The organism is Bradyrhizobium sp. IC3123, from assembly GCF_020193625.1.
In the GTDB taxonomy this organism is placed as follows: domain Bacteria; phylum Pseudomonadota; class Alphaproteobacteria; order Rhizobiales; family Xanthobacteraceae; genus Bradyrhizobium; species Bradyrhizobium yuanmingense.
Genome location: NZ_JADYVF010000002.1, coordinates 894,992 through 951,601 on the forward strand (window position 1 = coordinate 894,992; position 56,610 = coordinate 951,601).

The 56,610-nt window shown below is 65.0% G+C and carries 56 protein-coding genes (2 of these 56 only partly in view); 35 read left to right on the forward strand and 21 right to left on the reverse strand.

The features are described 5' to 3' along the window. From I6F20_RS09670 to I6F20_RS09690, 5 genes are all read right to left on the reverse strand, one after another. Positions 1 to 612 carry the 5' portion of an ABC transporter ATP-binding protein gene (locus tag I6F20_RS09670; protein ID WP_225125910.1) on the reverse strand. 60 nt of this gene lie to the left of the window's left edge, so only the first 612 of its 672 coding nucleotides appear in the window; its start codon is at positions 610 to 612; the stop codon falls past the left edge of the window. Then, on the reverse strand, positions 609 to 1,352 hold the full coding sequence (locus tag I6F20_RS09675) for an ABC transporter ATP-binding protein (RefSeq protein WP_036013413.1): 744 nt from the start codon (positions 1,350 to 1,352) through the stop codon (positions 609 to 611). Before I6F20_RS09675 ends, I6F20_RS09670 begins: the two co-directional genes overlap by 4 nt. Next, on the reverse strand, positions 1,352 to 2,308 hold the full coding sequence (locus I6F20_RS09680; protein ID WP_225125911.1) for a branched-chain amino acid ABC transporter permease: 957 nt from the start codon (positions 2,306 to 2,308) through the stop codon (positions 1,352 to 1,354). The genes I6F20_RS09675 and I6F20_RS09680 overlap by 1 nt, the downstream gene beginning before the upstream one ends. Then, positions 2,308 to 3,207 carry a branched-chain amino acid ABC transporter permease gene (locus tag I6F20_RS09685; protein ID WP_036013410.1) on the reverse strand — a complete coding sequence of 300 codons (900 nt, stop codon included), beginning with the start codon at positions 3,205 to 3,207 and terminating at the stop codon, positions 2,308 to 2,310. The genes I6F20_RS09680 and I6F20_RS09685 overlap by 1 nt, the downstream gene beginning before the upstream one ends. Positions 3,208 to 3,278: 71 nt before the next feature. Beyond that, positions 3,279 to 4,583, reverse strand: a complete 1,305-nt coding sequence (locus I6F20_RS09690; protein WP_225112760.1) for an ABC transporter substrate-binding protein — start codon at positions 4,581 to 4,583, stop codon at positions 3,279 to 3,281. A 681-nt stretch (positions 4,584 to 5,264) separates the two neighbouring features. On the opposite strand from I6F20_RS09690, the gene I6F20_RS09695 reads away from it, so the two are divergent. Both I6F20_RS09695 and I6F20_RS09700 read left to right on the forward strand, forming a co-directional pair. Next, entirely contained in the window at positions 5,265 to 5,465 is a 201-nt protein-coding gene (locus tag I6F20_RS09695; protein WP_036013408.1) for a hypothetical protein, read from the forward strand. A 26-nt stretch (positions 5,466 to 5,491) separates the two neighbouring features. Continuing rightward, complete coding sequence (locus tag I6F20_RS09700; protein WP_036013407.1) at positions 5,492 to 5,734, forward strand: ClpX C4-type zinc finger protein; 243 nt, start codon at positions 5,492 to 5,494, stop codon at positions 5,732 to 5,734. Positions 5,735 to 6,271: 537 nt separating this feature from the next. Here the strand turns inward: I6F20_RS09700 and I6F20_RS09705 are convergent. The 6 genes from I6F20_RS09705 to I6F20_RS09730 all read right to left on the reverse strand — a co-directional run bounded on the left by I6F20_RS09705 (position 6,272) and on the right by I6F20_RS09730 (position 10,969). After that, positions 6,272 to 6,484, reverse strand: coding sequence for a hypothetical protein (locus tag I6F20_RS09705; RefSeq protein WP_225125912.1), 213 nt, complete (start codon positions 6,482 to 6,484; stop codon positions 6,272 to 6,274). A gap of 207 nt (positions 6,485 to 6,691) precedes the next feature. Next, positions 6,692 to 7,399 carry a hypothetical protein gene (locus I6F20_RS09710; protein WP_225125913.1) on the reverse strand — a complete coding sequence of 236 codons (708 nt, stop codon included), beginning with the start codon at positions 7,397 to 7,399 and terminating at the stop codon, positions 6,692 to 6,694. Further along, positions 7,396 to 7,833 carry an acyl-CoA thioesterase gene (locus I6F20_RS09715; protein WP_225125914.1) on the reverse strand — a complete coding sequence of 146 codons (438 nt, stop codon included), beginning with the start codon at positions 7,831 to 7,833 and terminating at the stop codon, positions 7,396 to 7,398. Before I6F20_RS09715 ends, I6F20_RS09710 begins: the two co-directional genes overlap by 4 nt. Next, positions 7,833 to 8,741, reverse strand: coding sequence for a fumarylacetoacetate hydrolase family protein (locus tag I6F20_RS09720; protein WP_225125915.1), 909 nt, complete (start codon positions 8,739 to 8,741; stop codon positions 7,833 to 7,835). Before I6F20_RS09720 ends, I6F20_RS09715 begins: the two co-directional genes overlap by 1 nt. Before the next feature lie 45 nt (positions 8,742 to 8,786). Continuing rightward, a complete protein-coding gene (locus tag I6F20_RS09725; protein ID WP_225125916.1) occupies positions 8,787 to 9,893 on the reverse strand; it encodes a cupin domain-containing protein in 1,107 nt (368 codons plus the stop codon). Between the two features lie 53 nt (positions 9,894 to 9,946). Further along, positions 9,947 to 10,969, reverse strand: coding sequence for a carbon-nitrogen hydrolase family protein (locus tag I6F20_RS09730; RefSeq protein WP_225125917.1), 1,023 nt, complete (start codon positions 10,967 to 10,969; stop codon positions 9,947 to 9,949). 127 nt (positions 10,970 to 11,096) lie between these two features. On the opposite strand from I6F20_RS09730, the gene I6F20_RS09735 reads away from it, so the two are divergent. The 4 genes from I6F20_RS09735 to I6F20_RS09750 all read left to right on the forward strand — a co-directional run bounded on the left by I6F20_RS09735 (position 11,097) and on the right by I6F20_RS09750 (position 15,951). Beyond that, entirely contained in the window at positions 11,097 to 13,256 is a 2,160-nt protein-coding gene (locus I6F20_RS09735; protein ID WP_225125919.1) for a thiamine pyrophosphate-dependent enzyme, read from the forward strand. Further along, complete coding sequence (locus I6F20_RS09740) at positions 13,253 to 14,818, forward strand: indolepyruvate oxidoreductase subunit beta family protein (RefSeq protein WP_225125921.1); 1,566 nt, start codon at positions 13,253 to 13,255, stop codon at positions 14,816 to 14,818. The genes I6F20_RS09735 and I6F20_RS09740 overlap by 4 nt, the downstream gene beginning before the upstream one ends. A gap of 156 nt (positions 14,819 to 14,974) precedes the next feature. Then, positions 14,975 to 15,469 (forward strand): MarR family winged helix-turn-helix transcriptional regulator, encoded by a 495-nt coding sequence (locus I6F20_RS09745; protein ID WP_225125923.1) that lies wholly within the window; start codon positions 14,975 to 14,977, stop codon positions 15,467 to 15,469. Next, positions 15,469 to 15,951 carry a MarR family winged helix-turn-helix transcriptional regulator gene (locus I6F20_RS09750; RefSeq protein WP_057029875.1) on the forward strand — a complete coding sequence of 161 codons (483 nt, stop codon included), beginning with the start codon at positions 15,469 to 15,471 and terminating at the stop codon, positions 15,949 to 15,951. The genes I6F20_RS09745 and I6F20_RS09750 overlap by 1 nt, the downstream gene beginning before the upstream one ends. A gap of 10 nt (positions 15,952 to 15,961) precedes the next feature. On the opposite strand, the gene I6F20_RS09755 is transcribed toward I6F20_RS09750, so the two are convergent. From I6F20_RS09755 to I6F20_RS09780, 6 genes are all read right to left on the reverse strand, one after another. Further along, positions 15,962 to 16,690, reverse strand: coding sequence for an SDR family NAD(P)-dependent oxidoreductase (locus I6F20_RS09755; protein WP_225125925.1), 729 nt, complete (start codon positions 16,688 to 16,690; stop codon positions 15,962 to 15,964). 31 nt (positions 16,691 to 16,721) lie between these two features. Further along, positions 16,722 to 18,338: an ATP-dependent acyl-CoA ligase gene (locus tag I6F20_RS09760; RefSeq protein WP_225125927.1), complete on the reverse strand. Its 1,617-nt coding sequence runs from the start codon at positions 18,336 to 18,338 to the stop codon at positions 16,722 to 16,724. 7 nt (positions 18,339 to 18,345) lie between these two features. Beyond that, a complete protein-coding gene (locus I6F20_RS09765; RefSeq protein ID WP_128262357.1) occupies positions 18,346 to 18,822 on the reverse strand; it encodes an aromatic-ring-hydroxylating dioxygenase subunit beta in 477 nt (158 codons plus the stop codon). Continuing rightward, positions 18,819 to 20,159 (reverse strand): aromatic ring-hydroxylating dioxygenase subunit alpha, encoded by a 1,341-nt coding sequence (locus I6F20_RS09770; RefSeq protein WP_225125929.1) that lies wholly within the window; start codon positions 20,157 to 20,159, stop codon positions 18,819 to 18,821. Before I6F20_RS09770 ends, I6F20_RS09765 begins: the two co-directional genes overlap by 4 nt. A 17-nt stretch (positions 20,160 to 20,176) precedes the next feature. Continuing rightward, on the reverse strand, positions 20,177 to 21,127 hold the full coding sequence (locus I6F20_RS09775) for a PDR/VanB family oxidoreductase (protein WP_225125931.1): 951 nt from the start codon (positions 21,125 to 21,127) through the stop codon (positions 20,177 to 20,179). Positions 21,128 to 21,554: 427 nt separating this feature from the next. After that, positions 21,555 to 22,499, reverse strand: coding sequence for a LysR family transcriptional regulator (locus I6F20_RS09780; protein WP_225125933.1), 945 nt, complete (start codon positions 22,497 to 22,499; stop codon positions 21,555 to 21,557). 229 nt (positions 22,500 to 22,728) lie between these two features. On the opposite strand from I6F20_RS09780, the gene I6F20_RS09785 reads away from it, so the two are divergent. From I6F20_RS09785 to I6F20_RS09890, 22 genes are all read left to right on the forward strand, one after another. Beyond that, a complete protein-coding gene (locus I6F20_RS09785; RefSeq protein ID WP_225126025.1) occupies positions 22,729 to 23,664 on the forward strand; it encodes an MBL fold metallo-hydrolase in 936 nt (311 codons plus the stop codon). A gap of 13 nt (positions 23,665 to 23,677) precedes the next feature. Continuing rightward, entirely contained in the window at positions 23,678 to 24,673 is a 996-nt protein-coding gene (locus I6F20_RS09790) for an alpha/beta hydrolase (RefSeq protein WP_225125935.1), read from the forward strand. A 196-nt stretch (positions 24,674 to 24,869) separates the two neighbouring features. Continuing rightward, on the forward strand, positions 24,870 to 26,120 hold the full coding sequence (locus tag I6F20_RS09795) for an ABC transporter substrate-binding protein (RefSeq protein ID WP_036013367.1): 1,251 nt from the start codon (positions 24,870 to 24,872) through the stop codon (positions 26,118 to 26,120). Positions 26,121 to 26,244: 124 nt separating this feature from the next. Continuing rightward, a complete protein-coding gene (locus tag I6F20_RS09800; RefSeq protein WP_036013364.1) occupies positions 26,245 to 27,072 on the forward strand; it encodes a helix-turn-helix domain-containing protein in 828 nt (275 codons plus the stop codon). Between the two features lie 286 nt (positions 27,073 to 27,358). Continuing rightward, positions 27,359 to 28,369: a branched-chain amino acid ABC transporter permease gene (locus I6F20_RS09805; RefSeq protein ID WP_225125937.1), complete on the forward strand. Its 1,011-nt coding sequence runs from the start codon at positions 27,359 to 27,361 to the stop codon at positions 28,367 to 28,369. A 1-nt stretch (position 28,370) separates the two neighbouring features. Beyond that, on the forward strand, positions 28,371 to 29,453 hold the full coding sequence (locus I6F20_RS09810) for a branched-chain amino acid ABC transporter permease (RefSeq protein WP_225125939.1): 1,083 nt from the start codon (positions 28,371 to 28,373) through the stop codon (positions 29,451 to 29,453). Beyond that, complete coding sequence (locus I6F20_RS09815) at positions 29,446 to 30,228, forward strand: ABC transporter ATP-binding protein (protein WP_036013359.1); 783 nt, start codon at positions 29,446 to 29,448, stop codon at positions 30,226 to 30,228. Before I6F20_RS09810 ends, I6F20_RS09815 begins: the two co-directional genes overlap by 8 nt. After that, complete coding sequence (locus tag I6F20_RS09820) at positions 30,221 to 32,431, forward strand: ABC transporter permease (protein ID WP_036013356.1); 2,211 nt, start codon at positions 30,221 to 30,223, stop codon at positions 32,429 to 32,431. Before I6F20_RS09815 ends, I6F20_RS09820 begins: the two co-directional genes overlap by 8 nt. A 3-nt stretch (positions 32,432 to 32,434) precedes the next feature. Beyond that, positions 32,435 to 33,268 (forward strand): phosphoenolpyruvate hydrolase family protein, encoded by an 834-nt coding sequence (locus tag I6F20_RS09825; protein ID WP_074448191.1) that lies wholly within the window; start codon positions 32,435 to 32,437, stop codon positions 33,266 to 33,268. Between the two features lie 27 nt (positions 33,269 to 33,295). After that, a complete protein-coding gene (locus I6F20_RS09830) occupies positions 33,296 to 36,214 on the forward strand; it encodes a flotillin family protein (protein WP_225125941.1) in 2,919 nt (972 codons plus the stop codon). Between the two features lie 11 nt (positions 36,215 to 36,225). Then, positions 36,226 to 36,663: an SRPBCC family protein gene (locus I6F20_RS09835; RefSeq protein WP_225125943.1), complete on the forward strand. Its 438-nt coding sequence runs from the start codon at positions 36,226 to 36,228 to the stop codon at positions 36,661 to 36,663. A gap of 2 nt (positions 36,664 to 36,665) precedes the next feature. After that, positions 36,666 to 37,109 (forward strand): SRPBCC family protein, encoded by a 444-nt coding sequence (locus I6F20_RS09840; RefSeq protein ID WP_225125945.1) that lies wholly within the window; start codon positions 36,666 to 36,668, stop codon positions 37,107 to 37,109. Positions 37,110 to 37,112: 3 nt separating this feature from the next. After that, positions 37,113 to 37,931 carry an FAD binding domain-containing protein gene (locus I6F20_RS09845; RefSeq protein ID WP_225125947.1) on the forward strand — a complete coding sequence of 273 codons (819 nt, stop codon included), beginning with the start codon at positions 37,113 to 37,115 and terminating at the stop codon, positions 37,929 to 37,931. 6 nt (positions 37,932 to 37,937) lie between these two features. Continuing rightward, positions 37,938 to 38,414: a (2Fe-2S)-binding protein gene (locus I6F20_RS09850; RefSeq protein WP_109144206.1), complete on the forward strand. Its 477-nt coding sequence runs from the start codon at positions 37,938 to 37,940 to the stop codon at positions 38,412 to 38,414. Between the two features lie 9 nt (positions 38,415 to 38,423). Then, on the forward strand, positions 38,424 to 40,016 hold the full coding sequence (locus I6F20_RS09855; RefSeq protein ID WP_225125949.1) for a xanthine dehydrogenase family protein molybdopterin-binding subunit: 1,593 nt from the start codon (positions 38,424 to 38,426) through the stop codon (positions 40,014 to 40,016). A 1-nt stretch (position 40,017) separates the two neighbouring features. After that, complete coding sequence (locus I6F20_RS09860; RefSeq protein ID WP_036034633.1) at positions 40,018 to 41,040, forward strand: xanthine dehydrogenase family protein molybdopterin-binding subunit; 1,023 nt, start codon at positions 40,018 to 40,020, stop codon at positions 41,038 to 41,040. A gap of 10 nt (positions 41,041 to 41,050) precedes the next feature. Then, positions 41,051 to 41,932, forward strand: a complete 882-nt coding sequence (locus tag I6F20_RS09865; RefSeq protein WP_109144209.1) for an AAA family ATPase — start codon at positions 41,051 to 41,053, stop codon at positions 41,930 to 41,932. Further along, complete coding sequence (locus I6F20_RS09870; protein WP_225125951.1) at positions 41,929 to 43,047, forward strand: vWA domain-containing protein; 1,119 nt, start codon at positions 41,929 to 41,931, stop codon at positions 43,045 to 43,047. Before I6F20_RS09865 ends, I6F20_RS09870 begins: the two co-directional genes overlap by 4 nt. Further along, on the forward strand, positions 43,044 to 43,928 hold the full coding sequence (locus I6F20_RS09875; RefSeq protein WP_225114772.1) for an amidohydrolase family protein: 885 nt from the start codon (positions 43,044 to 43,046) through the stop codon (positions 43,926 to 43,928). The genes I6F20_RS09870 and I6F20_RS09875 overlap by 4 nt, the downstream gene beginning before the upstream one ends. A 30-nt stretch (positions 43,929 to 43,958) precedes the next feature. After that, positions 43,959 to 44,807, forward strand: coding sequence for an MBL fold metallo-hydrolase (locus I6F20_RS09880; RefSeq protein WP_036023756.1), 849 nt, complete (start codon positions 43,959 to 43,961; stop codon positions 44,805 to 44,807). Between the two features lie 19 nt (positions 44,808 to 44,826). Beyond that, positions 44,827 to 46,401, forward strand: a complete 1,575-nt coding sequence (locus I6F20_RS09885) for an isochorismatase family protein (RefSeq protein WP_225125953.1) — start codon at positions 44,827 to 44,829, stop codon at positions 46,399 to 46,401. 3 nt (positions 46,402 to 46,404) lie between these two features. Further along, complete coding sequence (locus I6F20_RS09890) at positions 46,405 to 47,031, forward strand: FMN-dependent NADH-azoreductase (RefSeq protein WP_225125955.1); 627 nt, start codon at positions 46,405 to 46,407, stop codon at positions 47,029 to 47,031. Between the two features lie 27 nt (positions 47,032 to 47,058). Here I6F20_RS09890 and hydA read toward each other — a convergent pair whose 3' ends face one another. Beyond that, positions 47,059 to 48,519: a dihydropyrimidinase gene (hydA, locus tag I6F20_RS09895; protein WP_225125957.1), complete on the reverse strand. Its 1,461-nt coding sequence runs from the start codon at positions 48,517 to 48,519 to the stop codon at positions 47,059 to 47,061. Then, entirely contained in the window at positions 48,480 to 49,220 is a 741-nt protein-coding gene (locus I6F20_RS09900) for a maleate cis-trans isomerase family protein (RefSeq protein ID WP_225125959.1), read from the reverse strand. Before I6F20_RS09900 ends, hydA begins: the two co-directional genes overlap by 40 nt. Before the next feature lie 206 nt (positions 49,221 to 49,426). Between I6F20_RS09900 and I6F20_RS09905 the strand changes: the two genes are divergently transcribed. After that, on the forward strand, positions 49,427 to 50,137 hold the full coding sequence (locus I6F20_RS09905) for a GntR family transcriptional regulator (RefSeq protein ID WP_074448193.1): 711 nt from the start codon (positions 49,427 to 49,429) through the stop codon (positions 50,135 to 50,137). Between the two features lie 2 nt (positions 50,138 to 50,139). Beyond that, positions 50,140 to 50,889: an aspartate/glutamate racemase family protein gene (locus I6F20_RS09910; protein WP_225125961.1), complete on the forward strand. Its 750-nt coding sequence runs from the start codon at positions 50,140 to 50,142 to the stop codon at positions 50,887 to 50,889. Here I6F20_RS09910 and I6F20_RS09915 read toward each other — a convergent pair whose 3' ends face one another. Then, entirely contained in the window at positions 50,890 to 52,278 is a 1,389-nt protein-coding gene (locus I6F20_RS09915) for an amidase (protein ID WP_225125963.1), read from the reverse strand. It lies immediately after the preceding gene. An 88-nt stretch (positions 52,279 to 52,366) separates the two neighbouring features. On the opposite strand from I6F20_RS09915, the gene I6F20_RS09920 reads away from it, so the two are divergent. From I6F20_RS09920 to I6F20_RS09935, 4 genes are read left to right on the forward strand one after another with little or no spacing between them, the layout of a single operon-like run. Beyond that, complete coding sequence (locus tag I6F20_RS09920) at positions 52,367 to 53,461, forward strand: ABC transporter ATP-binding protein (RefSeq protein ID WP_225125964.1); 1,095 nt, start codon at positions 52,367 to 52,369, stop codon at positions 53,459 to 53,461. 30 nt (positions 53,462 to 53,491) lie between these two features. Next, positions 53,492 to 54,538 (forward strand): ABC transporter substrate-binding protein, encoded by a 1,047-nt coding sequence (locus I6F20_RS09925; RefSeq protein WP_225125966.1) that lies wholly within the window; start codon positions 53,492 to 53,494, stop codon positions 54,536 to 54,538. Between the two features lie 18 nt (positions 54,539 to 54,556). Beyond that, complete coding sequence (locus tag I6F20_RS09930; RefSeq protein ID WP_036023719.1) at positions 54,557 to 55,420, forward strand: ABC transporter permease; 864 nt, start codon at positions 54,557 to 54,559, stop codon at positions 55,418 to 55,420. After that, positions 55,420 to 56,235 carry an ABC transporter permease gene (locus tag I6F20_RS09935; protein ID WP_225125967.1) on the forward strand — a complete coding sequence of 272 codons (816 nt, stop codon included), beginning with the start codon at positions 55,420 to 55,422 and terminating at the stop codon, positions 56,233 to 56,235. The genes I6F20_RS09930 and I6F20_RS09935 overlap by 1 nt, the downstream gene beginning before the upstream one ends. Here the strand turns inward: I6F20_RS09935 and I6F20_RS09940 are convergent, their stop codons facing one another. Next, a complete protein-coding gene (locus tag I6F20_RS09940) occupies positions 56,236 to 56,571 on the reverse strand; it encodes a hydroxyisourate hydrolase (protein ID WP_036004970.1) in 336 nt (111 codons plus the stop codon). 26 nt (positions 56,572 to 56,597) lie between these two features. On the opposite strand from I6F20_RS09940, the gene I6F20_RS09945 reads away from it, so the two are divergent. Beyond that, positions 56,598 to 56,610 carry the beginning of an MFS transporter gene (locus tag I6F20_RS09945; protein WP_057029903.1) on the forward strand. Its footprint extends 1,184 nt past the window's final position, so 13 of the gene's 1,197 nt are visible here — the first part of the coding sequence; the start codon lies at positions 56,598 to 56,600; the stop codon falls past the right edge of the window.

Sequence of the window (56,610 nt, forward strand, 5' to 3'; positions counted from 1 at the left end):
GGTCTCGAGCAGCTTCGGGTTCGACTCTGTGATCAGCAGGGTAATGTCCCGGTCCTGCGAACGAAGCCGACGCAGCGCCTCGGCGTACCTCTGCGCCAGCACAGGGGCGAGGCCCTGGAACGGCTCGTCCAGAATGACGAGGCGGGTGCCCAGCATCAGGGCGCGCCCGAGGGCGACCATCTTGCCTTGGCCGCCCGAGACGGAGCCCGCCGGGCGACCCGCCAGTTCCTCGAGCTCCGGCAGGACGGAGTAGGCTCGCTCCAGCCGCCGGCGCGCCTCTTCCGCGCTAAGTTTCGCGACGCGAGCGGGCAAAAGAATGTTTTCTTCCACCGTAAAGGCCGAGAAGAGACGACGGTCCTCGGGGGCGTAGCCGATGCCCAGGAAGGGCCGTCGGTGCGGAGGAACATGCCCCAGGTCCTGACCGCCCAGGCGCACGGTACCGCTCGCCTTCGTGAAGCCCATGATGGTCCGTACCGTCGTGGTTTTGCCGGCGCCGTTTCGCCCGATGAGCGCGGCGGTCGCGCCCGGCGGCAGCGAGAAACTGACGCTGCGCAGCACCGGCGCATCGGCGATCGCGACGTTGACGTTCTCGAAGTCCAGCATCGCCGTCATATGCCGATCACCTGTTCGCGGACCTTGGGATCGGCCAGAACCTCCGCGGGCGTGCCGACCTTTTGGATCTTCCCGACGTTCCACACCGCGACTCGGTGGGCATAGCGCTCCACCATGTCCATGTCGTGCTCGACGAAGACCGAGGTCACCTTCTCCTTGGCGAGCGCGGACGTCAGGATGTCCATGATCTCCAGCTTCTCTGCGGAGGCGACGCCCGAGGTGGGCTCGTCCATCAGCAGCAGTCTGGGCTTCAGCGCGAGCGCCAGAGCGATGTCGACCAGCTTGCGTTGTCCCTCGGGAAGCTCCCTCGCTTTGCGAGATGCGTACAGCTTGACGCCGACGAGATCCAGGAGGCGCTCCATTTCAGACAGCTCAGGCAGGGCGGAAAGAGCCCTAAAGCCGGAAGGGCTTCCCAGCCGCGAGGCCGCGGCGATCAGCATGTTCTCCATCACGGTCTGATCGAGAAAAAGCTGCGGTATCTGAAAGGCCCGCGCGATGCCGAGTTTGGTGATCGTGCGCGGGAGCTGCGCCGTGATTTCCTGGCCTAGAAAGGTGATGCTTCCGGCCTGCGGCCGCAGATAACCCGTCGAGATGTTGAGGAAGGTGGTCTTTCCGGCGCCGTTCGGTCCGATGATCGCGAGGTTCTCGCCTTGGAGCACGTCCAGATCGATACCGTCGGCGGCGACGACGCCACCGAACCGGATTTTGATGCCCTTCGCGGAAAGGAGGACGTTGGTCATCAATGTCCTCCCTGCTTCGCCTGGCCGTAGCGCTGCCTGAGACCTATCAGTCCGTTAGGCGCATAGAGAATGATGACGATCAAGACCACGCCGAGGATCAGTTGCCAGGTGTCGGCCAGGTGGGCCGCCGCATAGAAGCGCACGCACTCGAACATCGCCGCGCCGGCGAACGCTCCGAAGGCGTGGGCGCTGCCGCCGAGGATCGCGATAAAGACGAACTCGCCCGACTTCGTCCAGAACCCGAACTCGGGCGTGGCGATCTGCTGGATGATCGCCACCAGCGTGCCGCCGATGCCGCCGAGAAAAGCCGAGATCACGTAGCCTATCAGAAGCACGCGCCGTGCGGACGTCCCGAGGTACTCGAGCCGCGTCTCGTTCGATTTGATGGCACGCAGCATGTGTCCGAGCGGGCTATCGAGATAGCGTTGCACGCCGTAGAAGGCGACGACCGCGATCAAGAGGCTCACGTAAAGAATGACGTACTGGAAGGTTTCGGGCGTAAACGACAGCCCCAACAGGGCCGGACGAGGGACCCGGATGCCGTCGGCGCCGTTGGTGTAATGAAACATCTTCTCCAGCAGCGACCACAGCACCATCGAAAACGCCAGATTCAGCATTCCAAAAAAGATCTCCCGGTAGCGCACGACGAAGAGCCCGACGATGAGGCCGAAGACGGCGGAGGTTATGCCGCCCAGCGCGATGAAGAGCACGATGTCGCCGCCACCGACGTACTTGCCCCAGAACGCTGCGGTATATGCCCCGGTAGCGAAGAACATTGCATGTCCGAACGACACCTGTCCCGCCTGCAGCAGAAGAATGATACCGAGGACGACGATGCCCTTCGCGAGGATCAACGCGAACAGGGTTGCCCAGCTCGCTACAAAAAGGGGCGCGACGGCGCTGGCCAGAAAGAAGATGGTCGCGATCGTGGTGACCGGCTTAATGCGACCGCTCATCATATTTTCCTTACCTGCACGGCGCCGAACAGGCCGAACGGACGCACCAGAAGCACCAGCACCATCAGCAGATAGGGAACGAGAACTTCGAATTCCGGCTGGAGATAGATTACGAAGGCACGGGTCAGGCCGATCATCAGCGCGGTGAGCGCGGTGCCCTCGATCTGGCCGAGACCCGCGGTCGCAGCGACGGCAAAGGAAAGCACGATCATATCGGCGCCCATTCCAGGGACCAGCGAGGTGGTCGGCGAGGCCAGCGCTCCTCCCAACGCGGCCAGACTCGCGCCGATGACGAAGGTGACGAAATATACGCGTTTTGCGTCAATCCCGATGGCCGTCGAAGCTTCGCGATCCTCCGTGACCGCAAGGATCACCGCTCCCGACAGCGTCCTGCGCAGGAAGTAGCGGAGCCCGAACAGCGTCGCCAAGGCGACTCCGGGCAGCAGAATGACCTGGTACGACGTGTAGCTGACGCCGAACACGGCGATGTTGGGAAGTAGTCTCAGTGGCTCCGCGGCGAAGATGGGCTGCACGCCCCAGATCAGACGCTGCAGGTTGTCCATGATCATGAAGGCGGCGAAAGTGATCAGAAGCTGGAGGACGTCCTCCTGTCCGGAGAGCGGTCGCAGCAGAAACCGTTCGATGAAACCGCCGCACACGACGCCGATCACGATGGAAGCGGCCAGCAGCGCGGGATAGGTGAGCCAAGGCGAGATCGGCGCGATTGCAAGGCTGAACGTCGCAGCCAGGTAGGCGCCGAACGCGTACAGCGAACCGTGCGCGACGTTGACCACGCGCAACACGCCGAAAATCAGGCTGAGCCCGACCGAGACCAAAAACACCAGTGCGGCGTAGCTGATCCCATCGAGGATCGCCAAGATAGCGAGTGTCGAGTTCATGATGGCCTTCGGAAAAGGTCCGTCCTCCGGGACGAGGCACGGAGGACGGGGATCAAAAATCGAGCGTGCCGTTATTGAGCTTTGAAGATCGGCACGTCCATCTTGACGAAGTCCGGCTTGAGCGTCTTGAGCCACTCAACCGACCGTACGCCCGCCGGGTTGGTGATCATCTTCGGATCGAAGATCATCATGTTGTCGAGCAGCTTGAAGTCGTACCCCGGAACGGACTTGGTGACGCCGACCAGCTGAGCTTCGAGACCCTGGTTGTCCTCGGGCCGCAGCGTAATCGGACGGCCGAAGCCGGTGGCGAACTCGATGCCCGCCGTCGCGTCGACGACCTGTTCGCGCGTGGGCCAGTTGCCGCCGTTGGACTTGATCGCCTTGTCGTAGGCGGTCTGCAGGGCCTTGAACGCCTGCGCCATGTGATAGACCGGGTAGATCGGCCAGGCACCGGTCTTCGCCTTGAAGGCTTCATTGAACGCCTTGAAGGCCGCGTCGTTCTTCTTCTCGGGATGCAGGAACCAGTGGTCTCCGCGTGCGCCGACGATCAGTCCTTCAGGCAGGTCTTTGCCCAACCGCTGGATCGATGATTCGCCGATCCCGAGCACGAAGGTCGACTGCTGCAACAGGCCGCGCTGACCGGCCTGGCGGACCAGCGTGTCGAGATCTCCACCCCAGGACGTGGTCAGGACCACATCCGGCCGCAGCGCCAACAGACGGGAAACCTCAGTGGAATAGTCCGGTGCGCCGAACTTCGGGAAGAGTTCCGCGACGACTTGCACGTCCGGCTTCATCGCCTTGAGCGCGGTCGAAAAGATCTCCCAGCTCTCCCGACCCCATGCATAATCCTGATTGACCACCGCGATCGTCTTGAAGTCGGGTTTGGTCTTGAGCAGGTAAAGGAGCACGGCCAGCATTTCCGGCGTGCCGTTCGCCTGAGTCCGGAAATTGTAGCGGTACTTCTTGGTTTCGAGGATGGAGGCCGCACCGCAGTCCCACATGAAATTCATGACTTTGAGGTCTTCGGCGACCGGCACCAACTGGGTGCAGCTGCCCGACGAGATCGAAGCAAACGTGGCATCGACCTTTTCGTCCTGCACAACGCGTCGGTAGTTCGAGACGAGCGCTTCGCCTCCCGCGCCTTCGTCGATGAAGGAGAGCTTGACCGGCACGCCGCCGATGCCGCCCTTCTTGTTGAGGTCCTCCGCGATCATCTCCGCCGCGGCCTTCGCCGGCACACCGAAGACTGACGCAGGGCCCGACAGGAACGTCGTGATGCCGATTTTGAGCTCCGACGGCTTGTTCTGCGCAAGCGAGGGGCCCGTAAAGCTCGCAACTATAAGCCCGGCCGCAACCGCAGCCTTGAGAAACTGCATCGAAAGTCCTCCCTGTTTTATTGTTGCGCCCGGTTTCAGCCGCCGTGCGCTTCTTCTTGCAACAACGCTACTATAATTGTCGCGTGTTGCCAGCCCTCTTCTGCCATTCACGAGCCGACGAATTCAGTTCGACGCCGCCCCCCATTTTGTCGGAAGCGCATCGATCGAAACGGACAAGGCCCCCAAAATGGTCGATGCCTTTAATTCCATGATGCGATAAAAGCTCCGGCCAGAGCCCGCTGCGGGCCATTCGTGCCTGCCGTTGCTCTGCGACATAGGCGCTCCCGTTCCAGCAACAAACACCGAACGCGCTTTGCGCTTTTGGCCCGTTGCTGACTTCCCCTTTTGACCGCGCACGGTCGGCTTCCAAGGGCTGAGCGGAACGCTGCCGTGGAGCTGCCGAGGGCAGCCTTGACCCAAAACGGAAGTCGCCCCTCTTGGCCTATTCAACGGCATAAGGGTTGAGCTTCGGAAGGCCCTGCTTCCACTTCACCCATTCTTCGGCGTCACGGAGGGACACGAAGTCCGCAACAGGAATGTCCTCGCGATCGGGGCGACGCTCACTGATCCGCTAGCCGCCCTCGACCAGACGCTCGATGATAAAGCTCTCGACAGGCAGATCAAGGTTGGTCATTTCTAACTGTATCAATCTGTCGGCTCTAGCGGAAGCGTAGAGTGTTCATGAACGAAAATCTTGACATGGCCGAGCGGTGTGCTGAAATTTCCCAGACCACGAGCGACACGACACTTCGCTCGATATTTGGCAGGATGTCAGAACTGTATCGTCAGTTGCACGCGGAAGAGGAAAAACTTGCTGACTGGAAGAGCAAGCAAGACCCTTCGTCAACATTAGATTTCATTTTCAAGAAGCCGCGAGATTAAGATCACGGCAAGCCGCGAACCTTTGGATGATCGAACTCGACTGGAAGGATCAGAGGATGACGGCCTCGGACTTAATTTGCTCCTTTTGTGGAAAGGAGCCGAGAGAAGTTGTTTCCGTGGTCAACGCCGTATCCGTGAGCGTACAAGGTCAGCAGACCGCCGGTGCTATTTGCAATGAATGCGTTGAGCTTTGTGTACAGGTCATCGGTTTGCAAAAGCCGGAGTGGCTTGAGCGACATCGCCAGTTCGTCGCTACGCTAGGAAAGTGATAGGCGACTCACCTGTTGGCCCTTAGCGGGCTGCCGCAGCATGGGGCGCCACGGCAACTTTTGACCCGTTGCAGACATTCGGTGTCGCCGGTTACATCAGCTTCGTGTTTAGCGTGTGAGCGTCGCTATGAACCAAAAGGTCGCGGAAGGTACCTGGTATTACGACGGCAATGTTCGGCGGCGCATTGCCGTTTATAGAAAAGAAGCACGTCTCGCGTCGTCGAGATTTAAGCGCGACACTGACGAAGAGCCGTCGATAGATGAGACCCGACCGATACCGGAAACGAAGGACGGGTTCTTGTACTATTGTCTGCTCACTAACTCGGGGGAACACCTCTCCCTGGCTGAGGCTAAAGCCTGGGCGGACGCCCAGCCGTGGGGTCCCGTCAAATGGGAGTAACTGCAGTTTACCACGTCCGTTGTTGGCCCATCGCTTTCGTTAGGCGTAGCGAGGAGTTGTCCGGAAACGGGGGTAGACTGGAAGCGCCCGACCACTGGGCAAATCGGCGGCTTTTGACCCGAGGCAGACGTTAGCGGTCAGTCTTTCATGCCATCCACACCTGGATGATCTTTGTTAATTTCGTCGTGAAGCATGGTGTCCATCCGAGCGATGATATCGCCGACCGATCTCCTCAATTTCAGAAACTCATCTGCTGGAGAGGCTTCTTTGGCGAGCATGAGCGCCAGCGATAATTCCTCAATTGCCCGCTCTACGTGCTGTTTCAATTGTGCAGCCGATTTCGCGTCCATAGAACCATCTCGCAGGAAGGGGCCTGCCTTGCAAACGGCAGCATACCCGCTTTTAGACCAAAACTCCTTTCAAATCGCTGGAGCGCTACTCTTCCGTTAATGGCCCATCGCGACATACTGCGCCGCCGCACGAACTCGGTCGCTATAGGAGCAAAGCAGACATGGCTTTTGGCCGCATCACGCCGCCGGATTTTATCGGTACACCGCCTAGGGCCTCGCCCCCACCACTCTGGTCAGCATCGGAAAATGCCTGTTGCCGCCTGCGAATGGCGGGAATTTCGCGAAGTCGGCACGCATGTGCTTGATCACGTCGGAGCCGAGTGCGTGCGCGAGGGCTTGCGGGCTGTCGAACACCAGCTTGTTGCGCTGCATATGCTCGACGCGCTGCGACGGCAGCCGGTCGACCCAGTCGATGCGGGTGTAGATCTCGATCTGGCGGACGTTCGGGAAGGTCCGCATGATCGACGGGTGGTGCTCCAGATAATGCAGGTTCCAGGCGTTCATATCCTCGGCCGGGCCGGGATAGTGCACGAGGTAACTGCAGGGGGTCGTCGTTCCCGCCGGATGCTCTGCGACATCGACCGGAAACGGGCGCGTCAGCATCACCTGGTGTGTGATAGCGAGTCCGGTGAGGCCGGAGAGACCGGCCCCTGTTGCGAGGCCGGCAAGGACGCCGCCGCGGTCCATCGCCGCCTCGCAGGCGAACAGGTCGGGAAACCGGAGTTGCAGCGCAAAGGCGGGGCCGGCGCCGTCGGCCTTGTAGGGATGGTCGACCGACTGTTCGAGCGGCGTGAACAGCAGGGCCTCGGTCATGCCGGGGATCGATCCGACGAGCTCCGCCACAGTGGCAACCTCATCAGGACGAACTCGCCGTTCGCCTGTGGAATCGGAGAATGCCATGAACAGCGAGATCATGCGGGCATAGCCTCGGTCCCCTCGCCCGCGCTCACATGCGTTATCAGTGCGAAGCGAATGTCATCGGGCCATGGGATCGCATGGTGATCGATCAGCGAGGTCGCAGCAAGGATCTGCCGCGCGCGCCAGCGCGGGCCATTCGCGCCGGAGATGATATGCTCGAGATGGAGAGATGACCCACCGACCCTGATGATGCGCAGGTTGAACGTCAGGAGATCGCCGAACATCGAGGGCCGGGAAAAATCGCAATCAAGGTGTACCGTGGGCGTTCCGATCTTCCGGACCGCGATCAGCTCCGGCCATGGAAAACCGATTCCAGCCCAGAAATCTTCGACGACGCCGTTGAGAATGTGCAAATAGGACGGGAAGTACGCGATCCCCGAGGGATCGCAGTCTCCGAACCTGAGCACGCGATCGAACGAAAAATTCGTCATCAGATCGCAACAACGGGGTGGCGGATGACGCCGACGCCGTCGATGCCCGCCTCGACCACGTCACCCGGCCAAAGCCATTCCTGCGGGCTCATGCCGGCGCCGACGCCTTCAGGCGTACCGGTGGCGATGATGTCGCCCGGCTCGAGCGTCATGCCCGACGAAATGTCCGCTATCAGCACCGGAATGTCGAAGATCATGTATTTGGTGTTGGAGTCCTGCTTCATGACCCCGTTCTTGGTCAGCCACAGCCGCAGATCGTGTGGATCAGGAATCTCGTCCGCGGTCACGATGCACGGGCCGAAGGGCGCATAAGTGTCCATGCCCTTGGAGAAAATCCACTGTCCGGCGCGGCGATTGTCGCGCGCGGAAATGTCGATCATCACCGAATAGCCGAAGACGTGGTCCATCGCCTTGTCGGGCGCGATGCGCGTTGCGGTCTTGCCGATGATGACGGCGAGCTCGACCTCCCAGTCGAGCTGCTGCGTCATCTTCGCATTGTGCTGGATCGCCGCGCCCGGGCCGATCACGGAGGTCGGCGGCTTGGAGAAGACGACCGGCTGCTTCGGCAGGTCCTTGTCCGTATCCAGGCTCTTGGCGGATTCCGCCACATGCGCCCGATAGTTCAGCCCGATGCCGAATATGTTTTTCCGCGGCCGCGGGATCGGCGCCTGCAGCTTTACATCCTCGACCGCGACCGCCGAGCCGGCCGGGAAGCGGCCATGGGCGTCCGCCAGTGCACGCTTAAGCGCAGGCAGCAGGGTCACGCTGTTGTCGATGAACGACAGCATGTCACCCGGCCATGTCACGCCGCTGGACGCACCAAGGTGCTCGACATCGACGACCAGTCCATTGACGAGGGCTCCAAGACGGGCACCGCTGGAGCCCAAGGTGTAGGTGACGAGACGCATGAAGGCTTCTATCCGGCTGTTCTGGTTGAATTCTGCAAGGGCCTATCAGGCGGCAACCGACTGGTAACCGCTATTATCGCCATAGGCCTCTTCCCGATAGAGCCCGAGGCTTTCGATGACGGGCAGGTCGTTGAAGCAGAACAGGCAGGCATCCTCGCTCGCTGAGGCATTGCCGTGCTCGTGCCAGGCCCAGGACGGAACGCAGAAGATGTCGCGCTCTTCCCATTCGAGCCGCTTGCCGCCGATGATCGAATAGCCGCGTCCCTTGGCCACCTGGTAAATGAAGCTGCCGGTGTGCCGATGCGACTTGGTCTTCTCGCCGGGGCGCAGCAGCTGCATGCTCGCACCGATCGTCTGCATCACGTGCCCGCCGGTGACCGGGTTGACGTAGTTCATGAGGATGCCGTCATAGGGTGAGCCATCGGTCGCGGCCGCATATTTCTGCAAGGACTCGTAGGTCGGCTCCCACTCATATTTGAACATCGGCGAATAACCCTTCGACCAGCGCGAGTCCGCCGGCCGAAGACCGGGATTGCCCCAGGTCCGGGTCATGTCGTCCACGGGATAGCCGGACGGCTCCTGCTGGATGTTCGGATGCACGACGAAGAAATTGGCTTCCAGCGCGTTGACGAGCGGGATGTCCAAGCCATCTTGCCAGATGCAGACCGAGCCGTCGCCTTCGACACCATGCTCGTGCCAGGTGCCGTTCGGCGTCAGCACGAAATCCCGCGCGCCCAGCGTCATCTTGTGACCGTCGACGATGGTGTAGGCGCCCGCGCCCTCCATGATGAAGCGCAGCGCCGAGGCCGAGTGGGCATGGGCCGTGGCGACCTCGCCGGGATGCATCACCTGCAATCCGGAATAGAGCCAGCCGACCGCGGCCGACACGTCGCGCCGCCCGGGATTGTTGAGATAGATCACGCGCCGCCCGGCTTTCTCGGGCGAGACCAGCTCGACCGAGCGCAGCACGTGCTCGCGCAGATCCTTGTAGCGCCAGAGCACGGGAACCGAGGCCGATTGCGGCGCCCACGGCTCGATCTTGTTGGCGACGGTCCAGAGCGCTCCGGCTTCGTACCTTTCGAGATCCTTGTAATAGGCCTCGAGCTCGGGGGTGTCCTCGACATTGGCCCGGCCGATCACGTTCTCGCGCATCCTATCCTCCAAGTCCTGTCTTATGATCCCGCACCCTCAAGCGAACCGGCCCGTCATTCCGCTCGACCTGGAATCGACGAGAAGCCCGCCTGCTCTTGGCCGGCGACGGCTTCCGCCTCTGTCAGACCGAGCGGCGTCTGCGGACGACGGTTGACCCGCAGATCGAAAATGTCGAACCGGTTATAGTGCCCGACGATGTCGTGCATCTGCTTCGGCTGGATGCAGCGATCGAGGTCGATGTCGGCATAGACGATGCCTTCGTCGTCGATCAAGGGATCGCCGACCACGCGCCCGTCCGGACCGATGATACCGGAGAATGCGCTCGACTTCCGTTGCAGACGTGCGCGTGCGTCGGGAACGACGGTCTCCATCGCCGCGATGATCTCCTCCGACACGGTCGAGCAGGAGACGATCGTGAAGATCTTGCCTTCGAAGGAGTGGGCAATCGCGCGCAATTTGATCGCCTCCGCCATGTCATAGTCGGGGGGCGCGACCGGAAGCGAGATATAGCTGGCGACGTGCACGAGCTCGCCCTGCCCGAGCAGCGCAAAGCGCGCCAGCGTGTTGGTGTTCTCGCCGCAGGCCAGGCCTCCGAGACGCCCGATCTCGGTATCATAGACGCGCAGGCTCGACCCGTCACCGCCGGTCCAGGTCAGCTTCTCTGCCCAGGTCGGCACCAGCTTGCGATGCTTGCCGAGCAAGGCGCCGTCAGGACCGATGAAAACCAGCGTATTGTAGATCGCGCCGAGCGAGACCGGGCTGCGCTCGTTCACGCCGAGCACGACGTGGCATCCCGTATCGCGCGCGGCCTTGCAGACGATTTCGACCTCCGGCCCCGGCACCAGCACCGACGCCTTGGCGAGCTTCTCGAACCATGCACTGCCGGTGACGGGATCGGTGATCCAGTTCCAATAAGGATAGCCGGGAACGAACACTTCGGGGAACGCGACGAGCTTCGCCCCGTTGGCTGCGGCCTCACGGACCAGTGAAGCCGCCTTCTCCGCGGTCGCGCTTGCGTTGAGATAGACTGGTGAAGCCTGGACGGCGGCAGCTTTAAAGCGAGGCAGCTTCAGCATCGGCCCTACCCTGTCGCTGGCTCATGACCGCCTTGTCGGAGAGAGCATCCGCAAGCGTGATAGCATGGCGCGGCGTTGACTTACTTCACATGTAAACGTATGCTATCGCATATTTCTGGAGGGTGCAATGGCTGAACGGTCTTTTGCTCGCGAGGTCGAGGATCTCAGGCTCGGCGATGGCGACACGTTCCGCGGCGAAGGCATCCTCGCCATCACCAAGGCGCTGCTGCAATCGGGGGTCGCCTATGTCGGCGGCTATCAGGGCTCGCCGATCTCGCACCTGATGGACGTGCTGGCCGACGCCAAGGACGTGCTCGACGATCTCGGCGTCGTATTCCAGAGCTCGGCCAACGAAGCAGCCGCCGCGGCGATGCTGTCGGCATCGGTGATGTATCCCCTGCGCGGCGCGGTGGCGTGGAAGTCGACCGTCGGGACCAACGTCGCCTCCGACGCCCTTGCCAACCTCGCCTCGGGCGGTGTCACCGGCGGCACCATGGTCATTGTCGGCGAGGACTATGGCGAAGGCTCCTCCATCATGCAGGAGCGTACCCACGCCTTCGCGATGAAGTCGCAGATGTGGCTGCTCGATCCCCGCCCCGAGCATGAATGCATCGTCAATCTGATCGAGAAAGGCTTCGAGCTCTCCGAAGTCTCCAACACGCCGGTCATGCTGGAGGTGCGCGTGCGCGCCTGCCACATGCACGGCAGCTTCGCCTGCAAGGACAATGTCAGGCCGGCGCACACCATCAAGGACGCGCTCAACAATCCCAAGCGTGACGTCAACCGCATCGTGCTGCCGCCGGCGGCCTATGAGCACGAGCAGGAGAAGATCAAGACGCGGATGCCCGCGGCTGTCGGATTCATTCGGGACAACAAGCTGAATGAGTGGATGGGGCCGAAGCAGGGCAAGGTCGGCATCATCATGCAGGGCGGCATGTACAACAACGTCATCCGCGCGCTGCAATATCTCGGGCTGTCGGATGCCTATGGCAACACGCAGATCCCGCTCTACATCATGAACGTCACCTACCCCGTGATCGATACCGAGGTTGCGGAATTCTGCCTCGACAAGGACGCCGTGCTCATCGTCGAGGAAGGCCAGCCGGAATATCTGGAGCAGGCGATCAATACGGTCTTGCGCCGCAAGGACATCCAGGCGCGCGTCCACGGCAAGGACGTGCTGCCGATGGGCGGCGACTACACCGCGCAGGTGCTGCTCGGCGGCGTCAGGGAATTCCTGGAGAAGACCGAGCCGCGGCTGCTCGGCAACCGTCCGCCGGCGCCGGACGCAGCGCCCGTGCTCAATCACCCCGCGGTCGAGAAGCTCAAGCAGGTGGTGCCGGCGCGCCCGCCCGGGCTTTGCACCGGCTGCCCGGAACGGCCGATCTTCGCCGCCATGAAGCTGGTCGAGGAAGAGCTCGGCCAGCACCACGTCTCCGCGGACATCGGCTGCCATCTGTTCTCGATCCTGCCGCCGTTCAACATCGGCGCGACCACGATGGGCTTCGGCCTCGGCCCGGCCTCGACCTCGGCCTTCAACGTCAAGGCGGACAAGCGGTCGATCGCGGTGATGGGCGACGGCGGCTTCTGGCACAATGGACTGACCAGCGGCATTGGCAATGCCGTGTTCAACAAGCATGACGGCGTGTTCGTCATCGTCGACAATTACTACACTTCTGCCACGGGCGGTCAGGACATCCTGTCCTCGCGCGCGGTCAACAAGCGCCGCAAGACCAACAACTCGATCGTGCAGGCGGTGAAGGGCATCGGCGGCCAGTGGGTGCGCCAGCTCGACCGCACCTACGACGTCGGCAAGATGCGCGACACGCTGAAGGAAGCGCTGACAACGAAAGAGGAAGGCCCGAAGGTCATCGTCGCGTCCTCCGAATGCATGCTGAACAAGCAGCGGCGCGTGAAGCCGCAGATCAACAAGGCCATCAAGGACGGGACGCGCATTGTCAAGGAGCGCTTTGGCGTCGACGAAGACGTCTGCACCGGCGACCATGCCTGCATCCGCCTCTCCGGCTGCCCGTCACTGTCGGTGAAGCAGCTCGACGACCCCTTGCGCGACGATCCGGTCGCGGCGATCGACAATTCCTGCGTCGGCTGCGGCAATTGCGGCGAGGTCTCCGAGGCCGCCGTGCTCTGCCCTTCGTTCTATCGAGCCGACGTCATCCACAATCCGACTCGCTGGGACATGTTCAAATCCAGGGTCGCGATGAGCGTGATCGGCTGGCTGCAGCGTCGGCGCGACCGCCGGCGTCCGGCGCTCGAGGCACTGGCATGAGGGACGAGACGGTCCGGCTGGCCCTCCCCGCCGCAGGCGAAGCGACGGAGCGGCCGATCTCGATCGCGATTGTCGCGATGGGGGGCCAGGGCGGCGGCGTCCTGACCGACTGGATCGTTCAGCTCGCCGAGAACCATGGCTGGGTCGCGCAGTCCACCTCGGTGCCCGGCGTCGCCCAGCGCACCGGCGCCACCATCTACTATATCGAGGCGATGCCGCCGCTCGACGGCCGCAAGCCGATCCTGTCGCTGATGCCCACCCCGGGCGACGTCGACGTGGTGATGGCGGCGGAATTCATGGAGGCCGGGCGATCGATCCTGCGCGGCCTCGTGACGCCGGATCGCACCACGCTGATCGCGTCCAACCACCGCTCGTTTGCGATCGGCGAGAAGATCGCGCCGGGCAACGGCATCGCCGACGGCGGCGCCGTGACCGGCGCCATCGGCATTGCGGCGAAGACCGAGATCATCTTCGATCTGAACGCGCTGGCGATCGCGCATGGCAGCGTCATCTCGGCCGCGATGTTCGGCGCGCTCGCAGGCGCGGGCGTGCTGCCGTTCAGCCGCGACAGCTATCTCGACGTCATCCGCACCGGCGGCAAAGGCGCCAAGGCCAGCGTCGAGACGTTCGAGGCCGCCTTCGAGCGGGTCAAGACCGGCCCGACCGAAGTTGCGGCCCCCGCGCCAACCAAACCGACCGACGATACCCCCTCTTCCGCGACGCCCGATCCGCAGCTTGGCGAGCTCGTCGCAAGATTGAATGGGGAGCTGCCCCAGCCTGCACTCGGCATGGCTCGTGCAGGCTTGCGGAAGGTCGTCGACTTCCAGGACATCGCCTATGGCGGCGAATATCTCGACATCCTCAAGAGGTTGCACGCAGCCGACCGAAACGCCGGCGGTGACGCACATGCCTATGCCTTCACGGAAGCCGCGGCGAAGTACCTCGCCAACGCCATGACCTATGACGACGTCATCCGCGTCGCCGACCTCAAGACGCGCGCCGGCCGCCGCGCGCGCATCGAGAGCGAACTCGAGATGTCGAACGGACAGGTGCTTCAGACCACCGAGTTCATGCATCCCCGCATGGAGGAAGTGATGGGCATGCTGCCGGCAGGCTTCGGCCGCTGGCTCGGCGCGCGGCCGCGCCTGCTCGGCTGGCTCGATCGCCGCGTCAACCGGGGACGCCGGGTGCGAACCTACTCGCTGCCCTGGTTCCTGGCCCTCTATGTCGTCGGCGGAATGCGCGGCCTGCGCCGCCGCTCGCTGCGTCACGCCATCGAGACGGCGCACCGGGATTCATGGCTCAAGGCCGCGACCGAGGCGGTCGGCACCAATTACCAGCTCGGCATCGAGATCCTGCAATGCCGACGCCTCGTCAAAGGCTATTCAGATACCCACAGCCGGGGGCTGTCGAAATTCGACAGGACGCTCGCGGCGATCAAGCTGGTGGAGCGCCGCGAGGATGCCGCCGACTGGGCGCGCCGCCTGCGGGAGGCCGCGCTGAAGGACAGCGCCGGAACGGCGCTCGACGGCGTGATCCAGACCATCAAGACTTTCGCATGATTCCACGGGCGCCGGAGGCAGGATTGGATTGCCGTTCGCTCCGCAGGAGGTCAGGATCAGACCGCTTGACTACGATTCTCAGGTTGTTAATCGGAGCGAACGACCCGCGGTAATTCCCTTCACTTGACGAGACATTCTGTACTCGATGGTCATGCGATGCCGGCAGCACTCAAGGAGAACATTGTTCCCGTCCCTGGGCAGATCGAAACCCGGCTCTGGCTCCAATTGCTGTCGCTGCATGGTGAGCTGTTCGCCTCGCTCAATTCGATGCTGAGTTCGGAGTTCGGCCTGTCGCTGGCAAAATTCGACGTGCTGGCCCAGCTCGATCGTTACCAGGAGGGCCTCGCGCTCGGGCAATTGTCGCAAAATCTGAAGGTGACCGGCGGCAATGTCTCGGGGCTGGTGCAACGTCTTCTCGCCGACGACCTCATCAGCAGGGAGATGTCGAGCGAGGACCGGCGGTCCTTCATCGTGCGCCTGACGCCGAAAGGCGAAGCTCTGTTCCGGCAGGCCGCCGAAATCCACAAGAAGCATCTCGCCAGACGGCTCGAGAACGTCCCGGCCCGGGAGCTGGACAGCGCGCTGTCCGTGCTGAAATCGCTTTCCTCGAAACTTCATACCGAGAGCAAGAAGCAAAGTCGCAAGAGATAATGGCCAGAGAATCCAAGAGCAGATGGAAGTCGGGTCCGCCGAGGACGAGGGACCAGCTGCAAACCTATATTCCGTATCTGTTCAACCGGCTCGCCAATCGCTGGAACCTGGATCAGAACCGTGATTTGAGCGAGCACGGCATCAACAATGTCGTGTTCCGGACGCTGTCGGTGCTGTTCATCTACAGGACGCTCACGGTCAACGAGGTCGCCGTTCTCGCGGTGACCGAGCAGTCGACGGCAAGCCGCATGGTGGAGTCCATGGTGTCGTCGGGCCTCGTCAAGCGCGAGATCGCCGAGGAGGACCAGCGCCGCCGCGTCGTCGCCCTGACGCCGGAGGGCGAAGCGCTGCTGCGCAAGATCTGGCCGATCATGGCGAACAATTACGACAGGCTGGTCGCGGGCATCGAGCCCGACGACATCGAGGTCTGCGCGCGCGTGCTGGCCAAGATGGTCGAGAATATCCGCCAGAACCAGATCTAGGACGCGCGCGTCAAGGCCCGAGGCCGACGAGGCTGGTACCGCCGCAGACATAGAGCACCTGGCCGGTGACGAAATCGGAGTGCTCGTCGAGGAAGAACGAGATTGCGTGCGCGACGTCCTCGCGCGAGCCGAGCCGCCCGACCGGAACGTTGCGCGCCATCCGCTCCTGCTGCTCGGAGCCCTTCGGGATGATGCCCCAGAAATTATCGGTCAGGATCGGCCCCGGGGCGACGACATTCACGGTGATGCCGCTCGCGGCAAGCTCCAGCGCCCAGGTCCTTGCCATGCCGTGCACGCCGGCCTTGGTGGCCGAATAGGCCGAGCGCGTCACTGCCCCCATCGCGGCGCGCGAAGAGACGAACACGATGCGCCCGAAGCGGCGCGCACGCATACCTTCCAGCGCCGCCTGGGTCAGGAGCATCGGCGCGCCCAGATGCAACTGCGCCAGCATCAATATGTCTTCCGGCTTGGCGTCGGGCAGCAGGTTCGGCAGGATGATTCCGGCATTGTGGACCAGGCTGTCGACGGCGTGATCCCGGCAGATCTCCTGCGCGATCGCACGCGTCTGTTCGATATTGGTGAGGTCGGCGCGATAGGCCGCGAGCAGATCATGGGTCCAGCCGGGCTGCTCCAGCCCGACCGAGACCACGCGCTGCCCGCGCTCGACGAGCTTCTTCGCCAGGGCCTCGCCGATCCCCGAATTGCCGCCGGTGATGAGAGTGGTGCGGATCTCGCTCATGATCAGACCTTCTTTGATCAGACCTTCTTGATCAGACTTGCCGCTTCTTGAGGTCACGCAGATCGAAGAACGCGCCCTCGCCCATCAGCTTCCCGACGAAATCCTTCAACCCGCCGCGCTGGATCTTCTCGGTCGCGGTCAGCGGCAGGCTGTCGGCGAAGCAGATCCAGCCCGGCGCCTTGTAATAGGCCATCTGCTCGAGGCTCCAGCGCACGATCTCTTCGGCGAGCGCGCGGTCCGCGCCGGCCTTCTCAGTGATGATGACCGCCGCAACCTCGTCGCCGCGCACCTGGTCCGGCGTCGCCGCAACCGCGGCCTGCCGGATCGCGGGATGGCGGTTGAGAACGGATTCGACCTCGACCGCGGCGATGTTCTCGCCGGAGCGACGGATCACGTTCTTCTTGCGATCGATGAAGTGCAGGTCGCCGTCCGCATCGCGCGACACGATATCGCCGGTGTGCAGCCAGCCGCCGGCCCACGCCTCGGTGGTGGCAGCCGCGTTCTTGAGATATTCGCGGAAGAAACCGTAGCGCGGATCGGCGCCGGCGCGCCGCACCAGCAGCTCGCCGGGCACATCCACCGGCGCATCATTGCCGCCGTCATCGACGATCCGAACCTCGATCTCGGGGGCCGGGCGGCCAAAACAGCTGGTGCCGACCTTGCGCGGCTCGACATTGGCGGCGATGACGCCGCCGCTGCCGGTCTCGGTCATCGCCCAGGCCTCCAGCAGCGGAAAGCCGAAGCGCTGCTCGAACGTGGCATGCAGCAGCTTGTCGACGCCGGCGCCGAAGCCGAAGCGCACGCTGTGCGCGCGGTCCAGCTCCGATGGCGGCGCGCTCATCAGCATCGAGGGCATCACGCCGAGATAATGCAGGCAGGTGGCACGGCTGTCGCGCACCGAGGCCCACCAGCTGCGCGGGTGGAAGCGATCGAGCATGGTTAGGCAGCCGCCGACCGACAGCATCGCCATCAGAGACACCGCCATCGCGTTCATGTGGAACAGCGGCAGCGGCGTGATCATCCGCTCGCCGTTTGGCTTGAGGTCGATCAGCCCGCCGACGTCGCGATACCAGTTTCCGCAATGCAGGAAATAGGTGTTGGTGAGCACGCAGCCCTTGGGCTGGCCCGTCGTCCCCGATGTATAGAGCAGCGCGCATTCGCTCCCCTCGCTAGCTGAGGTCAAGGGCCGCGCACCGCCGAAGGGCGCGGGAACGTCGTCCTGATCGTCCACGACAGGGATCGGCCGGCCGGCCTGATGCGCGGCCAGCGCCACCTCCTCGCGCCGCTCGGCGAGGACGAACGCAGCATTCATCTCGGAATGCGAGATGATGTATTCGAGCTCGCTGAGACGGAGGTCCGGATTGATCGGCACCACGGAGACGCCGAGCGCATTGAGCGCGAACCACAGCTCGATGAAGACAGGCCTGTTCTGGAGCAGCAGCCCGACCCGGTGGCCTTCGCCGTAGCCGCGGCTCGCAAGCGCCGCGCGACGGCGCTCGACCCGGTCGAGCATCGCGCGGTAGGAAATCTCGCCCGTCGCAATGCCGTAGATGCCTGCGGTCTCCGGCAGCACGTTCAGGAAACCCGCCTCGCCGCGGCGGAGCGCGGTCTCTTGAAAACGGGCATGGACAGTGGTCGCAGCGGTCAAGGCAGTCTCACATGAAAAGCTGGATGTTGCCGAACGGCGCATCGAAATTGACGAGATCGACGCGCTTGAGCTTGATCTTCAGGGCATCACCGACCTGCACGAGCTCGTGCGAGGCCCATCCCGAATAGCGCTCCAGCATATCGCCGCGCGTCTCGGTGTAGATGTAGGAGGTCCGTGCCTTGAACATTCCGGCAGCAGGATCGCACGCGACGATCCGCGGTGCCTGGAGCAGATGATGGCAACGGCTCTTCGGCTTCTGGCTGAAGGTGCGCTCGCCGGCGAGCCGCTCGACGCGCACCTTCAGCAGCAGCAGATCCTCGTACATCAGTGACGGCTGCAGCACCGGATCCTGCTGCTGCCATTCCAGCGGCATCCAGTAACGCCCTTCGGGGTGAAACAGATCGAGCCAGGCCTGCCACTCCATCGTGTCGAGCAGCTCCGCCTCGCGATAGATGAAGTCCGTGATGGTCTTCTCGCCGATCATTCCGCAGCCTCGATGCGCTTGTCCATGTCCATGGTGATGAATTTCGCCCAGGCGTGAAACTGGTTGCGCATCTGCCGCTCGGACGTGCCGTTGATCACCGCCGTGACGTCCTGCTCTTCATGGCCGTCGTAGAGCCGCCGCAGATTGACCCATTGATTGCCGTTGGACTTCAGTCCTTCCTGCGCCCGCTCATACATTTCGAGGTCGTCGTGGCCGACAATCGAGGTCGGCGCGTTGATGAAGCGGTTGTACATCAATGCGCGCTCGTAAAGCTTGTCGGGGGCGCCGACCAGGCGATAGACCCAGCTCTCGACCAGCGTCTTGTCGACCGCGATCGGGATGAAATTGCGCAGGATCTGGACAGCGCCTTTCACCATGATGTTCGGGAAGTAGACGGTGTTGTGCCTGACTTCGCCAAGGATCTCATGCGCGCGCTGCTCGCCATAGGCTGCGACCATCTGGTCCAGATAGCCCGGGATATCAGAGTAGTTCGAATGGATGGAGTTGGCGACGCCGGTGTGGCCGTGGCCGTTCGGCCAGATCCGGATGCCGCTCTGCTCGTAGAACTCGTACGGGCTCATGAAGGGACCGTAGAGCTGTACCGCCATCGGTGTTTCCGTGGAATCGCCCTGCTCGCGCTTCCAGACCTTGACCGCGGTGCCGGCCGAGCTCTCATGCGCCACCATCGGATGGCAGGTGTCGGTCTGGTTCTCGACCAGCATCTTCCAATTGCACGTGTGCATGTAGCGGATCGGCGTCGCCTGGACTGCGAGCTTGCCCTCCGGCGAGCGGTCGACCATGTTGTCGATGGTCGAAAGACTTTCGCCGAAATAATCCTCGAAGGAGACGCCTGAAACGCTCAGGCGAGCGAAGATGAAATCGCGGTAGATGACGACGTTCCTGACCTTCGACAACCCCTCATTCGCCTGAGTGTCGCCGAAGCCGGTGCCCTCGTAGCCCTTCTTCAGCGGGATCGCGAGCAGGGAGCCGTCGGTCTTGAAAGACCATGCGTGATAGGGGCAGCGGAAGAACTTTCCGGTGTTGCCGCAGGGTTCGGACGCGATCTTCACGCCTTTGTGCGGACAGCGATTGTAGAACACATGGATGGAGCCGTCGGTATGGCGGCTGGCCATGACCGGCTGCCGGCCGATATTGGCGGTGATGAAATCGCCGGGTTTTGCAAGTTGACTGGCATGGCCGACATAGACCCAGCTGTTGGGAAACAGATGCTCCATCTCGAGCTCGAAGATCTCGGGATCGACATAGACGTCGCGATGCACCTCGGCCTCGCGCACCAGCGCCGCAATCGCGTGGGCATTCCCGCCGTATCTTTTCATGACGTCGCTCGCCTCCCCTAGAGATCCAGCACCAGACGTTCCGACTTCGCGCGTGACACGCAGATCTGCATGACCTTGTTGGACGCCCTCTCCTCGTCGCTGAGGATGACGTCGCGATGATCGGGGACTCCCGCGATCACGCCGCACTGGCAAATGCCGCAATCGCCGCGCCGGCAGTCGTAGAGCACGTCGAAACCGGCCGCCTCCAGCGCCTCGATGATGGTCTGCCCCGCAGCAACGCCGACAACCTGCCCGGTCGACTTGATCTCGACCTCGAACGGCCGGTCAGGCGATGACGGCTGCTCGGACTTGAAGAGCTCGTAATGAACGCGATCGGCTGACACCCCGGCGGCGGCCGCAGCGGCCTTCACCGCGTCAATCATGCCCGAAGGGCCACAGACATAGACGTGGGCGTTTGCTGCGGCATCGTCGAGCGCCGCGGCAATGTCGAGGCGGGATTCATCGCTGTCGTAGTGGACGGACAGCCCTCCGGCGCAGATCTCCTGCAATTGCGGCAGGAACGCCAGCAATCCTTGCGTGCGCCCGGCATAGTGCAGGCGATATGAGCTTCCCCGCGCCGCCAGTTCCGCCGCCATCGACAGAACGGGCGTGATGCCGATGCCGCCGGCGAACAGCAGCGCCGGCGCTGCTCCCTCGTGCAGTCGGAAATTGTTGACCGGCGCGCTCGCCTTCACGACGTCGCCGACCTTGAGCGCGTGCATGAACTGCGAGCCGCCGCTCGAAGCCTCCTCGCGCAGGACACCAAGCGCCAGCGCATCTTCAGGAAGTCCCGGCAACGCCATCAGCGAGTACGGCCGGTCTCCGCCATTCGGGAGCACGACGCGGAGATGCGCGCCTGCCTGCCATTGCGGCACGACGCCGTCCTCCACACCAAACACAAGGCTCCGTATGAACGGCGTCTCCGCGACATACGACCTGACCTTGAGCTTGAGCGGATGCACGTCCATTCAGGCATCTCACGGATTATATGAATTTGCATATTTTTAGACATGTAATAATTCGCTTGTCAATCGTCAGCGTGGGGCAGGTCCGGATGATGCAATCAATGGATCGCCAGCTGGCGTCTCGGGCGATCGCCCGCCGGCAACGTCAGTGGCCAGCCGGGGGGCTCGCTACCGGCTTGCCGCCGGTCGTCAGGCCCGGCGCATCATGCGCTCTCCTGCGCTCGGCATCGAGCAAGGATACAAGGGGCGAAAGCCGGCGGTAATGGCGATCCGGTGATACTTCGAGGCACCTGCCCATCTCGGCACGCAGCTCAGGAAGGCGGCAGGCGGCATACCGGACGCAACGAATGCAAGCTGGCCGACTTCATTCCAGAAATCAGAACTTACAACCTGACAGCGCCGCTCGTCCCCACGTGAGGGCACGTCGCGATCAAGCAGCAGCCGCCTGGTATAGGCATTCGCGAAGCCAGGCGTGGCCTTTGTCCTCCTGATTGCGCGGATGCCACAGCGCGACGATGCGAGCGGGCGGCAGATCGAGCGGCGGTGGCGTGAGATCGAGCTCGTGGGCGAAGCGGATCAGGAAGCGCCGCGGAAGGGTGCAGATGCAGTCGCTGTGCGCAAGGATGACCGGCGCCAGCGCATAGGTCTGGATCGAGACGGCAACGCGCCGAGAGCGGCCGAGCACCGCCAGCGCGTCGTCGACCAGGCCCGAGAAACCGCCGCCATCGGCGGAAATCAACAGATGGTCGAGCGCGCAAAAGCTGTCGAGATCGAGCGGACCGATGCCGCGGGGATGACCCTTGCGCTGTGCGGACAGGAAGCCGTCTTCGAACAGCGGCCGCTGCATCAGCTCGCCATGTGCGCGGTCGGCGCCCGTCACCAGGATGTCGATCTCTCCCCTTTCGAGCTGATCCACGACATCGCGCGCGGGGTGAACAAGGGCGAGCCGCGCCCGCTCGGCCATCGCGGTCAAGCGCGCGACCAGGCCGGGCGCCAGCGTCACGGCCGGATTCTCGTGGATGGCAACCACGAAGGTACGCTGGCTCTTGGCGGGGTCGAACACAGCCGGCCCCTCCACCATGCGACGGAGCTTGCCGAGCACGTCCGCAAGCGCCGTCTGCAGCTCCACCGCCCTCGTCGTCGGCACGACGCCGCGCCCGCTCGCCGCGGGCACGAACAGCGGATCGGCAAAGATCTGCCGCAACCGGTTCAGCCGCGCCGAGAGCGCAGGCTGCCCGATATTGAGCCGGGAGGCCGCGCGCGTCACGTTCCGCTCGCGCAGGAGAGCCTCCAGAGCCAGCAACAGACCGAGGTCGATCTCGGCGAGATCGTTATCATCGGCCGGCCGACCCCGGCCGTGTTCCGCATCCTGCATCGGTGGCACCTCCGTCTGGGGCATGTCGCGACCGCGACGAGCCGCGATACGAGGGTTAGGGCCAAAACGCCGGCGTGAAAAGCTGAGCCAGCGTCCTTTCCGATATCGACCATGTCGATGGGACCTATCGAGCCCGCGACTCTCCCCAAGGCTTGGCGCGCTTCGTACCTCACCGTCACCGCGGCCCGGGCAACCAGCCCTACGCCGCGGTCCAGTGGAGGACATCTTGATGATTCACGCGGCCAAGACCTATCACGTCGGCGAAGCATCCATCACGCGGATCGACGAGTTGCGGCTTGCCGCATTCAAGTTCGACGCGCTCTATCCGGGAGGCGAGCCGCGGGCGCTGGAGCGCCATCGCGACAGCCTGGAGGCGGGCTCGTTCGATGCTGCGACCGGTACCTTCATCCAAAGCATTCACAGCTGGGTGGTCAGGACACCGCACCACACGATCCTGATCGACACGGCCACCGGCAACGACAAGAACCGGCCGGAGATTCCGCCGCTTCACCGGCTCAACGAACCGTTCCTGGCGCGGCTGGCCGCAGCGGGTGTCACGCCGGAGCAGGTCGATTACGTGCTGCTCACCCACGTGCATGGCGATCACGTCGGCTGGAACACCCGCCTCGTCGACGGACGCTGGGTCCCGACCTTCCCGAATGCGACCTACGTCTTCTCCGCGATCGAGCAGGCCTATGGCGAGAGCCTCGCAACGGGCACAGAGCCGACCGGAACGGCCCGCCCGGCCCCGTCCCTCGGCCCCGCGCTGCGCAAGCCGGCCGACCGTGTCTATGACGACAGCGTCCGGCCGGTGATCGAGGCCGGACTTGCCAGGCTCATCGCGGTGGACGGGAGCGAAGCGATCGAGGGCATTTCGTTCGTCCCGACGCCCGGCCACAGCGTCGATCACGCCTCCATCCGGCTCGTCTCGCGTGGCGAGGAGGCGCTGTTCGCCGGAGACGTGATGCACCATCCGCTCCAGGTCTATGAGCCCTCGCTCAATTCGTGCTTCTGCGAATTCCCGGAAGCCGCATTGCGCTCGCGCGCTTTCGTGCTGGAGGACGCTGCCGAGCGGGGCTCAGCCATCTTCACCACCCATTTCGCACAGTCGTCGGTCGGCCGCGTCAGCCGGACCGGAGGACGCTTCACCTGGCAATTCATCTGAACGGAGAGCGATCATGAACCAGCACGCCAGCGCGCGCGCCGACAGGCCCGAGATCGTGGTCGAGGATCTCATGATCCCGAGCGACACGGCGGGAATTTCGCTTCACTTGCGCAACAAGCGCCCCGCGGCGCTCGAGACCTTCTCCGCCGAGCGAACCATCCTGATGATGCACGGCGCGACCTATTCATCGGGAAGCCTTTTCGATACGCCGCTCGGTGGCCTCTCGTTCATGGATCATCTCGCCGGCCATGGCTACGACGTCTTCGCGCTCGACGTGCGCGGCTATGGCCAATCGACCCGCCCGTCCGAGATGGACGCGCCGCCGGAGCAGTCCGAACCGCTCGTGCGCACCGAGGCCGGCGTGCGCGACCTCGCCAGCGCCGTCGCGCACATCCTGAAGCAGCGCAGGATCGCGCGCCTCAATCTGGTTGCAATGTCCTGGGGCGGCTCGGTGGCCGGTGCTTACACCGCGGGCAACAACGACAAGGTCGTCAAGCTCGCGCTGGTCGCGCCGCTTTGGGTGCTGCAGGGCCCAGCTCCTATCGATGCAGGCGGACGCCTCGGCGGCGATCGCAACGTTCCGGTGCTGGACTTCAGGACGCGCTGGCTCTCGGCTGCGCCGGAAGCGGCACGATCGAGCTTGATCCCGGCGGGCGGCTTCGAGCTCTGGGCCAACATCTCGCTCGCCACGGACCCGCAGGGCAGCGCGCAAACGCCTGCCATCATGCGAGCCGTCAACGGCCCGATCCTGGACATCCGCGAATACTGGGCCGCGGGCAAGAGGCTCTATGACGCCGCCGACATTCGCGTGCCCGTGCTCCTGGTCCACGCGGAATGGGACCAGGACGTTCCTATCGACTCGGCGCAGGACTTCTTCCTTTCGTTGAAGCATGCGCCATACCGGCGATGGGTCGAGATTGGCGAAGGCACGCACATGGTTCTGCTGGAGAAAAACCGTCTGCAGGCGTTCGATGCGATCAACCAGTTTCTCGGCGAAGATTACAGCTAGCGCGGCGTCCTGCTGCACCGCGAAAATCACTCGCGCCGCAACATTCAAAAATGAGACTGCCAGTCAAGCCGAACGAGGCCGCGATGGGTGCAGCGCATCCGACTTCGGTTAGCTTTCCTCCAAAGCCGCGGGCTTCGAGAGCCACGGGCACCATACGGTTCGTCGCGGCAACAAGCGATGACACAGGGAGGAGCACATGTCGAAATGCAGCATCGGACTGCTCGCGTTGAGCAGCCTGTTTCTTTCGGGCGCGGCGATCGCCCAGGAAAAGATCAAGGTGGGCGTGACCGCAACGCTCGAGGGCACCTACACGGTGCTCGGCGAGGACGGCATGCGCGGCCATCAGACCGCGCTCAACGTGCTCGGCAAGAAGGTCGGCGACAAGGAACTCGAATTCATCGTCGCTTCGACCGATGCAACGCCGGACTCCGCCGTGCGCGCCGTGCGCAAGCTGATCGAGCAGGACAAGGTACAGATCCTGCTGTCGCCGCTCTCCGGCGACGAAGGCATCGCGGTCAAGAATTTTGCCAAGAGCCATCCCGGGCTGACGTTCATCAATGCCGCATCCGGTGCGCAGGAAACGACCTATGTCGACCCGGCACCGAACTTCTTCCGCTACAACATGGACGGCGCGCAGTGGCAGATCGGCCTCGGCAAATACGCCTATGAAGAGAAGAAGTATCGCAAGATCGCGACCGTCGGCGAGGACTATTCCTTCATCTATACCCAGGTGTTCGGGCTGGTGCTCGAGTTCTGCGGCATGGGCGGACAGGTCACCAACCGGCAATGGGTGCCGCTGGGAACGAAGGACTTCGCCTCCGTCATCGCTGCCCTGCCCGACGACGTCGATGCCATCTATCTCGGGCTTGGCGGCGCCGACGCCGTCAACTTCCTCAACCAGTATCAGCAGGCCGGCGGCAAGGCGCATCTGATGGGCGGTTCCATCATGATCGACCAGACGATCCTGTCGTCGAAGGGCAACGCCAAGAACGCGCTGATCGGAACCATCGCGGCGAGCGGACAGGCCGACACCTGGGAGGATCCGGGCTGGCAGAAATTCGTGAAGGCCTATCAAGACGCCTTCCCGCCCAACAAGCGCTTCCCGAGCCCGTCGCTGCTCGCCACCAACTACTATAATTCAACCATGGCGCTGATCCTCGCACTGCGTCAGGTCAACGGCGATCTCTCCAACAACCAGGCCAAGTACAAGGAAGCACTGGCGAAGATCGAGCTCGACGCACCGAACGGCAAGATCAAGCTCGACTCCAACCGCCAGGCGATCGGCACCAACTTCGTCACCGAAGTCGTCGACGACGGCAAGGGCGCGCTGTTCAGCAAGGTCGTGAAGGTGATCCCGAACGTGAACCAGACGCTCGGCTACGACCCGGCCGTGTTCTCCAAGATCGGGCTGCCGAGCCGCACCGTGCCGGAATGTAAGAAGTACTGACGCATCACGTCAGGCAGACGCAACCGGGGAGCGACTCGCTGACGCGGTCGCTCTCCGCTCTTGCAATCTCGGCGGTGTTGTTGAAGGCTGGCCGAAAAGACAAGAACATTCGGGAGGGGAAGGCATGAGCCGTGCGCTCGCCGTCTTCCATGGCCGCTTCGGCCGGGCGACGGTTTATCAGTTGAACCGGCCTTTCAATATCCACGCCCATCGCGAAGGTCATCTGATCTTCCATGTCGGCGGCATGTCGGCATGCATTGACGTCTCCGACGGGCATTACGATCTCACCGAGACGTCGGTCGTCGCTGTCAATCCCTGGGAACCGCACAACTTTCTGCCGACCGATCTTGAGGGCGGCGCCATCTTCTTCGTGCTCTACGTCAACGCCGAATGGTTTGCGCCGGATGCCTCCGGCTCCGACCGGTTGCGCTTCGGCCGCACCCAGTTCAAGCGCACGCCAGCACTCGACAAGCACATCAGGCGGACCGCCGCGCTCGTGTGCGGCGCACCATCGCTCTCCAGTCTCGATTCCGAGCTGAGGCGGCTGATCGACATCTGCTACGACGAAAGCTGGCAGCAGGCCGAGATCGCGCGCGATCCGCGCGCAGGCGGCGCCGTCACCGACTTTCGCGTCCGCAAGTGCATCAAGATGATGTCGGAGAGCCCCGGCGCTGAAATCGAGCTCGACACCATCGCGCGCGAATCCGGCCTGTCGCGACCGCATTTCTACCGGCTGTTCCGCGTGCAGACCGGCGTCACGCCGAACCTCTATCTCAACACGCTGATCATGGAACAGGCGCTCGAAGCGCTGGTGGCGAGCGAGACACCGATCGCCGACATCGGCTTCGATCTCGGCTTCTCCTCACAGAGCGGTTTCACGCGCTTTTTTGCCGCCAATGTCGGGATGGCCCCGACCGATTATCGTCGCGCCGCCAAGGTTTTGCGCGCCTGAGCGCAGGCCACGAAAAGATACTCACGATCAAATGTCGCCCTCGCCGCTTGGCTAGGATGCCGGCAACGCGATCCCGGAAAAGAGGATCGCGCGTGACGGGAGGACGTTCGCTCATGGCAGGGCCAGCAGCCGGCAACGGCTTGCATGCCCCCTCGCCCCGCTTGCGGGGAGAGGGTCTGGGTGAGGAGGAGTCTCCGCAAGTGCGGCGGCAGTTTGGCTTGCGGAGAGTCCCCCTCACCCGGCGCTACGCGTCGACCTCTCCCCGCAAGCGGGGCGAGGTGAAGCCATGAGCCGCTTCGTCGAACGCCATCCGGCTTGGGCGCTGATTACGATCATCGCGATTGCGGTCGCGCTCTGGCTGATCTTCGCAGTCTGGCCGCCGGGGCTGGAAGAGGCGATCGGCCGCAAGCGCGTCTTCCTCAACGCGGTGTTCAACGGCATCACGCTCGGGGGCCTCTATTTTCTGGTCGCCAGCGGCTTCACGCTGATCTTCGGCCTGATGCGCAACGTCAACCTCGCGCACGGTTCGCTCTATCTGTTCGGCGGCTATATCGGTTATGCCATCAGCACATCGTCCGGCTCGTGGATCCTCGGCTTCATCGTCGCCTTCGTCCTGACCGCTGTCGTCGGCGTGCTGCTGCAGGTGATCGTGTTCCGCCGGATGGAGGGCCAGGATCTCAGGCAGACCATGGTGACGATCGGGCTGTCCATCGTGTTTGCCGATCTCATGCTATGGGCCTGCGGCGGCGACTTCTACCAGATCCAGACCCCGAAATGGCTGATCGGTCCCATCGAGCTGCCGCTGGTGACTGCGATCAAATCCTCGGGCGATCCGGTCTACCTCAGATATCCACTCGTCAGGCTCGTGATCTTCGTGGCCTCCGTTGTCATCGGCGTCGCGATGTGGCTCGCGCTCAACCGCACCCGGATCGGCATGATCATCCGCGCCGGCGTCGACGACCGCGATATTCTCGCCGCGACGGGCGTGCGCATCCAGCTCGTCTTCGTCGGGGTGTTCGCCTTCGGCGCGGGGCTTGCCGGCATCGCTGGCGTCGTCGGCGGCACCTTCCAGTCATTGTCGCCCGGCGAAGACATCCGTTTCCTGCTGGCGTCCCTCGTCGTCGTGATCGTGGGCGGCATGGGCTCGATTCCGGGCGCCGCGCTCGGCGCGCTGATCATCGGCCTCGCCGAGCAGCTCGGCTCGGTCTACATCCCGACCTACGCCATCGTCGTGACCTTCCTGATCATGGTGCTGGTGCTGGCGATCCGGCCGCAAGGCCTGTTGGCGAGGCGCTGAGATGTCGCTCGCCCACGATGCCCCAGTTGCCGTAGGCCGCGCCACCAAGGCGCAGCCCCCCGCCCGGACATGGCCGGAGATCAACAACCCCGCTGCCTGGGCCGTCGCGGCCATTCTCCTGATCATGCCGCTGATCGCGAGCAGCTTTTTTCTGATCGAGATCTTCGCGACCACGCTGATCCTCGGCACCGTGGCGCTGAGCCTCATGTTTCTTGCCGGCTATGGCGGCATGGTCAGCCTTATGCAGCTCACCATCGCGGGCTTCTCAGCCTACATGGTCGCGGTGTTCGGCGTCAGCGGCAACCCCAATATCAGCCTGGGCTGGCCGTGGTGGCTCGCGGTGCCGATGGCGCTCGCGCTGGCGACCGCCTTCGGCACGCTCGGCGGCGCGCTCGCGGTGCGCACCGAAGGCATCTACACCATCATGATCACGCTCGCGATCGGAGCGGCCTTCTACTATTTCACCAACCAGAACTGGGCGATCTTCAACGGTCATACCGGCATCAACACCGTGGCCACGCCGCGCTTCTGGGGCGTGAACTGGCGCGCGGACATTCCCTTCTACTATGTCGTGCTCGCGGTTGCCGCGCTCTGCTATTTCGCGGTCGAATACCTCTCGCGCGCGCCGTTCGGCCTGGCGCTCCAGGGTGTGCGCGACAATCCGCGGCGCATGGCGGCGCTCGGCTTCAACGTCAATGCGCACCGCGTCGCGGCCTATGCTTTCGCGTCTTTCGTCGCCGCGCTGGCCGGCGTGCTCCAGGTCTGGAACTATCGCCAGATCTCGCCGGGTTCGGTCAGCGTCGGCGCCTGCATCGACGTCCTGATCATCGCCGTCGTCGGCGGCATCACGCGCCCGATCGGGCCCTTCATCGGCGCGCTGATCTTCGTGCTGCTGCGCACCTTCGCGCTCGACTTCCTGGTCCGACTCGGACTCGACGGCAACCGCTTCCGCCTGCTGATCGGGCTCGGCTTCCTCGCCATCGTGTTCTGGTCCTCGGACGGCGTCATCGGCCTCTGGCAGCGCTGGCGTCAGCATCAACGGCGCGAGGTGAGCCGCACCAGTGGAGGGCGCGGCCATGGATAGCGTCGCCCAACGCCTCTCCGCAGTCGGTGCCGGCGCTGCGCTGGAGCTGCGCGGCGTGACGCGGCTGTTCGGCGCGCTCGCCGCGCTGACCGACGTCACCATCACCGTGCGGCCGGGCGAGCGGCGCGCCGTGCTCGGCTCGAACGGTGCCGGCAAGACCACGCTGTTCAACTGCATCACGGGCGACTTCCCACCCTCCTCCGGCACCATCCGCTTCTTCGGCGAGGACGTCACGCACTTCCCGCCCTATGAGCGCATCCGCCGCGGGCTGCGCCGCACCTACCAGATTTCGGCGCTGTTCCCCGGCCTCACCGTGCAGGACAACGTCTATCTCGCCTGCCGCGGCGTCTCGCGCGGACGCTTCTCGTTCCTGCGACCGGGGCAGAACGATGCCCTGATGCACGCGGCCGACAACCTGGTCCAGGCCGTGCATCTATCCGCGGTGAAGGACCAGCGCGTGGCCGAGCTCGCCCACGGCCAGCAGCGCCAGCTCGAGATCGCGCTCGCGCTCGCCGGTGCGCCGCGCTTCGTGCTGTTCGACGAGCCGGCGGCGGGCCTGTCGCCAACGGAAAGGGCCGAGCTGATCGAGATCCTGACCTCCCTGCCGGCCCATATCGGCTACATCATCATCGAACACGACATGGACGTTGCGCTGCGCGTCGTCGAGAGCGTCACGATGATGCACAACGGCCGCGTCTTCAAGGAAGGCGTGCCGGAAGAGATCCAGTCCGACCCCGAGGTGCAGGAGCTCTACCTTGGAGGCGGCCATGAATGAGGTCCGCCGCAGCAATCCCGCGCTCGAGGTTCGCGGCCTCGACGTCTATTACGGCCACTCGCATGCGCTGCAAGGCGTCGATCTCACATTGGAGAGCGGCGTGTTCTCCGTCGTCGGCCGCAACGGCATGGGCAAGACCACGCTGTGCAAGGCGATCATGGGGCTGGTCGGCGTGAGCGGCGGCTCGATCCGCGTCCGCGGCGAGGATGTCACGCGGCGGCCGCCGGCCCAGATCGCCCGGCTCGGCGTCGGCTACGTGCCGCAGGGACGACGCCTGTGGCGCTCGCTCAGCGTCGACGAGCATCTGCAGCTCGCCGGCGGCCTGCGTTCGGGCGCATGGACCGTCGAGCGCATCTACGACACATTCCCGCGCCTCGCCGAGCGCAAGGGCCACGGCGGCGGCCAGCTCTCCGGCGGCGAGCAGCAGATGCTGGCGATCTCGCGCGCGCTGCTCACCAATCCGCATCTCCTCGTCATGGACGAGCCGACCGAAGGCCTCGCACCCGTCATCGTCGCGCAGGTCGAGGAGATGCTGCTGCGGCTGGGCGACGACGGCGACATGTCCGTGCTCGTGATCGAGCAGAACATCGGCGTCGCCACCGCGATCTCGCGCAACGTCGCGATCATGGTCAACGGCCGCATCAACCGCATCATCGACTCCGCGCGCCTTGCCGCGGACCGCGAGCTACAGCAGCGCCTGCTCGGCGTCGGGCTTCATGCGGAGCTCGAACCGGATATCGAAATCGCCGCATCCGGCGCCGAAACGAAGCCGGCGCCGGCGCCACGGCGCGACGGGCCGGTGCGCATCTACATCTCCAATCCAACGCTGCCGACGCGATGGTCGCAACCGGTGCCGATCGCCCGCATCGAGGCCGCGGCGCGGACGCTCTCGACGCAGGTCGCCCGGCTCGACGAGACGGCGCGGCGCAAGCACGAACCGGTGGCGGCGCAGGCTTCGGGCCCGCCGGTGGTGCTGGTCGTCGGCACGCTCGATACCAAGGGCCAGGAGCTGCGCTACATCCGCGACATCATAGCCGAAAGCGGCCTGCGCACGCGGTTGGTCGACGTCTCGACCAGCGGCAAGCATTCCTCCTGCGATGTCTCCGCGCAGGAGATCGCCCTGAACCACGGCCGCGGCGGCTCCGCCGTGTTCGGCACCGATCGCGGAGCCGCCGTGACCGCAATGGCGGATGCGTTTGCGAATTGGCTGCAGCGCCAGGGCAATGTCGCCGGCGTAATCTCCGCCGGAGGCTCGGGCGCGGCCTCGCTGGTCGCCCCGGGCATGCGCGCGCTCCCAGTGGGCGTTCCCAAGCTGATCATCTCATCCGTCGCCTCGGGCGATGTCGGGCCCTATGTCGGCCCGGCCGACATCACGATGATGTACTCGGTCACCGACGTGCAGGGGCTCAATTCGATCTCACGCGCGGTGCTGGCCAACGGCGCCAACGCGCTCGCCGGCATGGTCAAGGCGCGGCTCGACACGCGTGCCGCCACGGCGCGCGAGGCCGGCGGACTGCCCGCAATCGGAATCACCATGTTCGGCGTCACCACGCCGGCCGTGCAGAAGATCGCCGCCGACTTGCGCGGCGATTTCGAATGCCTGGTATTTCATGCGACCGGCGTCGGCGGACGCTCGATGGAGAAGCTCGTGGAGTCCGGCCAGCTCGCCGGCGTGATCGACCTCACCACGACTGAAGTCTGCGACCTCCTGATGGGCGGCGTGTTTCCCGCGACCGAGGACCGCTTTGGCGCGGTCATCCGCAGCCGCCTGCCCTATGTCGGCTCGGTCGGCGCACTCGACATGGTCAATTTCGGCGCACCCGACACCGTTCCCGAGCGCTATCGCGGCCGCAAATTCCACGTCCACAATCCGCAGGTGACGCTGATGCGGACGACCGTGGAAGAGAACGAGCGCATGGGCCGCTGGATCGGCGAGCGGCTGAACCAGATGGATGGCCCGGTGCGTTTCTTCCTGCCCGAGGGCGGCGTCTCCGCCCTCGACGCACGAGGCCAGCCGTTCTGGGATCCGGATGCCGACGCCGCGCTGTTCCGCACGCTGGAGCGGACCGTGCGGCAGACCGGCAACCGCCAGCTCATTCGCATCCCTAAGAACATCAACGATCCCGATTTCGCCGCCGCCATCGTCGGTGCGTTCCGAACCCTGTTCGGGCGCACCGGGGTGCGGCGGAGAGTAGCGAGGTGACCGATGGCCAGGTTTGAACGCGCGGCGCTGCTGAAAAGGTTTCGCGACATGGCAAGGCGCGGCGAGCCGATCGTCGGCGGCGGCGCCGGCACCGGGCTCTCAGCCAAATGCGAGGAAGCCGGCGGCGTCGACCTCATCGTCATCTATAATTCCGGCCGCTACCGCATGGCGGGGCGCGGCTCGCTCGCGGGCCTGATGGCGTATGGCGATGCCAACGCCATCGTGCTGGAAATGGCGAGCGAAGTGCTCCCCGTGGTCGACCAGACCCCGGTGTTGGCGGGCGTCAACGGCACCGATCCCTTCCGCGACATGGACGTCTTTCTCGACCAGCTGAAGGCACTCGGGTTTGCCGGCGTCCAGAACTTTCCGACCGTCGGCCTGATCGACGGCACCTTCCGCGCCAATCTCGAAGAGACCGGTATGTCCTATGCGCTCGAGATCGACATGATCGCCAGGGCGCACGACAAGGACATGCTGACCACGCCCTACGTGTTCAGCGAGAAGGAAGCCGCGGCGATGGCGATCGCCGGCGCCGACATCATCGTCTGCCACATGGGTCTGACCACCGGCGGCACGATCGGTGCGCAGACCGCCTTGAGGCTCAACGACTGCCCGGCGCGGATCGACACCTGGGCCAATGCCGCGCTCAGCGTCAATCCGGACATCCTGGTGTTGGCGCATGGCGGCCCGATCGCCGATCCCGCCGACGCCGATTTCATCATGAAGAACACCCGTCATTGCCACGGCTTCTACGGGGCGTCCTCGATGGAGCGGCTGCCGGTGGAGCGGGCGCTGACGGAACAGGTGCGGCAATTCAAGGCGATCGGCGCGCGATAACGCCTGATTGGTTCGAGGGAGGAAAAGATGTCAGGGATGTTGGTCGGTGAATTGATCCTCTGGCTGATCGTCACGATCATCGTGATCGTGGTTGGCGTCTATATCGTGAACTGGCTCTACCACCGCTCCTCCAAGGAGACATCGTTCGTCCGCACCGGCTTCCTCGGCGAACGCGTGGTGATCAATGGCGGCGCCTTCGTGCTGCCGTTCATCCACGACTACACCCCCGTCAACATGAACGTGCTGCCGATGGGCATCGTGCGTTCGAAGCAGGATGCCGTGATCACCCGCGACCGCATGCGCGTCGACATCGAGGCCGACTTCTATGTCCGCGTGCAGCCGACCCGGGAGGCCGTCTCGATTGCCGCGGCGACACTCGGCCGCCGCACCCTGGAACCCGGGCAGCTCCACGCACTGCTGGCCGGCAAGTTCATCTCCGCGATCCGCTCGGTCGCCTCCGAGATGACCATGGAGGAAATGCACGAGCGTCGCGGCGACTACGTCGCGCGGGTCAAGACCGAAGCGGCGGAAGCTCTCGCCCAAAACGGCCTCGAGCTGGAATCGGTTGCGATCACCGATCTCGACCAGACCGATCTCGAGTTCTTCAACCCTTCGAACCGCTTCGACGCCGAAGGCCTGACGCGGTTGATGGAGGACATCGAGGCCAGACGCAAGCTGCGCAACGACATCGAGCAGGATTCGATGATCAAGATCCGCTCGCGCAACCTCGAAGCCGAGCGGCAGGCGCTGGAGATCGAGCGCGAGAGCGAGACCGCGCGCCTGGAGCAGGAACGCGACATCGAGATGCGCCGTGCGCTTCAGCGCACCGAAGTCGCGCGCGAGCGGGCACTGCGCGAGACCGAGGCCGAACAGGCGCAGATTTCCGCCCGCGAGGCCATCGAGCGCGCCCGCATCGCCAATGAGCAGGCGATCGCCGAGGCCCGTATCGCCTCCGAGCGCGAGACCCGCCAGAAGGAGATCGAGCGGACCCGCACCATCGAGGAGAAGGAGCTGCTGGCGCGCGAGGAGATCGAGAAGACAAGGATCGCCAACCAGCGCTCGATCGATACCACACGCATCGCTTCGGAACGCGAAGTGCGCCAGCGCGAAATCGAGCGGATGCGCACGGTCGAGGAAGCCGAGATCGCCGCGCGCGAGGCGATCGAAAAGGCCCGGATCCAGCAGGACCGCGTCGTCACCGACGCCCGCATCGCCAACGAGGAAGAGACGCGGCGCCGCGAGATCGAGCGGACGCGCGCGGTCGACGAGGCCGAGATTGCCGCACGCGAGGCCACCGAAAAGGCGCGCATCGCCCAGACGCTGATCGTCAATGTCGAGCGTATCTCCTCGGACGAGCGTACCCGCGCGCTGGAAATCCAGCAGGTGCGGACCATCCAGGAGGCCGAGATCGAAGCGCAGCGCGCGGTCGAGGCCGCCCGCATTGCCCGGGAGCGGACGCTGGCTGCCGAGCGCATCGCTGCCGAGCAGAACACACGGCAGCTGGAGATCGAGCGCAACCAGGCGCTGGACGTCGCCGGCATCGCCGCGCGCGAGACCACGGAAGCCTCGCGCATCGCGCAGGAGGAGCGCGTGCGCTCCCTGGAGATCGCCCGCAACCGCGCCGTCGAGGAAGCCGACATCGCCTCGCGCGAGGCGATCGAGGCGGCCCGCATCGCCCAGGAAAAGGCGGTTGCGGCCGAGCGCATCCAGGCCGAACGGGAGACGCGCGCGCTCGAGATCGAGCGGACCGGCGTCCTCGAGGCGGCCGAGCTGAAGCGGCGCGACGCCATCGAGCGGCAGCGCATCACGGTCGACCTGGCGCTCGAGGCCGAGCGCATCAATTCCTCCAAGAAGCGCGAAGTGCTCAACATCGAGCAGAAGAAGGCGATCGAGATCGCGGACGAGGACCGCGTCATCGCGCTGTCGACCAAGAAGTCCGAGCGGATCGACGCCGACCGCCAGGTCCGGCAGGCCGAGATCGTGGCGCGCAAGGAGGTCGAGACCACCGACGTTTCGCGCGAGCAGGCGCTGGAGGCCGCCCACATCGAGCGGCGCCGCGCCATCGAGCAGCTCGAGGTCGCCCGCGTCCAGTCGCTCCAGGAGGCCGAGATTGCTGCGCGCGAGGAAGTCGAGCGTGCCCGCATCGCCTCCGACCGCGGCCTCGACGAGGCCCGCATCGGCCGCGAGCGCGAGCTGCGCAAGCTCGAGGTCAATCGTGAGAAGGACGTCGAGACGGTGCTGATGGAGAAGGCGATCGCGATCCATCAGAAGTCGCTGGAGGAGTCGGCCGCGCGCGCAGCCGCCGAGGAGGCGCGGATCCGGGCGACCGAAGCCGCCGAGCGCGTCGTCACCGCCCGCGAGAGCGAGATCGCCAAACGGCGCAAGACCGTCGAGGTTCTGCTGGCGGAGAAGCAGGCCGAAGAGACCCGCATCGCCGCCGAAGCCGAGCGCGTGCGCGCCGCGGTCGAAGCCGAAGCGCAACGCATGCTGAACGAAGCCGAGAACGTGCTGACCGACCAGGCACGCTATTCGCTGTTCCGCAGAAAGCTGCTCGACCGCATCGAGGGCATCGTGCGCGAGAGCGTCAAGCCGATGGAGAAGATCGAAGGCATCCGCATCCTCCAGGTCGACGGCCTCAACGGCAACGGCCACGGCAACGGCAATGGCGGCCGCAGCGCCACCGACGAGGTGATCGACTCGGCGCTACGCTACCGAGTCCAGGCGCCGCTGATCGACTCGATCCTGTCGGATATCGGCGTCGAAGGCGGCAGCCTGGCCAAGATGCCGGGACTGATCCGCGAGGCCCGTGACATGCAGGGCATCAAGGAGGCCGCGCGCAAGGGCGGCGGCGGAGGTGGTGGCGGTGGTGACAAGCCGGCCGCCGCTCCGCCTGCGACTGAGGGCGGCGAGCCGCCCGCCGAGCGCGGGCCACGGAAGAAGAGCTGAGGTCTTAAGCAATGGCCCGCGTCTACGTCTCCACCGTCGTCAACGCCCGCAACGACCGCGTCTGGGCGCGGGTGCGCGATTTCAACGGCCTGCCGAACTGGCACCCGGCCATCGCCGAAAGCCGGATCGAGGGCGGCGAGCCCGCCGACAAGATCGGCTGTGTCCGGGATTTCCGTCTGCGCAACGGCGACCGCATCCGCGAGAAGCTGCTCGGCCTCTCCGATTACGACATGTTCTGCACCTACTCGATCCTGGAATCGCCGATGGGCGTCGAGAACTACGTCGCCACCCTGCGCCTGACGCCCGTCACCGACGGTGACCAGACGTTTTTGGAATGGACCGCCGAGTTCGATTGCGCCCCGGAACGGGAGACCGAGCTCGTCAACAATATCGGCGGCGGAGTGTTCCAGGGCGGCTTCGACGCGTTGAAGCGCGTGTTCGGAGGCTAGCCGTGCCGCATATCGTCAAGAGCACGATCCTGAACGCACCGACGGACGCGGTGTGGGACGTGCTGCGCGATTTCAACGGGCACGACCGCTGGCACCCGGCGGTTGCGACCTCCTCCATCGAACGCGCGCAATCCGCCGACAAGATCGGCTGCGTGCGACGGTTCAAGCTGAATGACGGCTCGGAGCTCCGCGAGCAGCTGCTGGCACTGTCCGACCTGGAACAGACCTTCAGCTATTGCCTGCTCGATACGCCGGTCCCGATGTTCAACTACGTCGCGCATGTCCGGCTGCTGCCGGTGACCGACGGTGACCGCACCTTCTGGCACTGGGAATCGCGGTTCACGACGAAGCCGGAGGACAAGGACCGCATCACCCACATGGTCGCGGAAGACATCTATCAGGCCGGATTCGAGGCGATCCGCCGCCATCTGAAGGAGGCCGCTTAAGCCATGGCCGTGACGGTAAAGACCTTTACGAATGCGAGCGAGGCGGCTGGCGCGCTGTCGTCGGACCGGAGCGCGCGCTATCTCGGCGGCGGCACGCTGGTGATGCGGGCGCTGAACGAAGGCGACGTCTCGATCTCGACGATCGTCCGGGCGCAGGACCAGGCGCTGACCCGGATCGACGCCTCAAGTCCACGCATCACGCTGGGCGCCGGCGTGACCTTCGCGCGCGTGCTCGCCGAACGCGACCTCGCCTTCCTGCATGCCCCTGCCCGCTCGATCGGCGGTCCCGCCGTCCGCAACATGGGCACGGTCGGCGGCAATCTGTTCGCGCCGAACCCTTACGGCGATTTCACCGTGGCGCTGCTGGCGCTCGACGCCACCATTGCGGTTCAAGGCGGCTTCGGCTCGCGCGATATTCCGATCGAGGAGTTTCTGCAGGGGCGCGAGCGTCAGGCCGGAACTTTGGTGCTGTCGGTGTCCTGCACGCGGCCGGCAAGCAGCGAGGCGTTCCGATATCGCAAGATCGCGCGCATCAAGCCGAAGGGCGGCTCGGTGATCACGCTTGCCGCGCATCTGCCGGTCAGCGGCGGACGGATTGCGGGTGCGCGGATTGCGCTGGGCTCGATGGCGCCGACCCAGATCCGCGCTCGCGCCGCCGAGCGCGCGCTGGAGGGCCGCTCGCTGGATGCGGCGACCATCGCAGCTGCGGCCTCTGCCGCCACAGAAGGAACTTCGCCCTCAGACAACGCGCTCGGCAGCGCCTGGTATCGCCGCGAGATCGTCGGCGTGCATCTGCGGCGCCTGCTATCGGGACAGGAATAGCTCGCCATGACAAAAATCCCCCTGCAGTTTCGCCACAACGGCCGCGACGTCGCGATCTTCGTCGACGGCGGCACGAACCTGCTCGTCGCGCTGCGCGAGCTGATCGGCGACATGACGCCGAAATTCGGCTGCGGCCAGGGTGGCTGCGGCACATGCAGCGTGCTGATCGATGGCGAGCTTCACCTCTCCTGCCTGACGCTCGCCGAGACCGTCGCGGGCCGCTCGGTCGAGACGCTCGACGGCATGAAGCAAGGCCCGAACCTGCATCCGCTGCAGCGCGCCTTTGCCGACAATTTCGCCGCCCAGTGCGGCTATTGCACGCCGGGCATGCTGATGGCTGCAAAGGCGCTGCTCGACCGCAATCCCGCCCCGAGCCGGACTGAGGTGATCGAGGCGATCTCCGGCAACATCTGCCGCTGCACCGGCTACGAGCCGATCATCAATGCCATCCTCGCCGCCGCGGGCGGCCGGGCCAGCGCCTGAGGTCAGACCATGCTGGAACTGCGCAAGGACATCTTCGCCGACGAGCGTGACGATAACCTGAAGGAAATCGGCAAGGGCACGCAGCGGCAGGACATGCTCGGCCACATCACGGGCACGTCCAGCTATTTCAACGACCACAAGCTGCAGGGCATGCTGCACCTGAAGGTCGTTCGTTCGACCCAGGCCCATGCAAGGCTGCGCCGCATCGATACCACCGAGGCCGAGCGCTCGGCAGGCGTGCGCCGAATCATCCGTGGCGCGGACGTGCCACGCAACCTCAACACGCTGCTCAGCCTGATCAACTTCGGCAAGGACGACGAGCCGTCGCTGGCGGTCGACAAGGTCCGCTACAAGGGCGAACCGATCCTCGCTATCGTCGCCGACAGCGAGCGCGAGGCGTTCGAGGCGATCGCAAAAGTCAGGATCGATTACGAGCCGCTGCCGGCCGTGTTCGACGTCGAGGATGCGCTGAAGCCGGGTGCGCCCGTCGTGAACGAGACCTATCCGAAGAACGCCTTCATCTATCACGACGTCTATGATCACCAGCGCCTGCGCTTTGGCGATGCCGATGCCGCGCTCGCAACCGCCGACCACGTGCTCGAGCAGCGCTACCAGATGTCGCCGATCGAGCACGCGCCGACCGAGACCAACGGCGCGATCGCCGCGCCCGATACCAACGGCCGCTACGTCGTCTATACCTCGACGCAAGCGCTGTTCTTTTCGGTCGACACCTGCGCGAAGATTTTGGACGTGCCATCCAACACCTTCCACTTCATCGGCGGCACGGTCGGCGGCGGCTTCGGCGGCAAGGTCGATACCTTGACCGAACCGCTCGCGATCCTCGGCGCCATGCTGACAGGGCGCCCGGTGCGCTACGTGTTCGGCCGCGAGGAGGAGATGCAGTACGGCCCGCCGCGCGGCGCCGAACGCATCTACATCAAGGACGGCGTGATGCGCGACGGCCGCATCGTCGCGCGCAAGATCCGCGCCTATTTCGACAGCGGCGCCTATACGCGGCTATCGAGCTATGCCGCGGTGAAATGCGCCGCGCATCTACCGGGCCCCTACACCATCCCGAACGTCTATGGCGACGTCTATTGCGTCTTCACCAACCGCACGCCGGCGACCGCCATGCGCGGCTTCGGCGTCACCGCAATGGACTTTGCCATCGAATGCCAGATGGACAAGCTCGCAAACCTCGTCGGCATGGACCCGATGGAGTTCCGGATTCTGAACGCCTATCGCGACGGCGACATGAAGGCGCATCGGCGCGAGGCCAAGAACACCGCGCTGATCGAGTGCGTCCAGGTTGCCGCCGAGAAGGCCAAATGGCCGATCCGCGACGAGTTCAGGCGCGCCTCCTCGCGCAAGGACGGCGGCGGCAGCCGCGCCGTGATCCCGCCAACACCGACGGATTCGCGCAGCCGGCCCGCTGCGCCGGCGCAGCAGCGCACGACCTACGACCGCGCGCCGGTGACGGCGACAAGAGAGCCGCCGCGCGAACCAACTCCGCCGGCGCCGCCGCCTCCCCCGCCCCGCCCGGCCGCGCCATCGCACGGCGCGACCCGATTCTCCTCCGTGTTCGGCACCAGGAGACGCTGAGATGACCCGGCATCGTGGACGCGGCATGGCGTCGATCAACTACCCCATCGGCATGAATCTCGGCGGCGATCCGAGCCAGGCGCTGGTGCATTCCAACCCGAGCGGCAAGTTCACCGTGGCGCTGTCGTCGATCGACCTCGGCCAGGGCATGAAATCGGTGACGCGGCAGATCTGCGCGGAGACGCTTGGCGTGCCGGTCGAGGACGTCTATGTCGACACCGCGGATTCCGATACCGGCCCGCACTGCATGGGCTCGTTCGCCTCGCGCGGCACCCATCGCGTCGGCAATGCCGTGATGGCCGCAGCCCGCGAGGCGCGCGGCGTGATGATGGAGGCCGCCGCCGAGGAGCTCGAGGTCAACGCCGCCGATCTCGAAACCGACGGTCGCGGCAACATCCACGTCAAGGGCGCCCCGCACCGCTCGATCTCGACAAAGGACGTGGCCATTGCTGCGCAGTTCAAGCAGGGCAAGACCATCTCGGGCCGCGGCATCTTTCTCGTGCCGCTGTCGGATGTCGATCCTGAAACCGGCGAGATGTCGCCGGCGACCTGCTATGCCCATGCCTGCCTTGTCGCCGAGGTCGAGGTGGACGATGAGACCGGCGAGGTCGCGATGGTCCGGATGGACTCGGCTTACGAGCTCGGCCGTGCGCTCAATCCGCGCCTCGTCGAGCAGCAGCTGGTCGGCGGCGCTTGGATGGGCATCAGCCACGCGCTCTACGAGACGCCTGAGCCATACTATCCCGATCCCGTCCACGGACCCCGCGACTTCGTCGAATATCTGATGCCCGGTCCCGGTGATATCTGCCCGCATGATATTGCCGTGCTGGAGCGTCCCGCTCCCGATGGTCCGTTCGGGGGAAAAGGCCCTGGCGAGATGTGCGCCAATCCGGTGCTGCCCGCCGTGGCGAACGCAATCTTCAACGCCGTCGGCGTGCGGATCGACGACCTGCCGATCACGCCGGAAAAGGTGCTGCGGGCGATCAAGGCGCAGGGCGGCGCGCGGCCGCAGGCGCGGCGTTAGAGGATCGGCCGTGGCGGTTCGCAGCAACATCGTCGGCATCGACAGCCCGGAGGCGCTGGAGAGGGCGTTGCGCGCGGCCTATTATCTCGCCGACGAAGGGCTCGCGACCGCCGCCTATCTCGGCCTTGCGCTGGGCAAGCCGCTGCTGCTTGAAGGCGCGCCCGGCGTCGGCAAGACGGAGGCGGCAAAGGCAATAGCTGCCGTGCTCGGCCGCCGCCTGATCCGCCTGCAATGCTACGAGGGCATCGACGCCTCTGCCGCGCTCTATGAGTGGAACTATCCACGCCAGATGCTGGCGATCCGTCAGGCCGGCGACGAGAGCATCGACATCTATGGCGAGACGTTCTTGATCGAGCGGCCGATGCTGGCGGCCCTGCGCGCACCTGATTCCACCGTGCTCCTGATCGATGAAATCGACCGCGCCGACCAGGAGTTCGAGGCCTTCCTGCTCGAATTCCTCTCCGACTTCCAGATCTCAATTCCCGAGCGTGGCACGGTCCGCGCGGCCGAGCGGCCGGTCGTCGTGCTCACCTCGAACCGGACCCGCGATCTACACGAAGCCTTGCGCCGCCGCTGCGTCTATCACTGGATCGATTATCCGACGGCGGAGCGCGAGGCACGCATCATCATGATGCGCGCCTCCAGCGTCGCCGAAACCACGGCCCGCGCCGTCGTCGCGGCCGTCGAGAGATTGCGGCGTGAACCGCTGAGCAAGGCCCCCGGGATCGCCGAAGCCGTCGACTGGGCCGAGGCCGCGACCCTCCTCAACAAGGGCGGCGCGCGCTGGCCTGATGCCTTCAAACGCTCGATCGGCGTCGCGCTGAAGGACGAAGAGGACCTGCACTTCATCGCGCCGCGGCTCGATGCCATGCTCGCGGAGGCGACCGCATGAGCATCGAGCCGCAGCTCCCGCGCGCTGCCCGCACCTTTGTTTCCTTCGTCGCCCTGCTGCGCGCCAACGGCTTCGCCGTCGCGCCGGAGCAGACCACCGCGTTCCTCGCCGCGATTGCGCTGCTCGGACCGCGCAAGCTCGAGGACATCAAGCAATCTGCGCTCGCCACCCTCGCCCCTCCGCCCGAGCGCCGCGCCACCTTCGATCGGCTGTTCGACCTGCATTTCCGCGGCAGCGAGGCGATCGAGCGTGCCGACGACGGCGAGGACGACGAGACCGTCCGTCTGCAGGAGGAAGGTCGCGGCGACGAGGAGCCCCTGCTCTCCGACGAGGCCAACGAGTCCGGCCTGACTGCATCGCGCACTGAGACGCTGGTCGAGCGCCGCTTCGTGCAGCTATCCACGACCGATGCGCTCCGACGCCTGGCACGCGAGGCGCCGCGGCGCCTGCCACGGCGGCGCGGGCACCGCCGCATGCGGGCGCGCCGCGGCCCCTTTGCCGACCTCCGCCGCACTTTACGCGACTCTGTCCGCAGCGACGGCGAGATCCTGCGGCTCGGCCACATGAAACGGCGGCAACGGCCGCGCAAGGTGTTACTGCTGATCGACGTCTCCGGCTCGATGAAAAGCCGCACCGAGGAGAATATGAAGCTTGCGCATACGCTGGTGCAGGCCGCGCCCAATGTCGAGGTCTTCACCTTCGGCACGCGTCTGACCCGTGTCACCCGCGCGCTGCGTCTGAAACGGCGCGAGCAGGCGCTGAGCGCCGCGGCACATCTGGTCAGCGACTGGGACGGCGGCACCCGGATCGGCGACGCGCTGCAGGCGTTTCTGGCGGTCCCGCGGTTCGGCGGCTACGCCCGCGGCGCCGCTGTGATCATCGTCTCCGACGGGCTCGAGCGCGGCGAGCCGGACGCCCTTCGCGACGCCGTCGCGAAACTGTCGCGGCGGGCGTGGCGGCTGAGCTGGCTGACGCCGCTCGCGACAGGCCCCGCGTTCCGTCCGCAGACAGAAGCGCTGGTCGCAATCGAACGCTTCGTCGACGATCTCGTGGACGGCGGGTCGAGCGCCTCGATCGTCGCCCACGTCCTGGCACTGGGAAGGAGAGCTGCGTGAACGATATTGTCGACGGCCATCATCACATCTGGCGGCAGGCCGACCTGCCCTGGCTGACCGGCCCCATGCAGCCCCGCATCTTCGGACCGTACGAGCCGATCCGGCGCGATTATCCGATCCAGGAATATCTCGACGATCTCAAGGACAGCGACGTCACCCGTTCCGTCTATGTGCAGACCAATTGGGCGCCTGAGCATTTTGAGGAGGAAGCAGCGTGGGTACAGCGTACCTCCGACGAACATGGCTGGCCGCACGCCATCGTTGCCTACGCCAATTTCGCGGCCGAGGACGTCCGTCCGCAGCTCGACCGCCTCAAGCGTTATCCGCTACTGCGCGGGGTGCGCATGCAGCTGCATTGGCACGAGAACCCGCTCTATCGCTTCGCAGCGCGTCCGGATCTCTGCACCGACCCGACGATCCGTCGCAATGTCGCACGTCTTTCCGATTACGGCTGGAGCTTCGATTTGCAGGTGTTCACGCCGCAGATGCCGGATGCTGCGCAGCTGGCCGAATCCTGTCCCGGCGTGACCTTCATCCTCCAGCATGCCGGCATGCTCGAGGATCTCTCGCCGGCTGGACGGGCGGCCTGGCGCGCCGGGATGGCCCGGCTCGCGAGTTGTCCGAACGTGGTCTCGAAACTGTCCGGGCTCGGCACCTTCATCCATCGCAACGATCCCGCGCATATCGCCGCCGTGCTCACCGATACCGTCGCGATCTTCGGCGCCGAGCGCTGCCTGTTCGGCTCCAATTTTCCGATCGAGAAATTGTGGACCAGTTATCGCGAGCTCGTCGCAGCCTTTCGCGCCGCCGCCGCCCCGTTCAGTGCGGAGCAGCAGGATGCGATCTTCAGGACGACGGCGACGCGCGTCTATCGGCTTTGACAGACAAGAAACGAGACGGGAGGGAAACGAATGGCGCTGGAGATCAAGATCCTGGACTACGGCGATATCGAGCTGGAATCGAGCTTCCTGGTGCTCGGCCGCGACTGCGGCCGCACCCGCCGCGTCCTCACGCTCGGCTTTTTGATCCTCGGCGGCAAATATCCTGTTGTCGTCGACACCGGCTATCGCTCCAACCAGATCATGGAGACGCTGGGCATGCGCGGGCTCCAGTACCATGAGAACATGATCGAGAACCAGCTCGCGCGCCACGGCGTTCGCATGGGCGACGTTCGCTTCGTCTGCCACACGCATTTGCATATCGACCATGCCGGCAAGGACGACCTGTTTCCGATGAACACGACCGTCGTGCTCAACCGCAAGGAGCTCGAATATTCCGTCTCCGGCCTGATGCATCCGCAATATCCCGCGCCAGACATCAAGCACCTGATCGACCGGCTGCATACCAAGAGCGCGCTGCGCTTCCTGGACCTCGAGATCACCGGGCCGATCGAGCTGATGCCCGGCGTCTATTGCGACGCCGCCAACGCGCACACCGAGGGCTCGATGAACATCATCGTCGAGACCGCCGACGGCATCGCCACCATCTGCGGCGACGTGATCTACGACTTCAACGACCAGATCGTCACGCCCTTCCATGAGATCCACGATTGGGAGCCGCGTACCACCGGCAACCATGGCACCACCAAGCGCGCGGAAAAGGCGGCGATCAAAAAGCTGCTGAGCAGCTCGCGTTACCTGCTCCCGGTCCACGACCGTCCCGCCAAGATCGAAGGCGGCAATGTCGTGGGGCGTCTGCACGATCAAGTCCCTGGCCCGATCGTGCAGTCGCTGCCCGAGCGCAACTGGTTCCCGGCTTGACGTTGTCGAGGATCGACCGATGACGCATGTGACGTTGCGAAGCGAGTTCGAAACCCTGATCGACCCCTATGCGCCGGTTGCACAGATCGGCACTGGCTTCGACTTCACGGAAGGGCCCATCTGGCATCCGATCGATCATTATCTGCTGTTCTCGGACATGCCGGCCGACGTGCGGCGGCGCTGGGATACGCGGCGCGGGGTCGTCGAGGTCAAACGCCCGTCGAACAAATGCAACGGCATGACCTATGACGCCGAGCTCAATTTGATCGTCTGCGAGCACGCGACCTCGTCGCTGATCCGCGAACGCCCGGACGGACGGCGCGAGGTGCTGGCCTCGCATTTCGGCGGCCAGGAGCTCAACAGCCCGAACGACGTCTGCGTGCACTCATCCGGCGCGATCTATTTCTCCGATCCATGGTATGGCCGCATGCCGGTCTTTGGTCTCGAGCGGCCGCGCCAGCTCGGCTTTCAGGGCGTCTACCGCGTCGTGCCGGGCGGCGAGCCGAAGCTCGTGGTCGAGCGCAGCCTGTTCGACCAGCCGAACGGGTTGTGCTTCTCGCCGGACGAGAGGCTGCTTTATGTCAACGACACCGTGCAAGCGCTGATCCGCGTGTTCGACGTCAACAGCGACGGCTCGCTGTCCAATGCGCGCGTGTTTGCGAGCGGCATCAAGTCCGAGCTCGAGCCTGGCTTGCCCGACGGCATGAAATGCGATCAGCACGGCAATGTCTGGGTCACCGCCCCCGGCGCCGTCTGGGTCTATTCGCCGCGCGGCGAACTGCTCGGCAAGGTCCGCGTGCCGGAGCTGGTCGCCAACCTCGCCTGGGGCGGGCCGGATTTCCGCACGCTCTATCTCACCTCGACCCATTCGGTATATGCGATCCCGACCCGGGTCGGCCCGCGGCATGAGCCCTATATGAGCGGCAGGCGCGCTGGCGGCGGAACAAGCCCGGGCTCATCGCCAGCCGCGCCTATTCTGAGCGAGGGCGAGATGCGGCTCGATCCGCAACGCTGCGCCATGATCATCCAGGATCTCCAGAACGACGTCATCATGGACGGCGGGGCTTTCTCCGAGTCCGGCGCGCCGGGTCATGCCAAGCAGCAGCATGTCGTGGAGAATGTGCGGCGCCTGGCGGAAGCCGCACGCGCCCGCGGCGTCACCATCATCCATGTCTGGTTCGTGGTCGAGCCCGGCGCGCCCGGCGTCACACTGAACGCTCCGCTGTTCGAAGGTCTCGTCGACAGCAAGGCGATGGTGCGCGGAAGCTGGGGCGCGGCTCCCGTTTCAGGTCTCGAGCCACGGCCCGGCGATTTCGTCGTCGAGAAGATGCGGATGAGCGCCTGGGAAGGCACGCGGCTGGAGACGATCCTGAAAGCGACCGGTCGCGACATGATCATCAATACCGGCGCCTGGACCAACATGTCGATCGAGCACACGGCGCGGACCGGCGCCGACAAGGGCTATTTCATGATCGTTCCCGAGGATTGCTGCTCGACCATGAATGCCGACTGGCACAACGCCTCGATCAACTTTGCCATGCAGAACGTCGCGGTCGTGACCAGGGCCGACGCCGTGATCCGAGCGCTGGGATGAGCTGTGGCAAAGCTCCTGCACTTGTCCTGCTCGCCGCGCGCCGAGGCCGAATCGACGGCCGGCGCGCGGGTCTTTCTCAATGGCTTCCGCCAGGCCCGGCCGGATTGGGACATTGATGTCGTGGACATCTGGCGTGAGCGGATGCCGGAATTCACCGGTCCGATCGTCGAAGCCAAATACGCCCGCATGAAGGCTCAGGCCTTCACCGATGCGCAGCGCGACAGCTTTGCCGAGGCCGAGCGAATGGCGCTGCGCTTCTCGCTCGCCGACCGGGTGCTGATCTCGACCCCGATGTGGAACTTCGGCCTTCCCTACAAGCTCAAGCAGTGGTTCGACATCATCGTCCAGCCCGGTCTCACCTTCCGGTTCGATCCGTCGCAGGGATATCTGCCGCTGCTCAAGGACCGGCCGACGCTGGTGATCATCGCCAGCGGCAGCGATTTTGCCACCGGCATGAACCGCGGCCGTATCGATATGGCAACGCCCTACTTACGGGAGATCCTGCGCTTCATCGGGATCAGCAATGTCCGCTTCGTCCTGATCGGTCCAACCACGGGACCACAAGCGCCGATCGATGCCGCCCGCGAACGGGCCCATCAACGTCTCGCTGCAATGGCCGCGACCTTCTGAAGCGCGATGGCGGCGTGTCGAGCCGGATCAGATCAGGCTCGACTTGCCCCGGCTCAGCACCTGGCCTGCGCCTTTGGCGCCGACGATCCGGCCCTCGCTGCAGACCACCTCTCCCCTCGCGATCGTCGTCACCGGCCATCCCGTAACCTCGAAACCTTCCCAGGGCGTGTAATCCGCGCCGTGATGCAGATCGGCCTGCCGGATCGGCTTCTTCAACTTGGGATCCCAGAGAACGATGTCGGCATCGAAGCCGACGCCGATCGAACCCTTCCGGGGATAGAGACCGTAGATGCGGGCGTGGTTGGTCGCGGTCAGCTCGACGAACTTCTGCAGGGTGATGCGGCCCTTCGAGACGCCTTCGGAGAACAGGATCGGCAGCCGCGTCTCGACGCCGGGGATGCCGTTCGGCACCCAGCGGAACGAGGTACGGGCGTTCGGCGTCAGCTTGCCCTTGGGATCATCGTAGCGGAACGGGCAGTGATCGGACGAGAAGGTCTGGAACACGCCCGACGTAATGCCCTCCCAGATCGCCTCCTGGCTCTCGACATCGCGCGGCGGCGGCGAGCAGACGTATTTCGCGCCCGTAATGTCCATGTTGAGGCCCTTCATGTCGTCGGCCGTCAGCGTGATGTATTGCGGGCAGGTCTCGGCATGAACGGGCAGACCGCGCTGCTGCGCCCAGCGTACCTGCTCCATCGCCTCGCGTCCGGAGACGTGCACGATCATGATGGGAACGCCGATCACCTCGGCATGGCTGATGGCCCGGTGCGTCGCCTCGCGCTCGACCGCCTGCGGCCGCGAGGTGCCGTGATAATACGGCGCGATATGACCTTCGCGCTCCAGCTTGCTGGTCAGGAAACGGATGGCGTCGTAGCCCTCGCAATGGACCATGACCAGCGCCTCCTCGCGGCGCGCGACCTCGAAGACTTCGAGCAGCTGCTTGTCGCTGAGCACGAGGTCGTCATAGGTCATGAACACCTTGAACGAGGTGTAGCCGTCCTTGACCAGCGCCGGCAGCTCCTGCCCGAGCACCACGGCAGTCGGATCGGAGATGATGAGATGGAAGGCGGTGTCGATGTAGCACTCACCTTCGGCGAGCTTGCGATAGTTCTCGACGCAGCTGCGCAGCGAGGTGCCCTTCTCCTGCAGCGCGAAGGGCAGCACCATGGTGTTGCCACCGGCTGCGGCTGCGCGCGTCGCCGAGGCAAAATCGTCGGCCATCACCACGTCGGGGCCCGAAGGCTGCGAGATATGGACGTGGCTGTCGATGCCGCCCGGCAGCTCCAATAGGCCCGTCGCATCGATCTCGCGCGCTGCGCCCGCGATGCTATCGGCGATGCTGACGATGCGGCCGTCGCGAATGCCGATATCGGCGCGAAACTCGTCGCTGGCCGTCACGATGGTGCCGCCGCGGATGGCGAGGTCGAGCTGCGTCACTGATGTCTCCGTCACTTGATGTCTGGTATTGCCTGGAAGATCCGTCCCCATTGTGCAAGGGCCGTCACATCGCCGCCGGCGAGGCGGAGGGTCCGCCACAGCGTCACCGCGACCGAATCGAGCACGGCGATATCCAGCTCCCGCTCCAGCGTAGCCGCAAGCGCCGCACCATCGAGATTGGTGCAGAGGATGACGATCGCGTCAGCCCCCTCCGCCGCTACGGCGCGGATCATATCCGTGATCGTCGACGGCGTGACCTCGCCGAAGGAAAAGTTGTCACGCAAGCCGAGATGCCGCTCGGCATGCGGGGTGATCCCCTCCTCGGCCCAGACCTCTGCGATGCGCCGCTGCACGTCGTCGGTATAGGGCGAGACCAGGCCGACTTGCCTGGCGCCGAGCGCGCGGGCGGCATCGATGCAGGCCAGGGTCGATGTCGTTGCCGGCACATTTGTGCGGGCCGTGATCGCCTCGCATAGGCTGCGGTCGCGGCCGATGCCGAGCCAGCTTGCGGACGTGCCGTTCCAGGCGATCGCATCGACCTTGGCATCCGCCAGCAAGTCCGCAGCCGGAAGCATCACGGATGCATCGAACTGGCTCAGCGCGGCGGCGTCGAGCGCGATCTCGGTGACGCGGAAGCGCGAGAAATGCGCGGTGACGCCGGAGACACCGGCCAGCATAGCGCTGGTGACGGGCTCGAGCACCGAGTTGGAGGACGGCGTGATCATGCCGAGGCGCTTGCGCATGGCTGACATCGATCACAGTCGCTCCGTTGCCGCAGGGAGCATCAAACGCTCCCTCGAAACGATCATCGGCATCCCCGGCGCCGTGCGCAACCCGCAATTTGCATACTGCATACAATTTGTTCGATATGCATTTGTTTTACGCCACATACGTCGCCTATTTGAGCATCGCGTTCGGCTCGGTATGGCTAGGATGAGTTGCAAGCAGGAAGCCTCGCGTGCAGCAAAAATCCGAAACGAACCCGGCGCGAAAGTCGCCCAAGCTCAAGCGGATGGGCCTGCATGAGCGCGCCGCCGCGCGGATGCGGACGATGATCATTCGCGGCGAGCTTCCGCCGGGCTCGCAGACTCAGGAGACCAAGCTGTCGAAGGAGCTCGGCGTGTCGCGCACCCCCTTGCGCGAGGCGATGAAGGTGCTCGCGGCGGAAGGCTTGATCGAGCTCCGTCCCAACCGCAGCCCGCGCATCGCCGATATCGCGGTCGACGGCATCTCGGAATTGTTCGAGGCGCTCGCCGGGATCGAGCGGCTCGCCGCCGAGCTCGCCGCGGAACGCGCCACCGAGCGCGATCTCGTCCGCCTACGCACGCTGCAGACCCGGATGGAGGGTCATCACCGCAGCGGCAAGCTCGACGATTATTTCGCGATCAACGGCGAAATCCACAACGCCATCGTCCGCATGGCCCGCAACACCCCGCTGCGCGAGGCGCACGAGACGCTGATCTCGCGTGCCGAACGTGCGCGTTATCTCGCGCTCGGCGCCGACAGGCGCTGGAGCAATTCGGTCGACGAGCACGCCGACATCCTGGCTGCGCTCGAAGCGCGCGACGGCGAAGCGGCCGGCCGGCTGCTCGGCGCGCACGTCGCGCGGACCGGCACGGCGCTGCTGGAAGTCCTCGCCGCCTCTCAGGCCAAGCGGCCGGCGGCGTGATCATGAAGCTGCTCCTGCTCAACCCAAATACCAGCACCGAGGTCACGCAGCTGATGCTGGGCGTCGGGCGGCGCGCCGCCTCAAAAGGCACCGAGCTGATCCCCTGCACCGCGACCCGCGGCGTGCCCTATATCGCCACGCGCACCGAAGCGCAGATCGGCGGCGCCATCGCGCTGGAGATGCTTGCCGAGCAGCACAAAAAGGTCGACGCCGCGATCATCGCGGCCTTCGGCGATCCCGGCCTGTTCGCGGCGCGCGAGACCTTCGACATTCCCGTTGTCGGCATGGCGGAAGCCGCGATGCTGACCGCGTGCATGGCCGGACGCCGCTTTGCCATCGTCACCTTCGCGCAGGCGCTGGGGCCCTGGTACGAGGAATGCGTCCGCGCCCACGGGCTGTGGGAGCGCTGCGCCGGCATCCGCATGCTGGATACGCCGTTTCAGGCGATCTCCGAGGTCGGCACCGAGAAGGAAGACATGCTGGTCGAGCTCGCCCGGCGCGCCATCGTCGAGGACGAGGCCGATGTGCTGATCTTTGCCGGCGCCCCGCTCTCGGGCCTTGCCGAGCGCGTCGCCGACCGGATCCCCGTCCCCGTGGTCGATCAGGTCATAGCTTCAGTAAAGCAAGCCGAGGCGCTGCATGCGCTGCGTTTGCGCAAGGCCGTGGCCGGCACCTTCCGCCGCCCCGCCGCCAAGCCGACCATCGGCCTTGCCGATGCGCTCGCCGCCCGGCTCGAGCATCGCGACAGCTGATCAGAGAGGCGGCCGGCGATGCGAAAAACCCAATTCGTTCTCGAGCACGCGGCCGAAGGCAAACAAGCGGGATTCGCATCCCGGCGGTGCGACGATCTGCATGCCGAAGGGCAGCACATTCTCCCCGCGCGGCACCGGCACGGTCAGCACCGGGAAGCCGACCAGCGACACGATGAAGGTCACGGCGAGATAGTCGATCGGCGTCTCCAGCGCGGCCCCATCGATGGCCGTGACGTCGGCGATTTCATTCGGCCAGGGCAAGACCGACGCAGCCGGCGCGACCAGGAAATCGGCGCGAGTGAACAGCTGGCGAAAGCTGCGGTAGATCGCGGTGCGGCGCCGCTCGGCGTCGAGGTAGTTCTGCGCGGACAGTTTTGCGCCGGCTTCGATATTCCAGATCACCGTCGGCGTGAGCTCCGCACGCCGCGTTCTCAGCAACTCGCCGTAAGCGTTGGCGATATGCGCGGCGCGCAAGGTGCGGAAGGTTTCGATCGCCCCGCCGCAATCCGGCGAGGACGGCACGACATCGGCGACACGCGCGAGCGCCTCGCACGCCGCCGCGAAGCGGGCACGAGCCTCGCGCGCAACGGGCGCCACACCGAAATCGGGCGTGACCGCAATCCGGGCACGGTCGGGGACTGGTCGATCATCATCGGTACTGCCGAGCGAGAGCGGATCATGCGGATCGCTTCCGGCGCAGACCGACAACGCGAGTTCGAGATCATCGACACCGCGGGCGAGGAAGCCGTGGGTCGCCAGCATGTCCCAGCCGAGCGGCCGGCGCGGCAATGCAATGCGGCCGGGTGTCGGCCGGATCGAGGCGACACCACAGAAGCTGGCGGGCGTGCGCACCGAGCCGCCGAAATCGGTGCCGTGCGCCAGCGGCACCATGCCAGATGCGACCGCGACGGCAGAGCCGCCGGACGATCCGCCGGAGGTCAGCGCCGGATCGAAGGGGTTGCGTGTCGGCCCGCACAATCTGTTGGTGCAGACCGCGCCGAAGCCGAACTCCGGCGTGTTGGTTTTGCCCAGAATGACCGCGCCGGCACGCCGCAGCCGCGCCACGACGAGATCATCCTCGGCCGGGACGTGATCGCCGAACAGCAGGGATCCGTAAGTCGTCGCAAGTCCCGCAGTGTCAGTGAGGTCCTTGACCGCAATGGGCACGCCGTGCAGCGGGCCCATCGGCGCAGAGGCGGCATCGCACATCTGCGCTGCACGGCGGGCACCATCCGCATCCACCGTCACGAATGCCGCCAATCGGCTGTCGAGGCTCGCCATCCGCGCCAGATGCGCTTCGACGGCCTGGCGGGAGGACACTTCGCGCCTTGCAATGGCGCGCGCGAGCTCTGTCGCCGTGAGGTCGCATATCGATCGATCCGATGTCATGGGGTCACCATGCCAAAACGCTCCGCGAAAAGCGACAGTCGCGGGCACGAGACTTGCTTTCTCCTCTGGGGCAACGGGAGGCAACACCATGGTTGATGCGCCAAGCAGCCGATCGCTTGTCGTCGATGCGGTCACCCACCGGTATCCGAGTGGCGCGCTTGCGGTCGAGAACATCAATCTCGACATCAAGGGCGGCGAGATCATTGCGCTGCTGGGTCCGTCCGGCTGCGGCAAGACAACGCTGCTGCGCATCATCGCCGGCTTCATCGCGCAGACGCAAGGGAGGATCATCATCGGCGACGACATCGTCGATGCGCTGCCGCCGAACAAACGCGCCGTCGGCATCGTGTTCCAGAACTACGCGCTGTTTCCGCACCTGTCGATCAGCGAGAACGTCGCCTACGGCCTCGCCGCCCGCGGCATCGACAAGGCGACGCGCCAGCGCGAAGCGCAGCGCCTGCTCGAGCTGGTGCAGCTACCGGCTATGGCCGAGCGGCTGCCGCGGCAGCTCTCCGGCGGCCAGCAGCAGCGCGTTGCGCTCGCCCGAGCGCTCGCGATCAAGCCGTCGATCCTGCTGCTCGACGAGCCCTTCGCCGCGCTCGACAAGAATTTGCGGCTGGACATGCAGATCGAGGTCAAGCGGCTGCAGCGCGTTTCCGGCATCACCACGCTGATCGTGACGCACGACCAGGAAGAAGCGCTGTCGATGGCCGATCGTGTTGCGGTGCTGAGCCATGGCAAGCTCGAGCAGTTCGGCTCGCCATCGGACGTCTACGATCGTCCGCAGACGCTGTTCGTCAACACCTTCGTTGGCTCCACCAACCGCATGCCCGGCATCGTGGTCTCAGCGGACCGCACGGCAGCAAAGGTGCGCCTCGATGCCGGCGCGGAGATCATCGCGCGTCCCGCGGGCGGTGCGCTCAGCGAGGGCGGCCGCGTCACCGTCTGCATCCGCCCCGAGCACCTGCAATTCGTCGGCGATGAGACCGGCTTTGCCGGCGTCGTTGGCATGTCGCTGCCGCTGGGCGCCACCGTCGTGCACGAGGTCACCACGGCCGATGGCTCCGGCGTCAAGGTTTCTCAGGCGCGCATCGGCGAGACGCGCGCCCTGGAGAGCGGCGCTGCGGTGCGCCTCGCACCGCTCGCCCCATCGCTCGCCAACGCCTTTCCCGCAACGCTTTAGATCCAGTCTTTGTCCAGAGGGGAGTTTGATATGATCATGAATCGCAGAAGCCTGCTGACCACGGCGCTCACGCTCGGGGCCATGAAGGCGTTTCCAGGCCTGAGCTACGCCCAGGCGCGTCCGCTGGTGTTTGCGACCTTCACCGGCAGCTGGGAGGAAGCGCACAAGGCCGTGCTGGTGCCGGCGTTCCGCAAAGCCAATGCGGACGCCGCGATGGTGCTCGATCCCATGCTCTCTGTCGACCAGATCGCCAAGGTCAACGCAGCGAAAGCAAATCCGCCGATCGACGTCATGCTGCACGATCCCGGTCCTGCCCTCGTCGCCGTCGGCCAGGATCTGGTCGAGCCTTATCCGGTCGAGAAGAGCGCGTACTACAAGGACCTGATCGCCGAGGCACAGGAGCCGATGGGCCCCGCCCCGTTCTTCCAGGTCGTCGGCCTCACCTACAATCCGGAAGCGGTCAAGACGCCGCCGACGTCGTGGGCCGATCTCTGGAGGCCGGAGTTCAAGGGCCGCGTCGGCATCACCAACCTCAACTCGACACTCGGCACCGGCTGGCTGGTCGAGATCGCCAAGATGCGCGGCGGCTCGGAGGCCAATGTCGATCCGGGCTTCAAGGCACTGGAGGAGCTCAAGCCCAATCTCGCCGCGGTCGCCGCCAATCCCGGCGCGCTCGCGACCCTGTTCCAGCAGGGCCAGATCGACATCTCGCCCGGCAATTTCAACGCCATCCAGATCCTGAAAGCGCGTGGCGTGCCGGTCGAGTTCGTGGCGCCGAAGGAAGGCGCCATCGCCTTCAAGACCACGATTCACATCGTCAAGAACTCACCGAACCGCGAGCTCGCCTTCAAGCTGATCGAGGCGGCCCTGACGCCGGAGGTGCAGACCACGCTGATGAAGCCGCCCTACCTGATCGTGCCGACGAATTCCAAAGTGATGATGGGCGGCGAGATCGCGCGCGTTCTGGCCAAGGACACCGCCGAGCTGAAGAAGAAGTTCGTGTTCCAGGACTGGAAGAAGATCAACGAGCAGCGCTCGGCCTGGATCGAACGCTTCAACCGCGAGATCAAGATCTAAAACCTCGAGGTTCAAGCCATGGGCGCAGCGCCGGCAGCACGGGACGTGACGTCCTACGGAATGGGATTGGCAGCGCCGCTGGCGCTGTTCTTCCTGGTCTTCTTCGTCGCGCCGCTGCTGCAATTGTTCTGGCTCTCGCTGCACAACGACACGGCCGGGCTCCATTGGGGGCTCGGCCAGTACCTGCACTTCCTCACCGATCCCTTCAGCCTCGGCGTGCTCGGCTCGACGCTGCTGCTGGGCGCTGAGGTGACGGCCGTCTGCCTCGTGCTCGGCTTTCCCATCGCCTGGCTTTATCAGCGGGTCGGGCCAAAGCTTCAGACCGTCATCATCCTGATCGTGCTGCTGCCGCTTCTGACCAGCGTCGTGGTCCGGACCTTCGCCTGGATCGTCATCCTGGGTCGCCAGGGCATCATCAACGCGACACTGCAATCGCTCGGCTTGATCGATACCCCGCTCAAACTGCTCTACACCCAGTTCGGCGTGGTGATCGCGCTGGCGCAGGTGCAGATGCCCTTGATGACGCTGCCGCTGATCACCGCGCTCGGCCGCATCGATCCCAATCTCGACGATGCCTCCTGCTCGCTTGGCGCCGGAAGCTGGCGCACTTTCTTCCGGATCTTGCTGCCGCTGTCGCTGCCCGGAATCATCGCCGGCTGCACGCTGACCTATGCCGCCGCGATCACCGCCTTCATCACCCAGTCGCTGATCGGCGGCGGGCAGATGCTGTTCATGCCGATGTATCTCTACCAGCAGGCCTCGACGCTGCAGAACTGGCCGTTTGCGGCCGCGATCTCGATCATCTTCCTGCTCGCCGTGCTCGCGGTCGTCTCGGTCTTCACCACGCTCGGCCGCATGTCGCGCGGCTATGGAGGCGCATGATGAGCGGCCGCAAGCGCACGCTCGAGGCGATCAGCTTCGAGCTCGTCATGACCGTGATCGCGATGATCGCGCTTCTCATCATCATCGCCCCCTCGCTCGTGGTGCTGATCGTCTCCTTCACCAGCAGCTTCTCGCTGCGCTTCCCGCCGCCCGGCTATTCGCTGCGCTGGTACGTCGAGCTGTGGAATGCCTGGCAGCTGCATTTCGCGGCCAAGAACAGCCTGATCGTGGCGCTATGGGCGACCGGCCTGTCCGTTACCCTTGGCGTCGCCGCGGCGCTGGCGATCTCGCGCTCGCGGACGCTGTCGGCGCGGCTGCTCGATTCGCTCTTCATGTCGCCGCTGGTGCTTCCCGCGCTCGCCTTCGGCCTCGCCGCCCTGATGCTGTTCTCGCTGGTCGGCCTGCCCGTGTCGCCGCTGACGCTGGTGATCGGCCACACCGTGGTCTGCGTGCCCTATGTCGTGCGCAACACGGTCGCAGCGCTGGCCCAGCTCGAGCCGACCCTGCTCGAAAGCTCGGCCGTGCTCGGCGCCAGCCGCCTCTACACGTTCCGCCGCATCGTGCTGCCGCTGATCCGGCCGGGCATCATCGCGGGCGCCTTCATCGCCTTCATGTCGTCCTTCGACAACGTGCCGGTCTCGCTGTTCCTGCGCGATGCCGCCACCGACATGCTGCCGATCCGGATGTGGCAGGATCTCGAAGGCAAGCTGGATGTCACCATCGCAGCCCTCTCGGGCGTGCTGATCATCGCCACCGTCGCGCTGGTCGCGGTGATGGAGCGCGTCACCGGCCTGTCGCGGCGGCTGACCAACTGATCAGGCGCCGCGGAACAGCGAATAGCCCCAGCGCGTGAATTTCAGCGGCAGATGAAAATGCTCATCAACGTTCTTGATGCGAAAGCGGAACGGCGTCACGGTGAGGAAACCGTCGCGCTCGCCAAAGAACTCGCCGAGATGAAACAGCACCTCGTACGCGCCTTCCGTCACACCGGCACCTTGCGCGACGGCATGATCGAGCACGCCGTTGGCGCCGAGCCGCCCGTCGGCGATGCGCTGGGACTCCGGATCGATCCGCCAGATCTCGACGCGCAGCCCCTGCGCCGGACGCCCGCTCGCGACATCGACCGCGTGAATGGAAATACCGCCTGCCACAATGTTCCTCCCATGAGCACGCCGCCATGGTAGACGGAA

Coding starts and splice junctions, on each gene's coding strand:
- I6F20_RS09745 (WP_225125923.1), top strand. CDS start 14,975: ATGCCGGCAGCACTCAAGGAGAACATTGTTCCCGTCCCTGGGCAGATC.
- I6F20_RS09850 (WP_109144206.1), top strand. CDS start 37,938: ATGACAAAAATCCCCCTGCAGTTTCGCCACAACGGCCGCGACGTCGCG.
- I6F20_RS09675 (WP_036013413.1), bottom strand. CDS start 1,352: ATGACCAACGTCCTCCTTTCCGCGAAGGGCATCAAAATCCGGTTCGGT.
- I6F20_RS09800 (WP_036013364.1), top strand. CDS start 26,245: ATGAGCCGTGCGCTCGCCGTCTTCCATGGCCGCTTCGGCCGGGCGACG.
- I6F20_RS09770 (WP_225125929.1), bottom strand. CDS start 20,159: ATGAAAAGATACGGCGGGAATGCCCACGCGATTGCGGCGCTGGTGCGC.
- I6F20_RS09720 (WP_225125915.1), bottom strand. CDS start 8,741: ATGCGTCTCGTCACCTACACCTTGGGCTCCAGCGGTGCCCGTCTTGGA.
- I6F20_RS09810 (WP_225125939.1), top strand. CDS start 28,371: ATGTCGCTCGCCCACGATGCCCCAGTTGCCGTAGGCCGCGCCACCAAG.
- I6F20_RS09790 (WP_225125935.1), top strand. CDS start 23,678: ATGAACCAGCACGCCAGCGCGCGCGCCGACAGGCCCGAGATCGTGGTC.
- I6F20_RS09920 (WP_225125964.1), top strand. CDS start 52,367: ATGGTTGATGCGCCAAGCAGCCGATCGCTTGTCGTCGATGCGGTCACC.
- I6F20_RS09710 (WP_225125913.1), bottom strand. CDS start 7,399: ATGATCTCGCTGTTCATGGCATTCTCCGATTCCACAGGCGAACGGCGA.
- I6F20_RS09695 (WP_036013408.1), top strand. CDS start 5,265: ATGAACGAAAATCTTGACATGGCCGAGCGGTGTGCTGAAATTTCCCAG.
- I6F20_RS09730 (WP_225125917.1), bottom strand. CDS start 10,969: ATGCTGAAGCTGCCTCGCTTTAAAGCTGCCGCCGTCCAGGCTTCACCA.
- I6F20_RS09835 (WP_225125943.1), top strand. CDS start 36,226: ATGGCCCGCGTCTACGTCTCCACCGTCGTCAACGCCCGCAACGACCGC.
- I6F20_RS09780 (WP_225125933.1), bottom strand. CDS start 22,499: ATGCAGGATGCGGAACACGGCCGGGGTCGGCCGGCCGATGATAACGAT.
- I6F20_RS09735 (WP_225125919.1), top strand. CDS start 11,097: ATGGCTGAACGGTCTTTTGCTCGCGAGGTCGAGGATCTCAGGCTCGGC.
- I6F20_RS09775 (WP_225125931.1), bottom strand. CDS start 21,127: ATGGACGTGCATCCGCTCAAGCTCAAGGTCAGGTCGTATGTCGCGGAG.
- I6F20_RS09680 (WP_225125911.1), bottom strand. CDS start 2,308: ATGAGCGGTCGCATTAAGCCGGTCACCACGATCGCGACCATCTTCTTT.
- I6F20_RS09885 (WP_225125953.1), top strand. CDS start 44,827: ATGACGCATGTGACGTTGCGAAGCGAGTTCGAAACCCTGATCGACCCC.
- I6F20_RS09860 (WP_036034633.1), top strand. CDS start 40,018: ATGACCCGGCATCGTGGACGCGGCATGGCGTCGATCAACTACCCCATC.
- I6F20_RS09765 (WP_128262357.1), bottom strand. CDS start 18,822: ATGATCGGCGAGAAGACCATCACGGACTTCATCTATCGCGAGGCGGAG.
- I6F20_RS09845 (WP_225125947.1), top strand. CDS start 37,113: ATGGCCGTGACGGTAAAGACCTTTACGAATGCGAGCGAGGCGGCTGGC.
- I6F20_RS09900 (WP_225125959.1), bottom strand. CDS start 49,220: ATGTCAGCCATGCGCAAGCGCCTCGGCATGATCACGCCGTCCTCCAAC.
- I6F20_RS09805 (WP_225125937.1), top strand. CDS start 27,359: ATGAGCCGCTTCGTCGAACGCCATCCGGCTTGGGCGCTGATTACGATC.
- I6F20_RS09700 (WP_036013407.1), top strand. CDS start 5,492: ATGATCGAACTCGACTGGAAGGATCAGAGGATGACGGCCTCGGACTTA.
- I6F20_RS09855 (WP_225125949.1), top strand. CDS start 38,424: ATGCTGGAACTGCGCAAGGACATCTTCGCCGACGAGCGTGACGATAAC.
- I6F20_RS09830 (WP_225125941.1), top strand. CDS start 33,296: ATGTCAGGGATGTTGGTCGGTGAATTGATCCTCTGGCTGATCGTCACG.
- I6F20_RS09685 (WP_036013410.1), bottom strand. CDS start 3,207: ATGAACTCGACACTCGCTATCTTGGCGATCCTCGATGGGATCAGCTAC.
- I6F20_RS09935 (WP_225125967.1), top strand. CDS start 55,420: ATGAGCGGCCGCAAGCGCACGCTCGAGGCGATCAGCTTCGAGCTCGTC.
- I6F20_RS09725 (WP_225125916.1), bottom strand. CDS start 9,893: ATGCGCGAGAACGTGATCGGCCGGGCCAATGTCGAGGACACCCCCGAG.
- I6F20_RS09715 (WP_225125914.1), bottom strand. CDS start 7,833: ATGACGAATTTTTCGTTCGATCGCGTGCTCAGGTTCGGAGACTGCGAT.
- I6F20_RS09925 (WP_225125966.1), top strand. CDS start 53,492: ATGATCATGAATCGCAGAAGCCTGCTGACCACGGCGCTCACGCTCGGG.
- I6F20_RS09705 (WP_225125912.1), bottom strand. CDS start 6,484: ATGGACGCGAAATCGGCTGCACAATTGAAACAGCACGTAGAGCGGGCA.
- I6F20_RS09910 (WP_225125961.1), top strand. CDS start 50,140: ATGAAGCTGCTCCTGCTCAACCCAAATACCAGCACCGAGGTCACGCAG.
- I6F20_RS09915 (WP_225125963.1), bottom strand. CDS start 52,278: ATGACATCGGATCGATCGATATGCGACCTCACGGCGACAGAGCTCGCG.
- I6F20_RS09815 (WP_036013359.1), top strand. CDS start 29,446: ATGGATAGCGTCGCCCAACGCCTCTCCGCAGTCGGTGCCGGCGCTGCG.
- I6F20_RS09880 (WP_036023756.1), top strand. CDS start 43,959: ATGGCGCTGGAGATCAAGATCCTGGACTACGGCGATATCGAGCTGGAA.
- I6F20_RS09785 (WP_225126025.1), top strand. CDS start 22,729: ATGATTCACGCGGCCAAGACCTATCACGTCGGCGAAGCATCCATCACG.
- I6F20_RS09795 (WP_036013367.1), top strand. CDS start 24,870: ATGTCGAAATGCAGCATCGGACTGCTCGCGTTGAGCAGCCTGTTTCTT.
- I6F20_RS09825 (WP_074448191.1), top strand. CDS start 32,435: ATGGCCAGGTTTGAACGCGCGGCGCTGCTGAAAAGGTTTCGCGACATG.
- hydA (WP_225125957.1), bottom strand. CDS start 48,519: ATGGGGACGGATCTTCCAGGCAATACCAGACATCAAGTGACGGAGACA.
- I6F20_RS09930 (WP_036023719.1), top strand. CDS start 54,557: ATGGGCGCAGCGCCGGCAGCACGGGACGTGACGTCCTACGGAATGGGA.
- I6F20_RS09755 (WP_225125925.1), bottom strand. CDS start 16,690: ATGAGCGAGATCCGCACCACTCTCATCACCGGCGGCAATTCGGGGATC.
- I6F20_RS09740 (WP_225125921.1), top strand. CDS start 13,253: ATGAGGGACGAGACGGTCCGGCTGGCCCTCCCCGCCGCAGGCGAAGCG.
- I6F20_RS09750 (WP_057029875.1), top strand. CDS start 15,469: ATGGCCAGAGAATCCAAGAGCAGATGGAAGTCGGGTCCGCCGAGGACG.
- I6F20_RS09870 (WP_225125951.1), top strand. CDS start 41,929: ATGAGCATCGAGCCGCAGCTCCCGCGCGCTGCCCGCACCTTTGTTTCC.
- I6F20_RS09820 (WP_036013356.1), top strand. CDS start 30,221: ATGAATGAGGTCCGCCGCAGCAATCCCGCGCTCGAGGTTCGCGGCCTC.
- I6F20_RS09690 (WP_225112760.1), bottom strand. CDS start 4,583: ATGCAGTTTCTCAAGGCTGCGGTTGCGGCCGGGCTTATAGTTGCGAGC.